We start from the raw sequence: 57,671 nt of genomic DNA on the forward strand, positions 1-57,671 counted from the left end.
CTGGCCTGCCTGGAGAGTTCGATCATCAGCGCGGCTCGTACGGCCGCCTCCGCGGCGCTGGCCGCCGAGACCCTAGGCCGGGCCCGGGGAGACCGGCCGCGCCGTGTCGGCTTCTTCGGCACCGGTCTCATCGCCCGGTACATCCACCAGTATCTGGCGGGCACCGGCTGGGAATTCGACGAGATCGGCGTGCACGACCTGTCGGCGGAGCACGCCGCCGGGTTCGCCGGACACCTCGAGCGCTCCGGGGCCGGGGGCCGGGTCACCGTGCACGAGGCGGCCGAGGACCTCGTCCGCGGCAGCGACCTCGTCGTCTTCGCCACCGTCGCCGGCACCCCGCACGTCACCGACCCCGGCTGGTTCGGTCACCACCCGCTGGTGCTGCACGTGTCGCTGCGCGACCTGGCGCCCGAGGTGATCCTCTCCGGCGCCAACTACGTCGACGACGTCGAGCACTGCCTGAAGGCCGACACCTCCCCGCACCTGGCCGAACGGCTCAGCGGCGGGCGGGACTTCATCGACGGCACCCTCTACGAGGTACTGACCGGCGCGGCCGGTGTGCCCGCCGACCGGCCCGTGTTCTTCTCGCCGTTCGGACTCGGCGTCCTCGACCTCGCCGTCGGCAAGCACGTCTACGACCGTCTGCTCGACTCCGGTGAACTCGCCGTCGAGCAGGACTTCTTCCACGAGCTGCGCCGCTACGGCTGACCATCGCCCGCCACCCTTCGAGGATGGGGTTTCACCTGTGACCACACTGCTCGACTCACCGCCCCGAGCGGCCGGCGCACCACGCCGGTCCCTCACCGTCCGCGTCGACGAGACCGTCCTGCCCCCGCACGACCCGCTGGACCTGTACACGGCCCTGCGCACCCCCGCCGGCGACGAGGTGTTCCTGCTGGAGAGCCTCGCCGCCCCCGAGGAGGACGGCAACGGCGCCGTCGTCGGCCACGGCCGGCTCGCCGAACTCCAGGTGCACGCCGACCGCGTCACCGTCGACGGAGCCCCCGCCGTCACCGGGGCCCTGCGCGCCGCAGCCGCCGATCTGGGGCTGGCCGAACTGCCGGACGGGGGCCACGCCCTGGCCGACGCCGACCAGGTGTGGGAGCTGCTGCGGGCCGCCCAGCGGGCGTTCACCGTGGAGACCTCGGCGCCCGCGGACGGATACGCCTTCGGGTTCCTGGCCACCGTCGGCTACGGCGCCGCCTGGCACATGGAACGGCTGCCCGAGCGCACCGCCGACGGCGGCCCCGACCTCGTCCTGACCCTCTTCCGCGAGGTCGTGCGCTACGACCTCGACGCGGGCACCGCCCGGCTGCTCACCGCCCACTGCCCGGACTTCCCGCCCGCCGCGGTCCCCGGCCTCGTCGCCACCGTCGCCGCCGGGCTCCGTTCCGCGCCCGAGCCCGCCCCGCTGCCCGCGGCGCCCACCCCGCGCACGGTCCGTGACAGCACCGATGAGCGGACCTTCCTCGCCCATGTGGAACGCTGCCTGGCGCACATCGGCGTCGGGGACATCTACCAGATCCAGATCGGTCACCGCATCGACGTGGACACCGAGCTGACGCCGCTGGACGTCTACCGGCGGTTGCGGCACCGCAACCCGTCGCCGTACATGTACCTCGTCCCGCGCGACGGCTCCACGCTCATCGGCGCCAGCCCCGAGGTGCTGTTCCGCACCGAGGGCGACCGGATCGTCATGCGGCCCATCGCCGGCACCACCCCGCGCAGTGGCGACCCGGCGGTCGACGGGCCGCGCATCGAGGCACTGAAGGCCAGCGAAAAGGAACGTGCCGAGCACGTCATGCTGGTCGACCTGTGCCGCAACGACATCGGGCGGGTCAGTGCGCCGGGCACCTTGGACGTGCAGCGGCTGATGACCGTGGAGACGTACTCGCACGTCTTCCACCTGGTCTCCACCGTCGAAGGGGTCCTCGCGCCCGGTGAGGACACCTGGTCCGTGCTGCGCGCCACCTTCCCGGCCGGCACGGTCACCGGCGCCCCGAAGATCCGGGCCATGGAGATCATCGAGGAGTTGGAGAGCGAGCCCCGGCGGATGTACGCGGGCGCGGTCGGCCTGGTCGACGTGCGCGGCTGGTCCCGGCTCGCCCTGTGTATCCGCACCATCACGCACGACGGGACGGCGTACTCCACCCAGAGCTGCGCCGGCATCGTCGCCGACTCCGAGCCGCTCGCCGAGTGGCACGAGACGCTGCACAAGATGGGCGCCGCCTATTGGGCGCTGACCGGTGAGGAGCTGCTGCCGTGAAGGTCCTGCTCGTCGACGCCTACGACAGCTTCACCCACATCATCGACCAGTACCTGCGCACGCTGGGCGCCGAGACCGACGTGGTGCGGTCGGGAACCCGCACCCCGGCGCAGCTCGCGGCCCGGGGAGCGGAGGCGGTGGTGCTGGGGCCCGGGCCGGGCCATCCGGCCGACTCCGGGCACGTGGAGCTGGTGCACACCTTCGCCGGGCGGGTGCCGCTGCTCGGCATCTGCCTCGGCCACCAGGCGATCGGCCTCGCCTACGGGGCGCGGATCACCGTCGCCGCCCGGCTCAAGCACGGCAAGACCAGCCCCGTCGGGCACGACGGCGCCGGGGTCTTCACCGGCCTCGACGACGAGGTGACCGCCACCCGGTACCACTCGCTCGTCGTCGAGGAGCCGCTGCCGCGGGAGCTGACCGTGACGGCACGGGCCGCCGACGACGGCTGTGTCATGGGCCTGCGTCACCGCGCGCTGGCGGTGGAAGGGGTGCAGTTCCATCCCGAGTCCATCACCACGGTGGGAGGGATGCGGTTGCTGGAGAATTTCATGCTGCTGTCCTCACGGGCCGCCGTTCCGGTTGCCTGAGGAATTGCAATTTTCTCGCGTATCGCCCGTGCGGGCCGTGGGCAGGGCCTCCGCAACCCCCGCACAACCCCTGGAATCTATGGGTCCGAATTTCCCGTTAACCCGGTGTGACCTGCGAGTATATCGCCGTTATTGCTCCAGCAGTGATCGCCGAAGCACCTGCGATAATCAACTAAAGCCGTAGCTCCGTAATTTTCTCGGTGTCGGGACGGAACAGGTCGGACCGAAACCAAGAGAAAACAATGACGGGGAGACGGAAATGCAGCTCACGCAGATCAAGAAGTCGGGAATCCAGGCCCTCGTCGTCGCCGCCTTCACGGCCGGCGCCCTGTTCACCAGCGCGGCGGTGGCCGACCAGGCGCACGCTGCTGAGAACAGCGTGGTGGCCGTCACCGAGGAGGTCGACCCGTGGAGCAACGGGGGTGCCCGTGGTGAGGGTGTGGACCCGTGGAGCGGCGTGGCCGCCGGTGGCGATGTGGATCCCTGGAGCGGCGTGGCCGCCGGTGGCGAAGTGGACCCGTGGAGCGGCGTGGCCGCCGGTGGCGAAGTGGACCCGTGGAGCGGCGTGGCCGCCGGTGGCGATGTGGATCCCTGGAGCTGACGCCCGCGCGGCACTGGTCCCGTACCGGATGACTGAAGGAGAACCGGAGTGAACGCAAGGACCGCATCGGGTGGGCCGCAACGGTCCTGGCCCGGGCTGCTCGGCTCCGTCCTGAACGGTCGCGACCTGTCCGAGCCGGACACCGCGTGGGTGATGGACCAGGTGATGCGGGGCAACGCCTCCGACGCCCTGATCGCCGGCTTCCTGGTGGCGCTGCGCGCCAAGGGGGAGACGACCGGCGAACTGGAGGGGCTGGTGCGGGGCATGATGGCGCACGCAGTACGCATCGACGTGCCGGGGAGGACCGTCGATGTGGTGGGCACCGGAGGGGACGGGGCGAAGACCGTCAACATCTCCACGATGTCCGCGGTCGTGGCGGCGGGCGCGGGGGCGCGCGTCGTCAAACACGGCAACCGCGCCTCCAGTTCCGCATCGGGCTCGGCCGACGTGCTGGAGAAGCTCGGGGTGTGCCTGCGGCTGCCGCCGGGACAGGTGGCGGCACTGGCGGAGGAGGTCGGGATCACGTTCTGCTTCGCCCCCGACTTCCATCCGGCGATGCGGCACGCGGCGGTCGCCCGGCGCGCGCTCGGCATCCCCACCGTCTTCAACGCCCTCGGGCCGCTGACCAACCCCGCGGCCCCCGCGAGTCAGGCGGTCGGCGTCGCCGACGCGCGGCTGCTGCCGCTCGTCGCCGGGGTGCTGGCGCGCCGGGGGGTCGACGCGCTGGTGTTCCGCGGCGACGACGGGCTGGACGAACTGACCGTCACCACCACCTCCACCGTCCTCACGGTCGAAGGCGGCACGGTCCGCCAGGAGTCGTTCGACCCACGGGCCCTCGGTTTCGGGTACGCCCCGGTCGAGGCACTGCGCGGGGCGGACGCCGGATACAACGCGGACGTGGCGCGGCGGGTCCTCGGCGGTGAGCGGGGGCCGGTGCGGGACGCCGTCCTGCTGTCGGCCGCCGCGGCCCTGGCCGCGCTGGAGCCGGCCGGCGGACGGGCTGTCACCGAACGCCTCGCCCCGGCCGTCGGCCGGGCCGCCGAGGCGATCGACTCGGGCGCAGCCCGGTCCACGCTCGAACGCTGGGCCGTGGCCAGCAGCGCCTACGCCCTGACACCGGCGGCCTGACCATGGGCATCCGTACGACCGCGACGCCCCCGGGTCCCACCGTCACGGCGGGGACCGGGGGCGCGGGACCCGGGCGGGGTGCGGAGTCCGGGCGGGGTGCGGGGCCGCGGGTCCGGACCGGCGTGCGGCGGGGGCCGTGGCGCGCGTCCGGGCGACCTGCACGGGCCCGGGCCGGAGCGGCCGGGGCGGCGTGGAAGGCGGCCTCGTGCGGAGGCGGGCCGGAGCGGCAGAGTCGGCGTGGTGGGCGGCCCCGCATGGGTCCGGCCCGGGGTGGCGTGTCGTGCGGACCCTCCTGCGGCGGGCTGTGTCACGCGGCGGTGACCGGCTGGGGGGCGGGGGCGGACGGTTCCGGGGCCGGTGCGCGGCGGAACCAGGTGAGGGCGGGGGAGGTCATGGCCGTGGTGATCAGGGCCATGAGGACCAGGATGGTGAACAGGTCCGGGCCGATGACGCCCATTTCCAGGCCGAGGTTGAGGACGACGAGCTCGGTCAGGCCGCGGCAGTTCATCAGCGCGCCGACCGACATCGCGTCCCGCCAGGACTGGCCCGACAGCCGTGCCGCCGCCGTACTGCCGCCGAACTTGCCGAGCACGGCCACCGCCAGGACCGCGCCGGCCCACAGCCACTGGGCGGCGTCACCGGTGAGCAGCGAGACATCGGTGCGCAATCCGGTGCTGACGAAGAACAGCGGCAGCAGCACCGGGACGGTGAACGCCCGCAGCCGGGCGGCGGACAGCTCGACCACCTGGGAACCGCGCGGCATCACCACGCCGAAGAGGAACGCGCCGAACAATGCGTGGATGCCTATGCCGTCCGTGACGAAGGCCGACACGCACAGGCCGGCGAAGACGAACACCAGGACCGAACTCTCCGCGACCTTGCCGGCCTGCCGGGTCAGCCGGGCCAGCACCGGCCGGGCCAGGTACATCATGCAGGCCACGAAGACCAGTGACCAGGCGGCCGTGACGGCCGCCTGCTCCATCGAACCGCTGGTGCTGACCGCCGCGACCAGCGCCAGCAGGCACCACGCGCTGACGTCGTCCACGGCCGCGCACGCCATCGCCAGCGACCCGAGGGGAGTGGTGTAGAGGCCGCGGTCGGTGAGGATCCGGGCCAGCACCGGGAACGCGGTGATGCTCATCGCGACGGCGACGAACAGGACGAACGGCAGCCGGTCGACCCCGGCCGGAGCGAACGGGCCGTACATCCCGAGCGCCAGCAGCGCGCCCAGCAGGAGGGGCAGCGCGATGCCGACGTAGGAGACGGTGACCGCCGTACGGCTGTGGCCGCGCAGGGCCGACAGGTCCAGCTCCAGGCCGACCAGGAACATGAAGGCGAGCAGGCCGAGATTGCCCAGCACCAGCAGGTGCGGGAGGATCTCCGCCGGGAACAGCCAGTGCTGGGCGGCGGGGGAGACCCAGCCGAGCAGCGACGGGCCGAGCAGGATGCCGAGGGTGATCTCGCCGATGACCGGGGGCTGCCCGATCCGGCGGAAGAGCAGCGCGCCGATGCGGCACACGCCGATCACCACGGGAACGGCGACGAGCAGGCCGGGCAGCGGGTCAGGAGCCGACACGGGCTTCTCCTTCCAGGGGTGAGGGCACGGCGAGCGCGGGCAGGGCGCGGGCCGGCGGGGGCCCGGCCTCCGGCGCCGGGGCCGACGCGGCCGCCGACCAGCGGGCGTAGCGGCGTCTGCCGTAGAGGAGCGGTGATCTGCCGTCGGTGTGGGTGACGCGGGTGACCCGGCCGAAGACGGCCGTGTGGTCGCCGATCTCCACGGCGTGCACCACCGTGCAGTCCGCGACGGCGAGCGCGGCCTCCGTCAGGTGCGGCCCCGCGGCACCCAGCGGGAGCCGCCACTCGGCGTGCGCGAACCGGTCGGTGCTGCCCGAGGCGAACAGGTCGGAGACGGTCCGCGCATCCTCGTGCAGCAGGTTCAGGGCGAAGTGCCCGCTGTCCAGGGCGGCGCGCAGGGTAGGGCCGGCGGTGCGCAGGCAGACCACCAGGGTCGCCGGGTCCAGCGCCACACTCGCCAGCGAGCTGCACGTCATCCCGCGCGGGGCGGAGTCGGTGCCGAGCGCGGTCACCACGCCGACCCCGGAGGGGAAGGACGCCATCAGAGGGCGTATGTCGGTGGAGTTGGGCGCGGCGTCCGGTGCGGCGTCCGGTGCCGCCGAAGGGGTCGAAGTGGTCGAGGGGGGCGAAGTGGTCGAGTGGGTGCTCGTGGTCGTCTCAGCTGTACCAGTCATGCGGTCGGCTCCTGTCGGAAGCAGGATCGGGCCCGGAATCGGGACAGGGATCTGGACGGTGCGGGTCTGCCCGGCGGACTGCGGGGGTTCAGTGCCGCCGGGCTGATCCGTGACCGGGGCGGCGCGGACTACTTGCCGTGCAGGCGGCGCAGGTAGTCGTAGGCGCTGGGCAGGGTGTCGAGCAGGTGCTGCTGCTCCTGCTTGACCTTGTCGAACAGCGGCTGGGCGCCCGCGACCGACTCCGGCTTGTGCGCGAGCGCGGGCAGCGGCGTGTCCGGCTCCAGGCCGAGGCCGGCGAAGATGCAGTAATAGCTGCCGTTGGTCCAGAAGTTGCGGAACTCCGCCTCGAAGTTCCCGTAGTACGTGGACTCGTCGGCGATCGGCGAATTGATCGGGAGCCCCGCCTTGTACGCCTCGATCTTCCGCTGGATGTTCTCCGGCAGCTTCAGCTCTTTCTGGGCCCGCCAGAACGGCGAGTCGTCGCGCGGCGCGTAGTAGAAATGCGCCTGGATGAAGTCACGGGTGTCGTCGAACATCACCTCGATCTCCTGGTTGAAGCTGTCCACCAGGGCCGGGTTGAAGGTGCGGTCGGGGAAGTGCTTGGCGAGCTGGTAGATCGCGGCGGTGATGAAGTAGATGCCGGTCGACTCCAGCGGCTCCAGGAAGCACGAGGAAAGGCCGATGCTCACCACGTTGTTGACCCAGGCACGGCGGTTGCGGCCGACCCGGAAACGGACGTGATTGAACTGCGTCTCCGCGGGGTCGAGCCCCCACATCTCACAGAACTCCGCGGTCGCCTCATCCTGCGAGGTGAATCTGCTGGAATAGACGTAACCGGACCCGAAACGGCCCAGCATCGGGATCTTCCAGGCCCAGCCGGAGGACATCGCGATGGCCGAGGTGTACGGCTCGACCCCGTTCGCCTCGTCGTCGTGCGGCACGGCGGTGGCCACCGCGCTGTCGCACATCAGGTGGTCGCTCATGTCGACGAACGGCTCGCCCAGCGCCTTGTTGATCAGCAGTCCGCGGAAGCCCGAGCAGTCGACGAACAGGTCGGCGTCGAGCACCCGGCCGGACTTGGTGTGCAGGGCCGTGACGTAGCCGCGCCCGTCCTGCTCGACCCGCACCATCTCGTCCTGGACGTGCTCCACGCCCTGCTTGTCGGTGGCGAAGCGGCGCAGGAAGTCGGCGACCAGGGCGGCGTCGAAGTGCCAGGCGTACCGGGTGGACTCGGTGCCGTCGAGCCACTTCGGTGACTTCATCGCGTCCATCACCGGCGGCTCGCGGAAGCAGGCGTAGTCGAACGGCTCGTCGGTGCGGCCCTCGTGCCTGTTCTTGTACCAGTAGTGGGACAGCGGCGTGTTGTCGTGGTCGGGCAGGATGCCGAACGGGTGGTAGAAGTGGTCCGGCCGGCCGCTGTCCAGCGTGCGCGCCCCGGGCTCGCCGCGGCCGGGGGTGCGCCAGTTGACGAAGCGCACGGCCATCTTGAAGCTGGCGTTGCACTCGCGCATCCACTCCTCCTCGGGTATGCCGAGGTAGTCGAAGAGCACGCGGTGCAGATTCGGCACGGTGGCCTCCCCCACGCCGATCCGGGGAATGGCCGGGGCCTCCAGTACCTGGATGTCGACGGTGCCCTGGAGCGCCTTGCCGAGATACGCGGCGGTCATCCAGCCGGCCGTGCCGCCGCCGAGGATGACGACTTTGCGGATGCGGGAGTCGGTATCGGTCGTACCGATGTCGGTCATAGGAAAGCTCATTTCTCCGGTCGGGTGCGTCTGTGCGCCGTTGTGTGCAGTGCCTTTTCATGCTGTCGAGTGCGTTTACACGCCAGAATCGGCTGGCCCGCTATGCGGCATCTATAGGTGGCCGGAATTGCCGCTTGAGCAGGTTCGTATGGGTGAGGTATAGGCGGCTCGGTGATTCTCGGGTGGTGTCGAAAACCGCCCCGCAACTCCCAGCAGAGGATGGCTGCATCAGATGCCGTACGAAGACGGGAATGCCGCTGCCCAGGGACCGGGCGGACTTCCCGGCATGCCGCTTGCCGAACTCCGTGGAATCCTCGCCGTGGTGGGGAACACTCCGCTCATAGAGCTGGAACGGCTCGCACCGGACCTACCGGTACGGCTGTTCGCCAAGGCCGAGCGGTTCAATCCCGGCGGCAGCGTCAAGGACCGGTCGGCGCTCTCGATGGTGCTGAACCGGATCCGCTCCGGGGAACTCGTGCCCGGTCGTTCCACCGTGATCGAGTCCAGTTCCGGAAACCTCGCGATCGGACTCGCTCAGATCTGTGCGTACTTCGGACTGCGCTTCGTCTGCGTGGTCGACGCGCGCACCACCCAGCAGAACCTCGCGATCCTGCGGGCCTACGGCGCCCGGGTCGAGGTCGTCACCGACCCCGACCCGGTCACCGGAGAGCTGCTGCCCATGCGGCTGCGCAGGGTGGCGGAACTGCTGGCCTCGACACCCGACTCGTACTGGCCCGACCAGTACGCCAACCCGCTCAACCGGCAGGCGCATCTGACCACGATGCGCGAGATCGCCGAGGCGCTGGACGGCAAGGTCGACCACCTGATCCTGGCGGCCGGCACCGGCGGCACCCTGGGTGGTTGCGCCGAGTACATCCGGAAGAGCGGCCTGACGACGACCGTGCACGCGGTGGACGCCGTCGGCAGCGTGCTCTTCGGCCGGAGCGCCGGCTGCACCCGGCTGGTGCCGGGCCACGGCGCGTCGATCCGGCCCAAGCTGCTTCGACCCTCGGACGCCGACCACGTCGTCCACGTCACCGACCTGGACTGTGTGGTGGGGTGCCGTCGGCTCGTACGGCGCGAGGCGATCCTTGCGGGCGGCTCCTCGGGAGCCGTGGTCTCCGCGCTGGACCGCATCGCACCGGGCCTCGAACCCGGCTCCAACGTCGTGCTGATCCTGCCCGACGGCGGAGACCGCTACCTCGACACGATCTACGACGACACCTGGGTGCGCCGGCACTTCGGCGAGGTCGCGGAGCTGTCGCAGGACGCTGACCTGCCACCCCAACTCATCACGGAGTCACAGGAGTTGGCGGATATAGGGCACCGATAGCGGGCCCCGCCACCATGAACGCATCCCCCACACCACCACCCGAGGCCCGCGTGGCCGACACCGATGCACGGAGGCATCCAATGACCACTCAGCTCCCTGCCCTCGACGACGGGCAGAAGGCGGAGATCAAGGAGATCGTCTGCGACATCCTCGAGCTGGAACTCGACGAGGTCACCGACGTCAGCCTGTTCAAGGAGGAGCACGACGCCGACTCGCTGCGCACCATCGAGATCCTCTCCTCCCTGGAGCGGACCTTCGGCATCGCCCTGACGCAGTCGGAGCTCAGCCGGATGGTCAACCTCGCCGGCGTCTACGCCGTGGTCGCCGAGGCGCAGGTCAAGTGAGCGGGGTCGCGACGCCGGGCCGCGGCGGGCGCGGCGCCCGGCACCGGGTGGTCGTCACCGGCCTCGGCGTGGTGACGAGCATCGGTACCGGTGTCGACGCCTTCGCCGCCGGCCTGCGGGCCGGCCGCAGCGGCGCGAAACCGATCGGTGCCTTCGACACCACCGGCTTCGCGTACTCCAACGCCTGCGAGATCACCGACTTCGACCCGGCGGCCTGGCTGACCGCCCAGTCCCCGGACGACCTGGGCCGGGCCGCGCAGTTCGCGGTCGCCGCCAGCCGGATGGCGGTCGCCGACGCGGGACTGACCGCACAGCAGGTGCGCGACGTGCGCTCGCTGGTCTCGGTCGGCACCACCGACGGCGAGTCCCGCGACCTCGACCACCTCACCGCGCTCCAGGTCGCCGAGGGCGAGGACGCCCTCGACGAGGCGGCGGCCCGCCGGGTGTGGCCCGGCCGGCTGTCGGCCGGCATCGTCCGCGAACTCGGCCTGGAGGACGTGGAGACCGTCACGGTGCCCACCGCCTGCGCGGCCGGCAACTACGCGGTCGGCTACGGCTACGACGCGATCAGCTCCGGAGACGTCGAGATGGCGCTGTGCGGCGGCGCGGACGCGCTGTGCCGCAAGACCTTCACCGGCTTCTACCGGCTCGGCACCATCGCGCCCGACGTGTGCCGCCCCTTCGACGCCGACCGGCAGGGCATCCTGACCGGCGAGGGCTCCGGCATCCTGCTGATGGAGTCTCTGGAGTCCGCGCTCGCCCGCGGCGCCCGGATCTACGCCGAGGTACTCGGCTACGGCCTGTCGTGCGACGCCAGCCACCCGGTCGCCCCCGACCGGGACTCCATCGCCCGCTGCATCACCGCGGCGCACCGCAATGCCGGCATCGAGGCCACGGACGTCGACTTCATCTCCGCGCACGGCACCGGCACCAGGGCCAACGACGTGACCGAGGTCGGCGCGATCCGGCAGGTGTTCGGCGACACCCTGCCGCGCACGGTCTCCATCAAGTCGATGATCGGCCACACCATGGGCGCCGCCAGCGCCCTCGCCTCCGCGGCCTGCGCGCTGGCACTGCGGGACGGCTTCATCCCCCCGACGATCAACCACCGCTCGACCGACCCCGAGTGCGCGGTCGACTGCGTGCCCAACGAGGCGGTCGAGGCGGAGCTGAGGGTCGTGCAGAACAACGGGCTCGCCTTCGGCGGCAACAACGCCGTCCTGGTGCTCGGCAAGTGGGAGCAGGCGGCGTGAGAGCCGACGGCCGCGATCGTGAGAGGAGTTGACGAGCATGGCGCTCCAGGCGAACACAGCCGCGCCCCGGCTGGCGATATCCGGCTGGGCCGTGTCCTCGCCGTACGGACTGGGCAGGAAGGGCTTCACCGAGGGCCTCAGGTCCGGGCTGCGGGCGGTCGCGCCGGTGGACGCGGCCACCTGGCCGGTCCCCTACCCGGAGGCGGGGCTGATCCCCGGCTTCGACGTCAGGGCCGTCCTCGGCCGCAAGGGCACCCGTTCCATGGACCGGGTCACCGGCATCGCGGCCACCACGGTCGGCATGCTCCTCGACGAGTACGGCACCCGGCTCGCCGCCGACCCGGAGCGCACCGGCCTGGTGCTCGGCACCTCCGGCAGCGTCCAGTCGATCATGGATTTCACCCGGGACGCGCTCACCGGCGACAAGCCCTACCTCGTGGACCCGGCGCGCTTCCCCAACACCGTCATGAACTGCCCCGCCGGTGCCAGTGCCATCCGGCACACCCTCAAGGGCCCCAACGTCACCGTCTCCGGCGGCGCCACCACCGCCCTGCTCGCCCTCCAGTACGCCTCCCGGTTGCTGCGGGGCGGCCACGGCACGGCGCTGCTGGCCGGCGCGGCCGAGGAGTTCTCCGTACAGCGGGCCCGGCTGGAACGGGTCGCCGATCACGACGGCGCCGAACCGCAGCCGCTCGGCGAGGGCGCCGCGCTCTTCCTCCTGGAGGAGGCGTCGGCCGCCCGCGAGGGAGGCCGGCCCGTGCTCGCCTCGGTTCTCGGCTCCCGGTTCCGCGCCTTCCAGGACAAGGGCCGGGCCGGAGCGGCGCTGGAACGCTGTGTCGCCGACGTGCTGGCCGACGCGGACGCCGCCCCCGGCGACGTCGAACTGATCGTGCCCGGCAACCCGCCCGGGCTGCTCGGCAAGCAGGAGGAGTCCGCCCTCGACGGGCTGACCGGCAACCGGCTCCCGGTGCGCTCCCTGGTCGGCGACGCCGGCGCGGCCTCCGCCGCCTTCCAGCTGGCCGCCGCGCTGGCCGAGGCGGAGAGCGAACCGAGCCTGGTGGACCGGCTCGCCCTGATCACCGCGGCCGACCGCGACGGCACCGTCGGCGCGCTGCTGCTGCGGCTGGCCTGAGACATCCCGCGGCCCCCCGTCCCGTCACCGAGGAAAGAGGCACGTCACATGTCCGACACACCGAGGCCGGTCGCCCTGGTCACCGGCGGTTCGCGCGGGATCGGGCGGGCCGTCGTGGAGACCCTCGCCCGCGACGGCCATGACGTCGCGCTGTGCTACCAGTCCAACGAGGAGGCGGCCGCGCTCGCCGCCAAGTCCGCCGCCGCGCACGGCGCCCGCACCCTCGCCCGCCGCGTCGACGTGACGGACCGGGCCGCCGTGGCCGCGTTCGCGGCCGAGACCGAGGAACTGCTCGGACCGGTGGACGTGGTGGTCACCGCGGCCGGGATCGTCCGCGACCAGCACCTGGCGATGATGGCCGACGAGGACTGGGACGCCGTGCTGCGCACCAACCTCGACGGCACCTACAACGTCGTCCGCACGCTCGCCTTCCCCATGCTCAAGCGCCGCCGCGGCACCGTCGTCACGCTCTCCTCGGTCGCCGCCGCGGGACACGCCACGCAGACCAACTACTCCGCGTCCAAGGCCGGGATCATCGGCTTCACCGCGGCCTTCGCCAAGGAGGCCGGACGCTCCGGCATCCGCGCCAACGCCGTCGCCCCGGGCTTCATCAGCACCGACATGACCGGCGGCCTCTCCGAGAAGCACGCCAAGGAGATGACCCGCCGCATCCCGCTGGGCCGCTTCGGCGAGCCCCAGGAGGTCGCGGAACTGGTGTCCTTCCTGGCCGGCGACCGCGCCTCCTACATCACCGGACAGGTCTTCGCCGTCGACGGCGGACTGGTCGTCTGAGAACCCATCCGCCCAAGGGAGTCAGCCATGCCACGCGCCGCCCGGCCGCCGCGCTTCTACTTCAACCTGCGCAGCCCCTACAACTTCTTCGCGCTGCGAGAGCTGCGTGAGAACCACCCCGGCCTGCTCGACCGGCTGGAGTGGCGGCCCTTCTGGGAGCCGGACGAGATCAGCCGGAAGCTGCTGGCCGAGGCGGGGGCCGAGTTCCCTTACGTCCCGATGTCCCGGGCCAAGCAGTTCTACATCCTGCGGGACGTGCGCCGGCTCGCCGCGGCCCGCGGGCTCACCCTGACCTGGCCGGTGGACGCCGACCCGTGGTGGGAGCCCGCGCACCTGACGTGGTTCCTCGCCGAGCGCCGGGGCCTGGGCCGGGCGTGGGTGGAGCGGGCGTGCCGGGCCCGCTGGCTGGAGGGCCGTGACCTCTGCGACCCGGCCACCGTGCGTGAACTGGCCGTCTCCATCGGCCTGGACGCCGAGGAGGCGGGCGCCGTCACCGACGACCCCGAGATCCGGGCGCAGGGCGCCAAGGCCCTGGTGGACGTGGACCGCGACGGCGTGTTCGGGGTGCCGTACTTCATCCACGGCTCGGAGCCCTTCTGGGGCCTGGACCGGGTCGCCGACTTCGCGGCGACCTTCCCCGAGCACGCCCCGGGCCCCGTCGCGGAGACCCCCGCGCCCGCCGAGCCCGGCATCGCCCTCGTCGGCGGCCCCGCCTCCGACCTGAGCCACGCGGGAGGCTGCGGATGAACTCCGCCGTGCGAGCCCTGCCTCTGACCTCGATCCAGGAGGCGATGTGGACCGCGTACCGCATCGCCCCGGACAGTGCCGCCTACAACATCGTGATGCCGCTGCGGCTGAGCGGCCGGGTCGACCCAGCCGCCATGGACGCCGCCGTCACCTCCGTCGGCGAACGCCAGGAACTGCTGCGCTCCGTCTTCGCCGAACACGGCGGACGCCCGGTCCGCATCGCCTCGGACACACCCGTCGTACGGCTGGAACTGCGGGACCTCGACGGAATCGACGAGGCCGGGCTGCTGCGTGCCGTCGAGGAGGCCGGGGCCCGGCCGTTCCGCCTGGAGTCGGGGACCTTCCGGGTGGTGCTGCTGCGCCGTGCCGACGACGACTGGGCGCTCGTCACCTCCGCCCACCACATCGTCAGCGACTTCACCTCCCGCTGGCTGCTGGTCCGTGACGTCCTCGTCGCCTACGCGGCCCACGCCGCCGGCACCGCCCCCGACTGGCGCCCGCTGAAGGGCACGTACACCGAGCACGCGGCGGCGGAGCTGGCCCACACCGCCTCCGAGGCCGGGTTGCGGGCCGCCGCCGCCTGGCGGGAGTCGGTCGCCGGATCGGCCCCGGCCGAACTGCCGCTGGACCGGCCGCGCCCCCGGGTGCGCTCGCTGCGCGGCGACACCGTCGTCCGGCGGCTCGCCCCCGAGGCCGCCGACGGGATCGGCGGGGCGGCGAGCGCGGCGGGCGTGACACCCTTCGCGTACCTGCTCGCCGTGTTCCAGTCGCTGACCCACCGCTGGACCGGGCAGGACGACTTCCTGCTCGGGGTGCCCGCCTCCAGCCGCTCCGGCCGCGGTCAGCGGGACGTGATCGGCTGCTTCCTCAACACCATCCCGGTGCGAGCCGAGTTCGGGCCCGGCGTCACCTTCCGGGACGCCGCCGCGCAGGCCGGCGAGCGGATCATGCGGGGCATGCTGGGCGTGCGCTACCCGTGCGGCCTGGCCTTCCCGCAGGCCACCCTGTTCCGCGCCGCGCTGTTCCTGGTCCACATGGACCGCATGGAACCGCCGGTGCCCAACGTGCCGCCGGGCCAGGCGGTGGGCCGTGCCGTCCCGTACGCCGGTCTCGACATCGCCCTGATCGACGTGCCGCAGCAGGAGGGGCAGTTGGACCTGCTGCTGCGCATCGAGCAGACCCCCGAGGGCGTGACCGCGGTCTTCTCCTACGACACCGACGTCCTGGACCGGACGACCGTCGAGCGGTTCGCGGACGGCTACGAGCGGATGCTCACGGCCGCCGTACGGGACCCGGACGCCCGGATCACCGATGTCGAACTGGCCGCCGACGCCGACCTGGACGCCGTGCTCGCCCTCGGCTCCGGCGAGACCGGCGCCTTCGACGACTTCAACTCCTTCAACTCCTTCGACTCCTTCGAGAAGGCATGGGACCACCGATGACCACCACCACGATCGCGGTGATCGGCGCGGGCATCGGCGGACTCGCCGCCGCCGCCGCCCTGCACCGCCGCGGCATCGACGTCCACGTCTACGAGCGGGGCGACACCCTGCGCGAACAGGGCGTCGGCATGCACCTCGGCCCCAACGGCACCCGGCTGCTGACCCGCATGGGCCTGGCCGGACAGCTCGCCCGCAAGGCGGTGCGGCCCGAGGCGCTGGAGGTCCGCGCCTTCCACGACGGCTCCACGGTGGCGCGCCAGGAGATGGGCGCGGCCTGGGAGGAGCGGTTCGGGGCCCCCTACCTGACAGTGCACCGCGGCGACCTGCACCGGATGCTGGCCTCGCTGCTGCCCGCCGAGCGCGTGCACACCGGGCGCGAGCTGACCGGCTACGAGGAGAGCGCCAAGGGCGTCACGCTCCGGTTCGCGGGCGGCACGGTCACCCGGGCCTCCGCGCTGATCGGCGCGGACGGCGTGCACTCCCTGGTCCGCCGTCGGCCGGCCGGGCCCGAGCGGCCCGTGTACTCCGGCAACTGCGCGCTGCGGGGTCTGGTCGACGCGGCCGCGCTGCCGGACCTCGACCCCGCGCTGATGTACATGTTCGCGGGCCCCGCCGGGCGCGTACTGCTCTACCCGGTCAGCGGCGGACGGCAGTTCACCTACGTCGCCGTCACCCCGGCCCCCGAGGGGCCCGACGAGTCCTGGACCAGCGCGGCCGGGCCCGCCGACCTCGACGCGGCGCTGGCCGGATGGGCGCCGCAGGTGCGGGCCCTGGTCGGCGCGGCACGGGACGTGCGCCGCTGGGCGCTGTACGACCGGGCGCCGCTGGAGCGGTGGAGCACCGCCCGCACCACGCTGCTCGGCGACGCGGCCCACCCGATGCTCCCGCACCACGGTCAGGGAGCCAACCAGGCCATCGAGGACGGGGTGGCACTCGCGATCTGCCTCAAGGAGGAGGCATCGGGAGCAGCGGGCATCGCCGCCGCGCTCCGCCGCTACGAAGCGACCCGCCGGCCGCACACGACCCGTGTGCAGCTGGGTTCACGGGACGGACGGCCCACCACTACAGAGAAGAGGAATTCCTCCATGAACACCAACCTCGGCAACACCGGTTCGAACAACAACCGCAACGTCAACAACCAGGCCGCCGACGTGGCGTGGATCCTCGCGAACGACGTCGAGGCCAACCTGAACGACAACCACGTCGCCAACACCCTGCACAGCAACGCCGCCTGATCGCTGACCAGCGACGAGTCCACGGCAACCACGAGCCCCCGGCGCCCCTCGGCGCCGGGGGCTCGCCCCTGTCCACGGTGTCTCAGCGGAGCGTATAGGTGGCCGATAAACGCCCGATAGCGCTGCGTTCAACCATGGGCCACACCTCACCGCGCAGAAGGGACACCCCATGGCTGAACACATGAGCGACGAAAGCGTGTACCGCGTCGTGCTCAACGACGAGGAGCAGTACTCGATCTGGTGGGCCGACCGCGCCCTGCCCGCAGGCTGGCACGCCGAGGGCACCGAAGGCAGCCGCGTGGAGTGCCTGGAGCGCATCAACACCCTGTGGACCGACATGCGCCCGCTGAGCCTGCGCCGCCGCATGGCCGAGGCCGGCGCCGGCAGCTGATCCGCACCGCCGATCCCGATGGAGGAGAGATCGTGAACGAGCCTGCGAAGTCGGGACGCGTCCCCGGCCATCTGCTGATACTCCCGCTGTTCCGCGCCCAGGCCGCCCGCACCCCGGCCGCGGCCGCCGTCGTCCGCGCCGACGGCACCGCCGTCACCTATGCCGAACTGGCCGCGCTCGCCGACCGGTTCGCGGCCGGGCTGCGGTCGGCCGGGGTGCGTCCCGGCGACTTCGTCGGAGTGTGCCTGCGCCGCGGCCCGGAGCTGGTCGCCGCGTTCCTCGGCGTCTGGCTCGCGGGCGCCGCGTACGTGCCGCTGGACCCGCACCACCCGGCGGCCCGCCTGGCGGCGGTCCTGGCGGACACCGGGGACCCGGTCGTCCTCGCCGAGCGGGCCACCGCGGACAGCCTGCCGGGCACCGTCCGCACGCTGACCGTCGAGGACATCCAGGACCTTGACGGCACCGGGGGCGCCGAGGGCGAACTGCACCACGAGGGAGTGCAGTTCGCGCCCGACGCCGACCGGCCCGCCTACGTCCTGCACACCTCCGGCTCCACCGGCCGCCCCAAGGGCGTGCTCGTGCCGCACGGCGGAATCGCCAACCGGGTGCGCTGGCTGGCGCACCGGCACCGGGTGGGCGCGGGCGACCGGATGCTGCTGAAGACGACCGTCGGCTTCGACGCCGCCGGCCTCGAACTGTTCTCCCCGCTGATCGCGGGCGGCGCCGTGGTGCTCGCCCCCGAGGGCGCCGAGCGCGACCCGGCCGCCCTGCTGCGGGCCGTCGTCGACGGCGGCGTGACGATTCTGCAGGGCGTACCGTCGGTCTACCGCCGCCTCGTCGAGGAGCCCGGCTGGGAACGCGCCGGCGCCCTGCGCCTGCTCTTCAGCGCCGGAGAGCCGCTCCACGCCGAGCTGTGCCGTGCCCTGCACGACCGGGTGCCCGGGGCGGAGATCTGGAACACCTACGGGCCCACCGAGGCGTCCGTCGACATCACCGAGCACCGCTGGGACCCGGCGCAGGACACCGGCGCCGTGCCGATCGGACGGCCCATCGGCAACATGCGCGTCCTCGTCCTGGACCGGGCCGGGCGCCCGGTGCCCGTCGGCGTCCCCGGCGAACTGCACGCGGGCGGCGTAGGTCTCGCCCTCGGCTACCTCGGCCGCCCCGGCCAGAGTGCCGAACGCTTCGTGCCCGACCCGCACCGGGCGGGCGCCCGCCTCTACCGCACCGGCGACCGGGCGCGCTGGCGGCCCGACGGCGTCCTGGAGTACCTGGGCCGCCTGGACCACCAGGTCAAGGTCAACGGCGTCCGGATCGAGCCCGGCGAGGTCGAGGCCGCGCTCGCCGCCCACCCCTGGGTGCGGGCCGCCGTCGCCGCCGGCGTGCCCGACGGCCGCGGAGGACACCGGCTGGTCGCCTGGGTGCAGTCACGCGGCGAGCCGCTCGGCCCGCAGGAGCTGCGCGCCTTCCTGCGCCACTCGCTGCCGGAGCCGCTGGTGCCGACCGCCTACGTGCCGGTCACCGCGTTCCCGCTCACCCCCAACGGCAAGATCGACCGGTCCGCCTTGCCCGACCCGGCGGACGCCGCCGCCGAGACCGCGCACATCCCGGTCCGCACCCCCGCCGAGCGGGTCGTCGCCGAGGAGTGGACGCGGCTGACCGGCACCCCGGCCGCCGAGATCGGCGCCGACCACGACTTCTTCCAGCTCGGTGGATCCTCGCTGATGCTCAACCGGCTCGCGGCCGGCCTGTCCCACGCCGCCGGACGGCACATCCCGGCGACCGCGCTGCTGACCGCCACCACCGTGGAGCAGCAGGCCGCGCTGCTCACCGCCGGCCGGGCGGCGGACGACACCGCCGTACCCGCGGCGCAGCGCTCCGTGACCCCGGTCGACCGTGACCCGCACGGCCTGCCGCTCTCGCCCGGCCAGCAGAGCATGTGGCTGCTGGACCGGCTGCGCCCCGGCAGTGCCGAGTGGAACGCACCGGTCTTCCTCACCCTGCCCGCCGAGTACGACGACACGGTCGTCCGCGGGGCGCTCAGCGCGCTCGCCGCCCGCCACGAGATCCTGCGCACCCGCTACCTGCTGCGCGGCACCGAGCCGGTGCAACTCGCCGACCTGCCGGCCGAGTGGGACGTCCGCTTCGCCCGCGCCGACACCGCGGACGAGCTGAACGCGCTGGTGGAGGCCGAGTTCGCCGTCCCCTTCGACCTGGCCCGAGGGCCGGTGCGCCGGGCCCTCGCGGTGCGCGGCCGGGGCACGCTGACGCTGCTGCTGAGCATCCACCACATCGCCTGCGACGGCTGGACCTCCGTCGTCCTGGAGCGCGACCTCAAGGCGCTCGCCGAGGCCTTGCACACCGGCACCGACGCGCACCTGCCCGCCCTGCCCGTCCAGTACGCCGACCACGCCGTCCACCGGCGCGCCCGGCTGACCGACACCTTCCTCAAGGCCGAACTCGCCCACTGGAAGGACACCCTGAATGGCATCACACCGGTCGACCTGCCCGCCGACCGGCCCCGCCCGGCCACCCGGGACGCGGCCGGGGCAGCGCACGTCTTCACCGTGCCGGCCCCGCTCGCCGAGCAGGTCGCCGCGCTCGGCCGTAGCTGCGGGGCCACCCTGCAGCAGACCCTGCTGACCGCGTTCGCCGCGCTGGTGGCCCGGTTCAGCGGCAACTGGGACGTCCCGGTCGGGGTGCCGGTCGCCGGACGGCACGGTGACGAGGTCGCCGAGGTGGCGGGCTACTTCCTCAACACGCTGGTGCTCCGCTGCGACGCGCCCGCCGCTACACCGTTCAGGGAGGCGCTGGCCCGGGTCCGCGACACCGCCCGTACGGCCTTCGCCCACCAGGAGCTGCCGTTCGACCGGCTGGTGGCGGAGCTGGACGACACCCGCGACCCGGCCCGCACCCCCCTCTACCAGGTGATGTTCGACGTCCACGAGGAGGGCCGCACCGGCACCGCGGTCGACGCCGGTGACGTGGCCGCCTTCCGCGGGGCCTGGCGCACCGCCCGCACCGACCTGACCTTCGTGCTCCAGCGCCGCCCCGACGGATCGCTGCTCGGCCTCGCCGAGTACGCCACCGCCCTGTTCGACGCGGCCACCGTCGAGCGGCTCGCCGCCTGCTGGATCCGGCTGCTGGAGTCGGTCACCGCCGACCCGGACCGCCGGCTGGCCGACGCCGACCTGCTGCCCCCGCCGCTCCGCGCCGAGCTGCTCGGCCGCGGTCCCGGCCGTCCCGAGCCCGGCACGGTCACCGGACCCGAGCGGACCGTCGACGCGGCCGTCGCCGCGGCGGCCCGGCGCGCGCCGCAGGACACCGCGGTCGTGTGCGGCGGCGAGAGGTGGACCTACGAGCGGCTGGAGCACCGGGCCGAGGCGTTCGCCGCCCGGCTGCGGGCCGAGGGCGCCGGCGAGGGCTCGGTGGTCGCCGTACTGCTCGGCCGCACCCCCGACCTGGTCGCCGCGTTCCTCGGCGCCTGGCGGGCGGGCGCCGCGTACGTGCCGCTGGACCCGGCCGCCCCGGACGAGCGCACCGCGCACGTCCTGACGGACGCGGCGGCGACGGTCCTTATCACCGACGGCACGCACGCCACCCGGTTCGCGGGCCGCTTCGAAGGCCGGGTACTGGACGTGGGCACGGTCGCGGAGACTCCGCAGACCGCCGCCCGTGCACAGTCCGCGCAGCCCGTCCCGGCGGTCGCCGACGACCCCTCCCGCCTCGCCTACCTCATGTACACCTCGGGCTCCACCGGGCGTCCCAAGGGCGTCGCCGTCGAGCACGGCTCGCTGCTCACCATGCTGCGAGCCTCCCAGGCCCATCTGGACTTCGGCCAGGGCCCGGACGACGCCTGGCTGGCGCTCGCCCAGGTCACCTTCGACATCTCCTGCACCGAACTGTTCATGCCGCTGGTGGCCGGGGGCCGGGTGGTGCTCGCCCGGGAACAGGAGCAACGCGACCACGCGGCCCAGCTGCGGCTGATCGACGAACACGAGGTCAGCCACCTCCAGGTGGCCCCGACGCACTGGCAGCTGCTGCTCGACGCCGGGCTCGGCCGCCGCCCGATCGTCGGCCAGACCGGCGGCGAACCCTGCCCGCCCGCGCTGGCCCGCGAACTCTCGCGCCGCCTGATGCGGTTCATCAACGAATACGGGCTGACCGAGACCACCATCGCCGCCACCCGCTGGGACGCCGACGACACCGCCACCGGTGTGCCCGTCGGCCGCCCCTACCCGCATGTGACGGCGTACGTCCTCGACGACCGTCTCCAGCCCGTGCCGTACGGCGTCACCGGCGAACTGTGCGTCGGCGGCGACGGGCTCGCCCGCGGCTACCACGGCCGCCCCGGCCTGACCGCCGCCGCCTTCGTGCCCGACCCCTACGGCCCCGCCGGAGCGCGGCTGTACCGCACCGGCGACCGGGCCCGGATGCGGCCCGACGGCACGCTGGAGTTCGCGGGCCGCGCCGACGGCCAGGTCAAGATCCGCGGCCGCAGGGTGGAGACCGGCGAGGTGCAGGGCGTCCTCGTCGAGCACCCGGCCGTCGCCCAGGCGTACGTCACCGTGCACGGCTCCGGGCCCGAGGCCGCCCTGGTCGGCTACTGGACACCCGCCCCGGACGCCGGGCCGGCCACCGAAGGCGAGCTGCTCGACCACTGCGCCCGCCGGCTGCCCGACTACATGCTGCCCGCCTTGCTGGTGGGCCTGGAACGGCTGCCGCTGACCCGGCACAACAAGGTCGACACCGCCGCGCTGCCCGTGCCCGACCTGGCCGCCGCGCTCGCCGACGAGCCGTACAGCGCGCCCGAGGGGCCGGTCGAGGAGACCCTCGCCGCCATCTGGTCCGAGGTGCTGTTCGGCGACGGCGCCGACCGGCCGGTCGGGGCCCGCCAGGGCTTCTTCCGCATCGGCGGCAACTCGGTCCGCGCGACCCGGGTGATCGCCCGTGTCCAGGAGGAGTTCGACGTCGAGCTGCCGCTGAGCGCCGTCTTCGAGCGGCCCACCGTGCGGGGCCTCGCCACCGCCGTGGAAGAGGCCGTACGCGCCGAGATCGAATCGCTCACCGAGGCCGAACTGGCCCTCGCCCACCGGGAGTACCAGCCGTGACCGCACCCACCGCACCGAACCGGGAAGAGCTGGCGGCCGAACTGCTGCGCCGCCGGCTGGCCGCCCGCGCCGGAGGCCGCCGCGCGGTCCCGGCCGGGATACCCCGTGCCGACCGCTCGGAACCTCTCGTCCTGTCCGCCGGGCAGCGCAGCCTGTGGTTCCTGCACCAGCTCGACCCGGACAGTCCCGAGTACCTGCTGCCGATGGTGTACCGGTTGCGCGGCGCCCTCGACACCGGCGCCCTGCGCCGCGCCTTCGGCACGCTGGCCGCCCGCCACGAGATCCTGCGCACCCGGTACGTCCTCGACGGCACCGAACCCCGCCAGGTGATCGACCCGGCCGGCCCGGCGGACTTCGCCGTCGTCCAGGACGGCTACGGTGACGCGGACGCGGACGCGGACGCCGACGCGGACGCAGACGCCGACGGCCGCGCCGTCGCCTTCGCGGAGGAGCAGGCCGCCCGGCCCATCGACCTCGCGACCGAACAGCCGCTGCGCGTACGGCTGCTGCGGCTCGCCGCGGACGACCACGTGCTGGTCGCGGTGGTGCACCACATCGCCTGCGACGCGATGACCAGACCGCTGCTGCTGTCCGAGCTCTCGGCCCTGTACACGGCCGCCGTCGAGGGCCGCGACCCGGCGGGCGCGCTGCCCGAGCCGGCCCTCCAGTACGCCGACTACGCGGCGTGGCTCGGCCGGCGGGACAGCTCACCGGCCGCGGCCGCCGACCTGGCCTGGTGGCGGGAGCGGCTGGCCGGGCTCGCCCCGCTCGGGCTGCCCACCGACCGGCCCCGGCCCGCCGTGCGCGACGGCGCCGGCGCCATGACGCGCTTCGAGGTGCCCGCACCGGTCGCGGAGAGCCTGCGCACACTCGCCCGGGACGAGGGCGCCACCGCTTTCATGGTCCTGCTCGGTGCCTGGCAGCTGCTGCTCGGCCGCTACGCCGGCACCACCGACGTGTGCGTCGGCACCGCCTCCTCCGGCCGTACCCGGCCCGAGCTGCGCCGGATGGCCGGCTACGCCTACAACACCCTGGCGCTGCGCGCCGCCTGGCGGCCCGGGACGCCGTTCCGCCGCTTCCTCGCCGACAGCCGTACGGCCGTCCTGGCCGCCTTCGACCACCAGGGCACCCCCTTCGACCGGATCGCCGACGAGGTGGAGCCTGAGCGGGACCTGTCCACCACCCCCGTCTTCCAGGTCATGTTCGACCTCGTCTCCGGCGAGGGCGGCCCCGAGGGCCCCGAGCTGCCCGGTGTGAGCGTGGCGCCCGTACCGGCCGAGAGCCGCGTCTCCCGCTTCGACCTCACCCTGCACCTGGCCGAACGGCCGGACGGCACCCTGCACGGCAGCCTGGAGTACGCCACCGCGCTCTTCGACGCGGCCACCGCCGAGCGGATCACCCGCCACTACCGGACCCTGCTCGCGGCGATCGCCCGGGCCCCCGGCACCCCGGTCGACGACCTCGACGTCCTGGACGCCGCCGAGCGCGCCCTGCTCCTCGACGGCCCGGACACCCCCGTGGGCACCGACCGCCCGCTCGAACCCGCCGGCCTGCGCCCAGCCTTCGAGACCATCGCCGCGCAGATGGCGGCCACCCCGGACGCGCCCGCACTGCGGCACGCCGGCACCACCGTCACCTACGCCGAACTCGACGCCCGGGCCGACCGGTTCGCCCGCCGCCTCACCGAGCTGGGCGCCGGCCCCGAGGCCGTCGTCGCCGTCCTCCTCGACCGAGGCCCCGACCTGGTCGCCGCGCTGCTGGGCATCTGGCGGGCCGGCGCCGCCTACCTCCCGGTCGACCCGGCCCACCCGGACGACCGCGTCGCCCACATGCTGGCGGAGACCGCGACCGCCCTGGCCGTCACCGAGACCCGGTACACCGGCCGCCTGACCGGCGTCCGCACGGTCGTCGTCGACGACGCCGCCGAACGGGCCGCGCTGGAGGCGGCCGACGCCGAGCTGCCCGCCGCCGACGACCTGGACCGGCTGGCCTACGTCATCTACACCTCCGGCTCCACCGGGCGCCCCAAGGGCGTCCTGATCAGCCACCGCGGCCTCGCCAACTATCTGGGCTGGACGGTCCAGGCGTACGCGAGCGCGGGCACCGGGGGAGCGCCGCTGTTCTCCTCCATCGCCTTCGACCTGGGCGTGCCCGACCTGTACGCGCCGCTGATGACCGGGCAGCCGGTGCACCTGCTGCCGCAGGACTTCGACACCGCCGACCTCGGCGACCTGCTCGCGGCAGGCGGACCGTACGCCTTCATCAAGCTCACCCCGGGCCATCTCAACCTGCTGGTGGAGCAGTTGAGCCCGGACCAGGTGCGGGGGCTGGCCGGACTCGTCATCGCCGCCGGTGACTCCTTCACCGCCCGGCTCGCCGAACGGTGGGCGACGGCGGCGGGTCCGGGCGGCACCCGGCTGGCCGCCGAGTACGGGCCCACCGAGATCACCGTCGGCAACTCCGCCTATTTCCTCGAAGGACCGGTCCCCACCGAACTGGTCCCCATCGGCCGGGCCGTCCCGCACACCACGATGTACGTCCTGGACGACCGGCTGCGCCCGCTCCCCACCGGCGTGCCCGGCGAGGTGTGGATCGGCGGCACCGGACTGGCACGCGGGTACGCCGGCCGGCCCGACCTGACCGCCGAGCGGTTCGTGCCCGACCCCTACGGCCCGCCCGGCAGCCGCCTCTACCGCTCCGGCGACCTCGCCCGGGTGCTGCCCGACGGCAACCTCGACTTCCTCGCCCGCGTCGACCACCAGGTCAAACTGCGCGGCTACCGCATCGAGTTGGGGGAGATAGAGACCGCGCTCACCGCACACCCGGCCGTCGCCGAGGCCGTCGCGATCGTCCGCGAGGACACCCCCGGCGACAAGCAGCTCGTCGCCTACCTGGTCCCGGCCCCCGGCGCCGACGACCTCGGCCCGGCCGGTCTGCGCGAACACCTCGGCGCGTCGCTGCCGCCGTACATGCTGCCCGCCGCCTACCTCACCCTGGACTCGCTGCCGCTGACCGGCAACGGCAAACTCGACCGCCGCGCGCTGCCCGCACCCGGCCGCGCCGCCACGGCCGTCGGCGCACACGTCGAGGCCCGCACCGACGCCGAGCGGGCCATGGCCACCGTATGGGCGCGGGTGCTCGGCCTGGACACCGTCGGGGTGCGCGACAACTTCTTCGACCTGGGCGGCGACTCGCTGCGCGCGGTCGCACTGGTCGGGGCGCTGCGCACGGCCGGCTGGGAGACCAGCGTCCGGGACGTCTTCGAGCACCGGACCGTCGAACGCCTGGCGACGGCCATTGCCCGCACCGGCGCCCCGGCCGCCGACGCGCCCCGGACCGTCGCACGGTTCGCGCTGATCGACGCCGCCGACCGGGCGGCACTGCCCGCCGACGTCACCGACGCCTACCCGGTCTCACGCATCCAGGCCGGGATGCTCGTCGAGATGCACGGCGGCAGCGGCGAGAACCGCTACCACAACATCACCTCCTTCCGGATCCGCGACGAACTCCCCTTCGACCCGGCCGTGTTCCAGCGGGCCGCCGACCTGATCGTCGAACGGCACGAGGTGATGCGCACCTCCTTCGCCCTGGCCGGGTACTCCCAGCCGCTCCAGCTGGTGCACGCCTCCGCCCGCATGCCCGTCGTCCACGAGGACCTGCGCCACCTCCCCGAGGACGACCGGCAGCAGGCGCTGTGGGACTTCGCCGACCGGGACCGGGCCGAGCTGTTCGACCTGACCCGGGCACCGCTGATGCGGATGGCCGTGCACCTCCTGGACGACGAGAGCTGGTGGCTGTCCATCACCGAGTGCCACCCCGTCATCGAGGGCTGGAGCTACCACTCCCAGCTGATGGAGATGCTCCGCGCCTACCGCGCCCTGCGCACCGGCGGCGAGCCCGCCCCCGCTCCGCCCGCGCCCGCCGTCCGCTACGCCGACTTCATCGCCGGTGAGCTGCGCGCCCTCGACGACCCGGCCGACCAGGAGTTCTGGCGCGGGATCGTCGAAGGACACGACAAGTTCACCGTGCCGACCGGCTGGGCCGGCGACCCCGCGGGACCCGACGAGCGCTACCGCATCGACCTGCCGCTGACCGACCTGGAACCCGGCTTGCGCGCCCTGGCGACCGCCGCCGGGGTGCCGTACAAGAGCGTGCTGCACGCCGCGCACAGCAAGGTGCTGTCGCTGCTGACCCGCTCCGCCGCCTTCCGCGGCGGCATGGTCGCCGACGCCCGGCCCGAGGAGGCCGGCGCCGAGACCGTCTCCGGCATGTACCTCAACTCGGTGCCCTTCCCCTACGAGCGGACCGCCCGCACCTGGGGCGAACTGGCCCGGCAGGTCTTCGCGCACGAGGTCGCGCTGTGGCCGCACCGCCGCTACCCGATGCCCGCGATGCGCGTGCCCGGCGGCGAGGCCCACCTGATCGACGTGCTCTTCCACTACCTGGACTTCCACCAGGTCGACACCGAGCTCATCGACATCATGGCCAGCCGCGACGACAGCCCCAACGAGTTCCCCCTCGTCGTGGGCACCCCCGTCCGCGGTCACCTCTCCCTCGCCTCCCGCACCCGCACGCTCTCCCGGTCCGCCGCCGACCGGCTGGCCGCGCTGTACCGCGCGGTGCTCACCGAGATGGCCGCGGCGGGAGCCGACGGAGACAGCACCGGCGCCTTCCCCGACCGGTACGAGATCGCCCGCCTCAAGGCGCCCGCCCTGCCCCACCCCGAGACCCCGGCCGACGTCCTCGGCGCCTTCGAGGCGCAGGCCGCCCGCACCCCGGCGGCCACCGCCCTGCACGGCGAGGACTTCCGCCTCTCCTACGGCGAGCTCGACGCCCGCGCCAACCGGATCGCCCGCCGGCTGCTCGCCCTCGGCGCCGGTGCCGAGACCCGGGTGGCGGTACTGCTCGACCGCGGCCCGGACCTCGTCGCCGCCCTGCTCGGCGTGTGGAAGGCGGGTGCCGTGCAGGTGCCCCTCGACCCGTGCGCGCCGGACGCCCGCCTCGCCGGGACCGCGCCGCGGATCGCCGTCACCCAGCGCTCGTACGTCGTCCGGCTGCCCGCCGCGGACGTGCTGCTCGCCGAGGACGCCGCCCACGAGGGCGACGCCTCGCCGCTCGGCCTGCGGCACGACCCGGACCGGCTCGCCTACGTCCTGCACACCTCCGGCTCCACCGGCACCCCCAAGGCCGTCGAAGTCTCCCACCGGGCCCTCGCGCACTACCTCGACTGGGCCGTACGCCAGTACACCGAGGCCGGCCGCAACGGAGCGCCCTGGTTCACCCCGGCCGGCTTCGACCTCGGGATGCCCGCGCTGTACGCGCCACTGATGACCGGGCAGCCGGTACGGGTGCTGCCGCAGAGGTACGGCACGGCCGAGTTCGGGCCGCTGCTGCTGCGCGGCGCGCCGTACGCGTTCGTCGGCCTGACCCCGGGCCATCTGGCGCTGCTGGAACACCAGCTGACCGACCGGGAACTGGCCGCGCTGGCCGGGCTCGCGGTCTGCGCCGGGGACGCCTACCCCACCGCGCAGGCCGACCGGGTCGCCGCCCGGATCCGCGCCGGCGGCGGGGGCATGGCCCTCGGCGCCGAGTACGGGCCCACCGAGGCCACCGTCGCCGCCACCTACGGCCCCGTCCGCGCCCGGTCCGGGCGGGCCCTGGTCCCGCTCGGCGCGCCGCTGCCCGGCGTCCTGGTCCGCGTCCTCGACGCGGAGCTGCGGCCCGTGCCCGACGGCGTCACCGGCGAGGTGTTCCTCGGCGGCGACGGACTCGCCCGCGGCTACGGCGGCCGTCCCGACCTGACCGCCCTCGCCTTCCTGCCCGACCCGTACGGACTGCCCGGCAGCCGCCTCTACCGCACCGGCGACCTGGCCCGGCGACTGCAGGGCGGGCACCTGGAGTTCGCGGGCCGCACCGACAGCCAGGTCAAGATCCGCGGCCACCGGGTGGAGCCCGGCGAGGCCGAGGCCGCCCTCACCGCCGACCCGGCCGTACGGGAAGCGCTGGTCACGGCGGTCCCGGCCGCCGACGGCGGGAAGCGGCTCGCCGCCTGGGTGGTGCCCGCCGAGGGCCGCACCGTCGAGGTCGCCGCGCTCCGGGACCGGCTGCGCACCCTCCTGCCCGCCGCGCTCGTCCCGGCCACCGTCGACGTCGTCACCGCCCTGCCGCTCACCCCCCACGGCAAACGCGACCGGGCCGCCGTCGTGGCCCGAGAGGCGACCGGCGCGGGCGCGGCACCGTACGCGGCACCGCGCACCGCCACCGAAAGGCGGCTCGCCGCGGTCTGGGCCGAGGTGCTCGGCCTCGAACGGGTCGGCGTCGACGACGACTTCCGCGAGCTGGGCGGCGACTCGCTGCTCGTGCCGCCGCTGCTGGTCGCCGCCCGCCGCGCGGGCCTCGCCCTCGACCTGGCCACGGCCCTGCGCCACCCCACCGTCGCGCGGCTCGCCGCCGCCCTGGACCACTCCGCAACCAGCAGGGAAGGCTGACCCATGGAAGTCCTCCGGGACGTGCGCCACGCGCGCCACCTCATCTCCGTCGACGACCTCACCGACCACGAACTGCACCGCGTCGTCGCACGCGGAGCCGCGTTCTCCGCCGGCCTCGCCGACCCGGTCCGCCCGCTGGACGGCCTGGTCACCGGGGTCTACTTCGCCAAGACCTCCACCCGCACCCGGACCGCCTTCTCCTCCGGCGCGCTGCGCCTGGGCGCCTCCCTCGTCTCCTACGGGCCCGGCGACCTCCAGCTCAACACCGGCGAGACCACCGAGGACACCGGCCGGGTGCTGTCCGGCATGCTCGACGTCCTGGTGGCCCGCACCGCGGGACCGGAGGAGGAGATGCGCGGCTGGGCGAGCCAGCACCGGATGGCCGTCGTCAACGCCATGAGCGCCGAGGAGCACCCGACCCAGGCGCTGACCGATCTGACCACCCTGCTGCGGCACTTCGGCCGCATCGAGGGCCTGCGCGTCCTCTACGCCGGCGAGGGCAACAACACCGCCGCGGCCCTCGCCCTGGCCCTCGGCCGCTACCCCGGCGTCCACCTCGACCTGCGCACCCCGCCCGGCTACGGGCTCACCTCGTCCGTCGCCGAGCGGGCCGCTGCCCACGCCGCCCGCAGCGGCGCCCGGATCACCGAGCGGCACGACATGGCCGCCCTCGAGGGGGCGTACGACGTCATCTACACCACTCGCTGGCAGACCACCGGCACCAGCAAGCCGGACGCGAACTGGCGTGACATCTTCGCGCCGTTCCGGGTCGGCCGGTGGCTGTGGGACGACTCGCCCCGGGCCGTCTTCATGCACGACCTGCCTGCCCACCGCGGCGAGGAGGTCACGGCGGACGTCCTCGACGGCCCGGCGAGCATCGCCTTCGCGCAGGCCACCAACAAGATGCACAGCGCCATGGCGGTCCTGGAGCACGCGTGCGCCCCGCTGACGGCCCGGGTGCCCGAACACGCCGTCGCCCGATGAGCGGCACCACGGGTCGTCCGGCCACGGACCCCTCGGAAGTGCCGTGGCTGATGACGGAGGAGACGCGCGAGGGGAGCGGGAGCGGGAGCGGGCGGGGTACGGTCACCGAGGTGTCCGATCCGACACCGGTCACCGCACCGGAGCCGGAGCGGGAACCTGCCGAGTCCGCGCCCCACCCGCCGTTGCGCCGCAACCGGGACTTCACCCTGCTGTGGGGCGGCGCGGGGCTGTCGCTGCTGGCCGGGCGGGCGACCGCCGTCGCCTATCCGCTGACCGTGCTGTGGGCCACCGGATCGCCGGGGGACGCCGGACTGGTCGGCACCGCGCTCCTGCTGCCCATGCTGCTGATGCAGCTCCCGGGCGGGGTGCTCGTCGACCGTTACGACCGGCGGCGCATCATGATCGGCGCCGGGCTCGGCCAGGCACTGATCGCCGTCGCGGTGACCGCGCTGCTGCTCAGCGGACGCACCTGGCTGTGGGCGCTGCTGGTCGCCGCGTTCGCAGAGGGCGCCCTCGGCGTGCTCCACCAGCTCGCCGAACGGGCCGCCGTGCCGGCCGTCGTCCCGCGCGAACAGCTGCCCGCCGCGCTCACCGGCAACGAGGCCCGCACCCGTGGCGCCGCCATCGCCGGACAGCCGCTCGGCAGCGGACTCGTCGCGCTCGGCGCCTCACTGCCGTACGCGGCCGCCGCCGTCAGCCAACTGGCCTCCGTCATCTGCCTGTTCGGAGTGCGAGGCAAACTCCAGCAGCAGCGCACCGGACCGCCGGCCCGGCTCGGCACCGAGATCCGCGAGGGCCTGGTGTGGATGTGGCGGCAGCCCTTCCTGCGGGCCGTGATGACCGCCGTCGCCGTCACCAACATCCTCTTCCAGGGCCTCAACCTGGCCGTGATGGCGGGCATCCAGGAACGGCACGGCACCCCCTTCGAAGTCGGCCTGGTGCTCTCGCTCAGCGGCGCCGGCGGACTCGTCGGCGCGATCACCGGCGGCTGGTGGAGCACCCGGTTCCCGCTGCGCACCCTGGTCCTGGGCGGACTGCTCGCCTGGACGGCCTTCATGGTCCCGGTGGCCGCCGCCCTGAACACCCCCGTCCTGCTCGGCGCCCTGTTCGCGGCGAGCGGTTACGTCGGCGGAGTCTTCAACGTCGCCGGTGGGGTCCTCCTGGTCAGGGCCGCGCCCGACCATCTGCGAGGCCGCGCCAACGCCCTGGCGAACCTGGTGGGTTCGGGCGCCATGGCGGCCGGGCCGGTCGCCGCCGGCTTCCTCCTGGAGTCCACGGACGCCCTGCGCACCGCCCTCGTCCTCAGTGCCGTCATGGCACTCACGGCACTGGCGGCGCTGGCCTCGCCCGGCCTGCGCAAGGAGCCGTTCCCCGAGGCAGGGGACACCCCCGCCGGCGGTCCCGGGAACACCTCCCGGAAGCGCCCCTGAGACCCGCCCGGAAACCGGCCCTGACCTGCCGGTTTCCGGTATAGGTCGCCGATAGGGCCGTACGCGAGAGTCATAGCACGCGAAGCAACCGGGCCTCCGGCCCGCGACTTCGCCCGACACACCCCGTGAATCCGCCCCTTCCGCCCCCGTGTAAGGAGAACGCGCATGACGCTCAACACCCTGGACCGCAGGAGTGCGCTGCGGGCCGCCCTCGGTGTCGCCGGAGTGGCCGCCACGGCGTCTCTCATCGGCGCCACGCCCGCCGAGGCCCACGGCCGTCACCGCCACCCCTCCCTGCCGGAGGTCCCGGGCATGGTCGGCGACCGCTGGGCGAACGAGTTCTGGTACCAGTACGACGAGATGTCGTACTACACCCCGTCCCAGGAGATGTCGGACGCGGTCTACGCCATCGTCGCGCCGTTCGGCGGCTTCACCAAGACCTACGACGCCTGGGTCGAGACGCGCAAGAGCGGCCGCTACCCGCGCAGCTTCAAGGAGCTGATCAAGCCGAACAAGGCCGCCTTCGAGGTCATATCGCGCGAACAGATCAAGGTCTACGACCGGTTCTACGGCCGCGACCCGCGCGGACTGCTCTTCGCCTTCCAGGAGTACGGCCAGGGCACGCTGTTCGACCCGCGCCGCCCGGACGGCCAGAAGGTCCACATGATGAACTACACGCCGCCGTCGCCCACCCACGCCTACCACCGCTGGCACCCGTTCCTGGCCGGCTTCGCGCTCCTCGGCATCAAGCCGCACTACTGGACGCACATCAACCGGCTCGTGGGCGTCGCCTGGGAGCTGCAGTCGCTGGCCCAGCCGATCACGGACCGCAACGACAACCCGCACCTGCCGAAGCGGACAGTCCGCCGCGTCACCTCCAAGTGGATGTGCCGCGACCGCGCCGAGCTGGACAAGGCCTTCGACGTCTGGCCCTTCCCGGTCGACCTCGGCAAGTAGCCGCCCGTAGCCGCAAGCAGCTGCAGGCACGGACACAACCGGGCAGGGGCGCCCCCTGTGGCGCCCCCCACCGGCCCCCGTCTCGATCCGGCCCCCGTCTCGATCCGGCCCCCGTCTCGATCCGGCCCCCGTCTCGATCCGGCCCCCGTTTCGATCCGGCCCAACCCGTCTCGACCCGTCTCGACCGGCTCAGCCCCGTCCCAGCGCAGGAGGCACGCTCACCATGCAGGACAATGCCCGCTCCCTCGGATCCTCACCCCGTGTCGGCGTCTGGCTGGTCGGCGCCCGAGGCTCGGTCGCGACCACCGCCGTCGCCGGCGTGGCCGCCATCGCAGCGGGCCTCGCCTCCGCCACCGGATGCGTCACCGAGTCCCCCGACTTCGCCGGCGCCGGCCTGCCGGACCTCGCCGACCTCGTCTTCGGCGGCCACGACGTCGTCGACGTGCCGCTGACGGTGAGGGCGGGCGAACTGGCCCACGCGGGCGTCCTGCCCGCCCCCCTCGTGGCCGCGGTGCGCCCGGCCCTGGAGGCCGCCGACGCCGAAGTCCGCGACGGCTCGCCGCTGCCCGACGAGCCCCAGTACACCACCGCGCGCCGCCTCGCCGCCGACATCGACGACTTCCGCACGCGGCACGGCCTGGAGCAGGTCGTCGTCGTCAACGTCTCCTCCACCGAGCCGCTGCCCGAGCCCGACCCCGCCTTCCTCGACCTCGCCGACCTCGACAAGGCCCTCGCCGCGAGCACGGACCTGCTGCCGCCGAGCGCGCTGTACGCCTACGCCGCCTTCCACGCCGGCTGCGCCTACGTCAACTTCACCCCCTCCACCGGTGCCGCGCTGCCCGCCCTGGAGGAACTCGCCCGGCTGCGCGGGGTGCCGCACGCGGGCCGCGACGGCAAGACCGGCGAGACGCTGGTCAAGAGCGCCCTGGCGCCGATGTTCACGCAGCGCGCGCTGCGGCTGCGCTCCTGGTCCGGCACCAACCTGCTCGGCGGCGGCGACGGCGCCACCCTCGCCGATCCGGCCGCCGCGCGCAGCAAGACCGAGTCCAAGCAGCGCGCCCTGGAGGAGACCGTCGGACACGCCGTCGAGGGCGTCGTGCACATCGACAACGTGCCGGAGCTGGGGGAGTGGAAGACCGCCTGGGACCACATCACCTTCGAGGGGTTCCTCGGCGTGCGCATGACCCTGCAGTTCACCTGGCAGGGCTGCGACTCGGCGCTGGCGGCGCCGCTCGTCCTCGACCTGGTCCGGCTCGCCGCGCTGGCCCGCCGCCGCGGGGAGAGCGGGGCGCTGCCCGCGCTCGGCTTCTTCTTCAAGGACCCGGCGGCCTCCGCGGAGCACAACCTGACCCTGCAGTACGGAGCCCTGACCGAGTGGGCGGCCACCTCCGCCGAGCCCGCGCGCCGGTCCGAGGTGGCGCGATGACCACCGCGACCGCTCCGCCGCCGGTCGCCGGCGCCTCCGGCGCCTCGGCACCCCGGCAGCCGGGTCCCCGCCGCCGTACCCTGCGTGACCTGACCCGCGGCGCCCGCGACACGCTCACGGCGTGCCGCGCGGCGGCCCGGGCGGCGTCTACGGCGTTCCGGACGGCGCGGGAGACGCCCTCCGGTGCACCCCGCCCCCGGTACGACACCGGGTACCGTCCCCGTTCCGTGGCGGTCCGGCAGCACGCCGCCGCGGTCGCCGAGCTGGTACGGGCGCCCGCCGCGCTCACCGTCCCCGGCGACGTACTGGCCGGTGCGCTCAGCGCCGGCCGCCCGGCGGGCGGGCGGACCCTGCTCCTCGCCGCCTCCTCCGTCAGCCTGTACTGGGCCGGCATGGCTCTCAACGACTGGGCCGACCGCGAGGAGGACGCCCGCGAACGCCCCGAACGCCCGGTGCCGTCCGGGCGGATCAGCGCCGGGGCCGCCCTGGGCATCGCCGGCGGGCTCACCGCCGCGGGCCTCGGCCTGGGCGCGCTCGCCGGCGGCCGCCGCGTCCTGCTGCGCCGGACCCTGCCGCTCGCAGCCACCGTGTGGGCGTACGACCTCGGCCTGAAGCACACCCCGCTGGGGCCCGTCGCGATGGCGGCGGCCCGTGCCCTCGACGTGCTGCACGGCACCGGCCCCTCGCCGGCCGGTCCCGCGCTGCGCGCCGCGGCCACGGTCGGCGCCCACACCTGGGCACTGACCCGGCTCAGCCGCCACGAGGTGAACGGCACGGCGGGCCGCGAGCCCCTGCTGTCGCTGGCGGCCACGGCGGCGGTGACCCTGGCAGCGACGGCCGGCACCTTGCGTGCCCCCGAGCGTCTGCGTCCCAACACGGCGTCCGCCGTGGTGCGTCAGGCGTCTAGCGGCCCATCGGACACCGCGTCCGCCGTGCTGCGTCACCTCGTCGGCTCCGCCGCGCGCTCGGGCCACGGCGTTGCGCCGGACGGCCCACCGGCCACCCTGTCCGCCGTGCTGCGTCACCTCGTCGGCTCCGCCGCGCGCTCGGGCCCCGGCATCGGCACCGACGCGCCACGGCTGCCCGGCCGCTCCATCGCCGTGACCGCCGTGACCGTACTGACCGCCACCGTCTACGCGGTCACCTGTGCCCGCGCCCAGTGGGCCGCCCTGCGCGACCCGGGCGCCGCGCGGACCCGGGCCGCGGTCGGCGCCGGCATCCACGCCCTCCTGCCCCTCCAGGCCGCCCTCGTCTCCCGCACCGGCTCTCCGAAGCTCGCCGCCCTGCTTGCCGCGGTCCTGCCCCAGACAGCCCGCCTCGCCCGGAAGGTGTCCCCGACATGACAGCCCACCAGGGCCACGGGCCCGGCACGCACCCGGCCGGCTCCGGTGCCGGTGCGGCAGCGACCGAAGCCCGCCCGGTCGTGACGGCCGACGCCGGTCCGGTCAGACCCGAAACCGTCCCCCGACAGGAGCCGCACCCCGCACGAGCGGAGCCCCTCCGCTTCGCCTACGGCACCAACGGCTTCGCCGACCACCGGCTCACCGACGCTCTCGCGGTCCTCGCCGACCTCGGGTACGACGGGGTCTCGCTCACCCTCGACCACCAGCACCTCGACCCGTACGCCCCTGACCTGGCGGCCCGTGTCCGGGACGCGGGGCGGGCGATCCGGCGGGCCGGGCTGGCCGTGGTCGTGGAGACCGGGGCGCGCTATCTGCTCGACCCGATGCGCAAGCACCGGCCGACGCTGCTGAGCGCCGAGCCCGAGGGGCGGGCCGCCCGGCAGGAGCTGCTGCGGCGCGCGATCGTCGTCGGCGCCGAACTGGGCGCCGAGGCCGTGCACTTCTGGAGCGGAACGCCCGACCCCGGCACCACCCGGGACGAGGCCTGGCGGCGGCTGGAGGAGGGCTGTGCGACGGCCCTCGCCGACGCCGAGCGGGCCGGGGTCCGGCTGGCGTTCGAGCCGGAGCCGGGCATGCTCGTCGCCGACCTGGCCGGGTACCGCAGGCTGTGGCGGGCGCTGGGCGCGCCGGACCGGCTGGGGCTGACCCTGGACATCGGGCACTGCCGCTGTCTGGAGCCGTACCCGGAGCCTCGGTGCGTAGAGCTGGCCGCCGACTCGCTGGCCCACGTGCAGATCGAGGACATGCGGCGGGGCGTGCACGAGCACCTGCCGTTCGGGGCGGGGGAGATCGACTTCCCGCCGGTCCTCGACGCGCTGCGCGCGGCCCGGTACCGCGGCCTGGTCTCCGTGGAGCTGCCCCGGCACAGCCACGCCGCGACCGTGACGGCCCGCCACAGCATCGAGTTCCTGCGCGCCGCGGAGGCCCGTACCGCCGCACCCGCGTCCCGTACCGCCGCACCAGCGACCCGTACCGGCCCACCCGCACCCGCGTCCGGTACCGCCGTACCCGCGTCCCGTACCGCATCCCGTATCGCCGCACCCGCATCCCGTACCCGTACCGCCGCACCCCCGCCCCGTACTCCGCGTGCGCCCGCACACCTCTCGAAGGAGGTCACACCGACATGACCGCACCCACGCTGACGCAGGCGCCCGGGGCCGTCCACGACGCCCTGACCGTGCGCACGCTGAGGGAGTCCCTGCTCTCCGTCCTCTCCCCGGACCAGCGGAACCGTTTCGTCCGGGACACCGCCGCCGTCGCCGAACAGGGCGCCGCCGCCCTGGACACCCGCTTCCCCGCGGCCGGCCGGTACTACGGACGCGGCCCGCTGCCCGGCTGGGCCGGCTGGAGCGTGGAGGACGGCATCCGGACCGTCCTGCTGCTGCGGCTGCCGGCGCGGGCAGGCGACCCGGCCGCGGAGGCGGCCGCCCGGTACCACGGCGGCGACGCCGCCGAACGCCGGGGCGTCCTGCACGCCCTGCCGTTCCTGCCCATCGGCGCCGCCGGACTGATGCTCACCGACGACGCACTGCGCACCAACGACACCCGGCTGATCGCGGCCGCGCTCGGCCCGTACGCGCGCGTCCACCTGGACCAGTACCGCTGGCGCCAGGCAGTACTGAAGTGCCTGTTCACCGGCATCCCGCTGCACCGGGTCGCAGGGCTGCACGAACGCCGTGACGCCGAACTCGCCCGCATGGCACAGGGGTTCGCCGCCGAACGGCGGGCCGCCGGCCGGACCGTACCGGCCGACCTGTGGCTCGTCGCCACGCAGGAAGCCGCGGACGTCACCGCGGACCTCGCCGCGGACCGAGCCCCGTACGACGCCTGACCTCACCCACCCCGAGCGGAAGCCACGGCCATGCGCATCTTCGATCCCCACATCCACATGACGTCCCGTACGACGGACGACTACAAGGCGATGCACGCCGCGGGCGTCCGGGCCCTGGTGGAGCCCGCGTTCTGGCTCGGCCAGCCCCGCACCCACCCGGCGAGCTTCACCGACTACTTCGACTCGCTGCTGGGCTGGGAGCCCTACCGGGCCGCCCAGTTCGGCATCCGCCACTACTGCACGATCGGCCTGAACCCCAAGGAGGCCAACGACCCGCGCTGCCTGCCGGTCCTCGATCTGCTGCCGCGCTACCTCGCCAAGGACGGCGTGGTCGCGGTCGGTGAGATCGGCTACGACACGGTCACCGACGCCGAGGAACTCGCCTTCGCCCGGCAGCTGGAACTCGCCGCGGAACACGGACTGCCCGCCCTGGTGCACACCCCGCACCGCGACAAGGAGGGCGGCACCCGGCGTTCCCTGGACGTGGTCCGCGCCTCCGGCATCGACCCGGCCATGGTCGTCCTGGACCACCTCAACGAGATCACCGTCGGCGAGGTCGCCGACAGCGGCTGCTGGATGGGCTTCTCCATCTACCCCGACACCAAGATGACCGCCGAGCGCATGGTCGCCGTTCTGAAACGCTTCGGCACCGAGCGCGTGCTCGTCAACTCGGCGGCCGACTGGGGCCACAGTGACCCGCTGCTGACCCGCGCCACCGCCGAGGCGATGCTCGCCGCCGGCTTCGACGAGGACGACGTGGACCGGGTCCTGTGGCGCAACCCCGTCAGCTTCTACGGGCAGTCGGGCCGGCTGGACCTCGACGGATACAACGAGACCCAGGCCGCCGGACTGTTCGCGGGCAACTCCATCGCCCGCGGTGGGAGCTGAGGTCCCCTCATGCGCTTTCGACACCCTGACGGCAGCACCGTCCACCTGGCGTACTGCACCAACGTGCACCCCGCCGAGACCCTCGACGGCATCGTCGGCCAGCTCGCCGCGTACGCCGAACCGGTGCGGGTCGCCGCCGGTGCCCGGCTGATCGGCATCGGCCTGTGGCTGCCCGCCGAGACGGCCGGCGCGCTCGCCGCCGACCCCGCGGGCGTGGCCCGGCTGCGCCGCGAGCTGAGCACCCGCGGCCTGGAGACGGTCACCCTCAACGGCTTCCCCTACCGCGGCTTCCACGCTCCCGTCGTGAAACGGGCCGTGTACTACCCGGACTGGTCGGAACCGGCCCGTCTGGAGTACACGCTCAACCTGGCCCGGGTGCTCGCCGGGCTGCTGCCCGAGGGCACCTCGCACGGCTCGATCTCCACCCTGCCGCTGGCCTGGCGCACCGTGTGGACCTCGGCGCAGCGCACCACCGCGGCCCGCCAACTGGACGCGCTCGCGGAGGGGCTGAAGCAGATCGCCGCCGACACCGGCAAGACCGTACGGGTCGGCATCGAACCGGAGCCCGGCTGCGTGGCGGAGACCACCGAGCAGGCCGTCGAAGTCCTGGCCGGCACCGACCCGCAGTGGATCGGCGTCTGCGTCGACGCCTGCCACCTCGCGGTCGCCCACGAGGAACCGGCCGCCGCCCTGGCCCGGCTGCGCGAGGCCGGCGTCCCGGTGGTCAAACTCCAGGCGTCCACCGCGCTGGAGGTCCCCGACCCCGCCGAGAGCTCCGTACGCGAGGTGCTCGCACCCTTCGCGGAGCGGCGCTTCCTGCACCAGACCAGGGAGGCGGGCCCGGACGGGACGCTGCTGGCCTGCGACGACCTCGGGGGCGCGCTCGCGGGCGCGCTGCCGGGCCGGGCGCCCTGGCGCATCCACTACCACGTGCCCCTGCACCAGGAGCCCCCGCCGCCGCTGGCCGGCACCCGCGAGGTGCTGCGTGAGACCCTGCGGACAATGTTCGCGGGGGAGCGGGCGCTCACTCACCACGTCGAGGTGGAGACCTACACCTGGTCCGTGCTGCCGGGCCACCACGACGACGCCCTCGTGACCGGACTGGCCGCCGAAATGACCTTCATGCGCGATGAGTTGCTGGCCCTTGGTCTCACGCAGGTGACGTCGTGACCGGCGACCGGACGGGCCGGCGGGTCGCCGTGCTGTGCACGGTCGGCCTGACCCGACGGCTGCTCGATGAGATGCCGCACGTGCGCGCCGTCGGCGAGCAGGGCTTCACCGCCCGCCTGGACACCGTCTTCCCGGCCGTCACCGCGACCGTGCAGGCCACCCTGACCACCGGGGCACTGCCGCGCGAGCACGGGGCGGTGGCCAACGGCTGGTACCACCGTGACCAGGGCGAGGTCATGATGTGGCGCCAGCACAACGGGCTGGTGCGCGGCGAGAAGGTGTGGCAGGCGGCCCGCCGCCGCGACCCGGAGCACTCCACCGCCTACCTGTGCTGGTGGTGGGCGATGGGCGCCGACGTCGACACCGTCCTCACCCCCCGCCCCGTCTACCACCACGACGGCCGCAAGTCCCCGGACTGCTACACCGTCCCGGCCTCCCTGCGCGACGAACTCACCGTCGCCCAGGGCGACTTCCCGCTCTTCCAGTACTGGGGCCCGACCGCGTCGATCGCCTCCACCCGCTGGGTCGCGGGCGCCGCCCGGTACGTCGTCGACCGCCGCCGCCCCGACCTCACCTTCGTCTACGTCCCGCACCTCGACTACGACCTCCAGCGGTACGGCCCGGACAGCCCGCAGGCCGTCCGCGCCGCCAGGGAGACCGACGCGGCCCTCGCCCCGCTCCTCGCCGACCTGCGGGATCGCGGCACGACGGTGGTCGCGCTGAGCGAGTACGGCATCACCGCGGTGAGCCGGCCCGTCGACATCAACCGCGCCCTGCGCCGCGAGGGACTGCTATCGGTGTACACCCAGCGCGGCATGGAGTACCTCGACCCGCACACCTCGAGGGCGTTCGCCGTCGCCGACCACCAGGCCGCGCACGTCTACGTGGCCGACCCCGCCGACGTTCCGCGGGTGCGGGACGTGCTGAAGGCACTGGACGGCGTCGACGAGATCTGGGACCGCACCCAGCAGGCCGATCACGGCATCGACCACCCCAACTCCGGTGAGCTCGTGGTGGTCGCGGAACCGGACGCCTGGTTCACCTACTACTACTGGCTCGACGACGCCCGCGCACCCGACTTCGCGCGCGGCGTCGACATCCACCGCAAGCCGGGCTACGACCCCGCCGAGCTCTTCTTCGACCCGTCGATCCCGGCGGTGAAGGCGAAGGCGGCACTGACCGTGCTGCGGAAGAAGGCCGGGATGCGCGCACCGCTGACCGTGGTGCCGCTCGATCCCGGCCTGGTCAGGGGCAGCCACGGACGGCTGCCCTCCGACGACCGGGACGGGCCGCTGCTGCTGTGCTCGGACCCGGCCCAGGAACGGGACCGCTACCACGCCACCGAGGTGAAGGAACTCCTCCTGCGCCTCAACGGACTGGCCTGAGACCGGCCGTGACGAGAAGAGAGGAGGAGAGATGGCATCGCTATCGGCCCCGGCCGCCGCGCACATCGATCACGCGGCGGACATCAGCGACGTGTACGTGCCGGAGACGGCACGCACGGTGGTGGCCCGGCTGGAGGAGAACGGTGCGGCACACGTGTGGTGGTGGCCGCTGCACGAGGCCGTGGATCCGGTCGACTTCGCGCTGCTGGACGAGGCGGAACGGGCACGTGCCCGCCGCTTCCACGCGGCGCGGGACGCGGCGGCCTTCACGACCACCCGGGCCGGCGCCCGCCGGGCGGTGGCCGAACTGCTGGGCGTGGCCCCGCAGTCCGTCCGTTTCGGCCGGCGCGTCTGCCCAGGCTGCGGCGACGCCGAACACGGCCCGCCCGCGGTCGTCCGGCCGCCCGTCCCGCTCGCGGTCAGCCTGTCCCGCACCACCGGTTGCGGTGTGCTGGCGGTCCGGGCGGGCGACTGGGTGGGCGTCGACGTGGAGGCGTACCGCACGGTGGAGTCCGCGGCACTGGCGGAACTGGTCCTGACGCCGAACGAACGCGCACAGGTCATGTCCTTCGCCGAGGGCCCGGAGCGCACCAGGACCTTCCACCGGGCCTGGACCCGGAAGGAGGCGGTCGTCAAGGCGGTCGGCCTGGGCCTGATGGGCATGCCGCTGAACACCCTGGACGTGGACCCGTCCACGGACGGGCCGCTGACCGTGCGCCACGTGCATCGCGAGCGCACCACGACCTGGCACGTCGAGGACCTGCACCTGCCGGGCCCCTGGTCGGCCTCCCTGTCCCGCCCGTCCGCCGGCCCGCTGGGCCCCGTCCACGTCCATCCGCCCGCCTGACCCCCGTATCGACCCGTCGGTACGGTCCACCCCTGGGAGCGTCCCCCGGCTCCCGGGGCACCACGGTTCCCGGCCCCCGGCCCTCCCCGGCGGAGGCCGGGAACCGTCCGGTCGGCATCCCCGCGAGGGAGAAACGATGACCCACACCATCGGCACCGCCAGCCCGGTCCTCACCCCGCCCCCCGAACCCCCGCCGGCCCGCAAGGGCCCCCCGCACACCCCGTCCCCCGGCGCCGCTCTCATCGTCGGCGGACTCGCCGCGGCCGGTGCCGCCCTGCTGACCGGCGTGCTCGCCGCGGGCGCCCTGCGCGACTTCCTGGACCGGATGGCCGGCGTCATCGCCCTGGTCGCCCTCTCCGCGGCCGTCGTGCTCGGCCTGGCCACCGCCCTGCGCGGACTGCTGCCGCCCGCGGTCCGCTCGCACGCGCAGCGCCTGCACCGCGCGCTCGGCGCGGTGGGCGTCGGCGCGCTGCTGACCCACATCGGCGTGAAGGTGGCGGGCGGCCGGGTGGACGCCGCGGCCGCAGCGCTCGGATGGGGCAGCGGCGACGCCCTGGTCGGCCTGGGCACCCTCGCCTGCCACCTCTTCCTGCTCGCCCTCGCCACCGGCATCTGGCGCGGCGTCTTCGCCCGGCGCCGCTGGATCCGTCCGTTCCGCATCCTCCACGGAGCCTCCTACGCCGCCTGGGCCGCCGCCATGATCCACGGCCTCACAGCGGGCCGCCCCCCGGCCCTCTGGGTGGTAGCCGCCTACACGACGAGCGCCGCGGCGGTAACGGCGACGCTGATCCTCCGCTGGACCCGGCGCCGCACCTGACGGGAACACGGCCGACCCGCACAACGGCGCCCACCGGTCCGGCCGAAGGCCGCCGACCGGCGGGCGCCGCAGCCGGTTCTGCCCGAGCCCCGGCAACCGGGCCGCGCTCCCAGACCTCTCCGAGCCCCGCCCCCACCCGCCCGCGCCCGAGCCACCGCACCCGCCCACTTTCGGACGATCCTCCGCGTCATCGGCTGGAACCCATGCCCCGGCGCACCCGTCGAGCCCCCTCCCATAGGGCCGATATAGATCGGACGGCCAGGTTCGATCCGATGCACCTGCGCTGTCGGCGGAGGTGCTCACCGCCCCACGCGACGATGGATGGAGAGGACTGGTCACGCATGATGACCGAGAGGACCAACACCGAGCCGCGCAGCGGCACCGTCACCCGGAGCCACGCCCTGCGGCTGGACGAGGTCAGCAAGGTCTACGGCAGGAACGGCCGTGGCGTCCGGGCCCTCGACGGCGTATCCGTGGACATCGAGCGCGGTTCGTTCACCGCGGTCATGGGACCGTCCGGCTCCGGAAAGTCGACCTTCCTGCACTGCGCGGCCGGCCTCGACAAGCCGACCTCCGGCCGCGCCTGGATCGGTGACACAGAGCTCGGAGGGATGAACGAGACCCAGCTGACCAAGCTGCGCCGCCGGCGCATCGGCTTCGTCTTCCAGGCGTTCAACCTGATCTCGTCCCTCTCCGTGCGCCAGAACGTCGAGCTGCCCCTGCGGCTGGCCGGCGAGCGCCTGGACAAGCGGTGGCTGGAGGAGATCCTGGCTCGCGTCGGCCTCGGCGGCCGGGCCGCCCACCGCCCCGCCGAACTCTCCGGCGGCCAGCAGCAGCGCGTGGCCATCGCCCGCGCCCTGATCACCCGTCCCGACGTCATCTTCGGCGACGAGCCGACCGGCGCCCTGGACACCGTGACGGCGAAGGAGATCCTCTCGCTGCTGCGGTCCTGCGTGGACGACACCGGCCAGACCGTCGTCATGGTCACCCACGACCCGGTCGCCGCCTCGTACGCCGACACCGTCCTGTTCCTCGCCGACGGCCGCCTGGTCGACCGTATGCACGCCCCGACCGCCGAGCGCGTCGCGGACCGGATGACGCACCTGGGAGCGTGGGCCTGATGCTGCGTTACGCCTTCCAGACCCTCAAGGCGCGCAAGGGCGGATTCATCGGCGCGTTCCTGGCGCTGATGTGCGCCGCGGCCCTGGTCACCGCGTGCGGCATCCTCTTGGAGACCGGCCTGCGCGGCACCATCGGCACCGAGCGGTACGCCGCCGCCCCGGTGATCGTCGGCGGCGACCAGAACGTCCATCAGACCACCGTCAAGAAGAAGAAGGGCAAAACCAAGACCAAGCACAAGGCGAAGCCGCTGGCCGAGCGCGTGTGGCTGCCCGGCTCCACCGTCACCGCGCTGGAGAAGGTGCCCGGCGCCCGCGCCGTCGTACCCGAGATCACCTTCCCCGCCTACGCGGTCGATCCCGACGGGCGCGTCGTCGAGGGCGTCGACGGCAAGCCCTCGTACGGGCACGCCTGGGCCTCGGCCGCCCTCACCCCGTTCAAGCTGGTCGACGGTGCCGCGCCCGGGTCCGCCGCCGACGTCGTCGTGGACCGCGAACTGGCCGGCCGCACCGGTCTGAAGACGGGCTCGAAGCTCACCGTGCAGTCGACCGACGCCCCCCGCACCTACACCGTCAGCGGTATCGCGGCACCCTCCGCCGGCGACCTGAAGCAGCAGACCTCGCTGTTCTTCTCCACCGACGAGGCCCAGCGGCTCTCCGGCCGCGACGGCCAGATCACCGCGATCGGCGTGCTGCCCGCGAAGGGCGTCGGCACCGCCGAACTGGCGGCCCAGGTGAAGAAGGCACTGGACGGCACCACCGCCCAGGTCGTCACCGGCGGCGACCGCGGCCCGGTCGAGTTCCTGGACGCGGCGAAGGCCCGTATCAAGCTCGTCTCCATGGGCGGCGCCATCGGCGGCACCTCGCTGCTGGTCGCGATCCTCGTGGTCGTGGGCACCTTCGCCCTCTCCATCCAGCAGCGCTACCGCGAACTCGCCCTGCTGCGCGCCATCGCCGCCACCCCCAAGCAGGTACGGCAGCTGATCGGCCGCGAGGCCTTGATCGTCGGTCTGCTCGCCGGCGTGCTCGGCGCCGCCGCCGGACTGCCGATCGCGTACTGGCTGCACCACAAGTTCGTCGGCTTCGGCACCATCCCCGACACCCTGGAGGTCACCTTCAGCTTCTTCCCGTTCGCTGCCGCCGTCGGCGCCGCGCTGCTGGGCGCCTGGGCCGCGGCCCGCATCTCCGCCCGCCGCACCGCCCGTATCCGGCCCGCCGAGGCGCTCGCCGAATCCGCCATGGAGCGGACCGGCTTCGCCTGGGGCCGCTTCCTCGCCGGAGCGCTCACCCTGGCCGGCGGAGTCGTGCTGCTGGCCGTGCTGAGCGTGCTGAAGACCGAGCCGGCGTCCACGCCGGTGACGTTCCTGACCGTCGTGGTGCTGGCCGTCGCCGTCGCCCTGCTCGGCCCGGTCATCGCCCGGCTCGCCGTCGCGGTCCTGGGCGTCCCGCTGCGCGCCTCGCGCGTCGCAGGCCACCTCGCCACGGCCAACGTCCGCGCGAACACCAAACGGATGGCGTCCGCAATCACCCCGCTGGCCCTGCTCATCGGCATGGCGTGCACGGTGCTGTTCGTGCAGACCACGATGGGCGACGCCGCCTCGGCCCAGGCCAAGGACGGCAACCGGGCCGACTGGGTCGTCGCCTCCTCCGGCCCCGGCGTGCCCGAGCAGGCCGCCGACGCGCTGCGCGGCACCCCCGGCGTCACCGCGATCACCGAGGTGGTCCGTACGACCGTCCGCGTCGGCCTCGACAAGTACCCCTCGCAGGGCCTGTCCACGGACGGCCTGCGCACGAACTGGGACCCGGACGTCAGCGAGGGAACACTGGCCGGCTTCGGCACCCGCAGCGTCGCGCTCAGCGAGGTCGCCGCCGACCACCTCGGCAAGAAGCCCGGCGACTCCCTCAAGATCACCCTCGGCGACGGCACCGTCGTCACCCTGAAGGTGGCCGCCGTCTACGCCCGCGGACTCGGCTTCGGCGACCTGACCATGGCCCACGACCTTCTCGCGCGGCACGTCGACAACCCGCTCGCCTCCTCCGTCCTCGTCCAGACCGCCGACGACGGCACCGTGGGACGCGAGCAGCTGCAGAAGGCCGTCGGGGCGTTCCCGGGCGTCGGCGTCCTGGACCGCGGCCAGGTCGAGGACCTCCAGGCCGAGGTGCAGCAGGCCAACGCCGAGGTCAACTACGTCGCGATGGGGCTGATCATCGCGTTCACCGCGATCGCCGTGGTCAACACCCTCGCCATGTCGGTCTCCGACCGCTTCCGCGAGTTCGCCCTGCTGCGCCTGGTCGGCACCACCCGCCGGCAGGTCATGGGCATGCTGCGCATCGAGTCCCTGGTCGTGGTGCTCATCGCCGCGGCGCTCGGCAGCGGCATCGCCTTCGCCGTCCTGACCGCGTTCAGCATCGGCATGACGGGCGCCGCGGCACCCTCCGTCGACCCGTTGATGTACCTGGGCGTCATCGGCTTCGCCGGTGTCCTGGCCCTGCTGGCGACGGTCGTGCCGGGCCGGCTGTCCCTGACCGGCCGCCCCGCGGACGTCATCGGCTCCCGCCAGTGACGGCACCCCACCGCGGCACCCACGGCTGAAGGGCCGGCCCCGCGGGGCCGGCCCTTCAGCCGTGGGTCGCCGTCCTGTCCTAGTCCAGAATCGCGCCACCGCCCTTGCGGTCCACCCGGCTGCGGCGGTTGTCCAGGTGCGCGTAGACCCGCTCCAGCCAGCGGTCCGCCCCGTCGTAGCGCGGAACGAAGGAGGTACGGCCGTGCACCGCGACCCGGTTGTCCACGACGGCGAAGTCACCGACCCGCAGCCGGTGCGCCGTCATCGTCTCGACGAACGCCTCCCGCAGCTCCGCCATCGCCGCCTTCGCCATGTCGTCCAGCGGGTGGGTGGCGGCGAAGTCCACCAGCACATTGGGGTCCTCCGGGTCGCCCAGGAGCACCGGGTGCGCCGACCGGACGCTGTCTAGGCCGCCGAACGACGGCGGCGGCTCGGTCAGGAACCGCGGCTCGGCGAGCACCCGGCGCGCCTCCTCCGACAGCAGCGGCAGCGCGCGCCGGACGGAGGAGGTGCACAGTTTCGCGTCGCCGGTCGGGTCCTCCCGTATGCACAGCAGCCCCACGTAATCGGGCCGGTTGTCGTGGAAGGCGTTCTCCACGTGCAATTCCAGGAGTACGGAACCGGCGTTGCTCTGTGATTCCTCGCGGCCCGGTACCGGCACCACGTTCTGCACCAGGGCGCCGTTCTTCTCGCTCCGGAAAGAGATCACCTCGCCGAGTTGCAGCATCAGTGAAGTGATGACGGAGGCGGCGGTCGTCGGAACGCGCTCGACGGAATTCGGCACGCTCGGCGTCGGCGGCAGCGGATCGCCCGCCACCACCGGCAGATCGCGCAGCAGCAGCACCCCGTCCCGACCCGGATCGTGCCGGAACGCACGCAGCGTGGCCAGCAGCGTACGAGGCATCGACGAGGAGGCGGTGAGGGCCGCGCCCAGCCACTCCGAGCTGTCGATGAGCGGGTGCCCCGGGCCGGTCAGCCGACGGGTCAGGGCCACCAGCTGCTCCCTTTCCCGTTCGCTGAGTTCATGCCCGGCCACCGTGTTCGACGCGGCCGGACCCAGCATCTGAATCTGAGTCATAGGAGAGATTCCTCAGGTTGTCGGCAATGTCCGGGGCAATTCTGGGAGCCCGTCCTATCGCGCCCCTATGGGGCGTCGGTATAGGCCGTCAATAGTCCTGAGGAGGAGGCTCGAGAACAGTGACCGTACACATCTGAGTACATCTGAACAGCCCGGTCGCCCCGGCGGACGGGTGCGGAAAGGAGACGCGGGACATGACACTCCCACGCGATCGAAGCCGGGCGGACACCCCCGGCAGGGCGGAAGAGGAGCCCCGTACCACCGAGGGCGAGGCGGCCGGCCCCTGTGGGACCGGCGCGACCGGTCAGAATGCCGGCCGGACCGAGGCCCGTACCGCCGACGGAGATGTCCATCCCGGCACGGATGCCGGAGCCGGCGACGTCGCTCAGCGGCGCGTTCGGAGCGCCGATGAGGACACCCGCCTCGGCGGCGACGTCCCCTTGGTGTCGGGCCCCGCCCCCGCCGCCGATCGGATCATCGCCCGAGGCGAGGCGCACGTGTGGTGGTGGCGCTGCCCCGAGCGGGTCGACCCCGCCGACCTCGCGCTGCTGGGCACGGAGGAGTTCCGGCGGGCCCTCGGCATGCTCGCCGAACGGGACGCCGCCGAGTTCGTGCGCACCCGGGCCGGAGCCCGCCGGGCGCTGGGCGAGCTGCTCGACATCTCCCCGGCCACCGCCCGGTTGGGGCACCGGCGCTGCCCGGGCTGCGGCGCGGACGACCACGGCCCGCCCCTGCTGGTGCGTCCCGCGCTCCCGCTGGCCATCAGCCTGAGCCGTACGGCCGGCTGGGGCGTCTTCGCGGTCGGCGCGGGCCTCGCCGTCGGCGTCGACGCGGAGGCGCTGCGCCCGGTCCGCGAGACCCTGTTCGCCGGGTCCGTACTGACCGAGGCCGAGCGGCGCCATCTGGACGCCATGGCGCCGGGCCCGGACAGGCACGCCGCGTTCCACCGGGTCTGGACCCGCAAGGAGGCCGTCGTCAAGGCGGTCGGCGTGGGCCTCGTCGGCACGGAACTGGACCAGCTGGAGACCCACCCCGACCGGGACGGCCCGCTGCGCGTCACCCACCACGGCATCGGCCGCCCCACCGAGTGGACGGTGGAGGACCTGCGCCTCTCCGACCACCTCGCGGTGGCCCTGGCCCGCGCGGCCGGTCCCGCTGCCCGCGGTCCGGTCCACCTCCATCCGCCCACCGGCCCGTGACCCGGCGGCCCACCCCCGGCACGCCGCGCTCCGGCCGCAGTCCCGGCCGCACTCCGAGAGAGGACGTCACGCATCATGACCACGGAATCCGTCGCACCGCCTGCCCGTCCCGCGGACCTCGACACCACACTCCGCGAACCCCGCACAGGTCACCTGTCCGCCGCCGAACTGGCCGCGTACTTCGACACCCTCGCCGAGGCCGTCCAGCGGATCGACCCCGGCCCCTCCGCACCCGGCGGCTGGGAGAACCGGGAGCGGCTGCGGTTCTCCACCTGGGTGCGCGCGGCCTACGAACACCCCCTGTCGGCGGCTGTGTTCGCCCACCCCGATGCCGGTGCGGCCCGTTACGCGCAGCACCGCCAGGCCGCCGAGCTCGGTCTGCGCATGGACGTCTCGGGCACCGGTATCCGCCCCGCCCGCCCGACCCCCGACGTCCGCGCCGCCGCAGCCGTGGCCGCGGTCTGGTCGGTCACCGCGCTGGCCGTCACGCGGTCCCCCCGGCCTCCGCGCGAGCGCGTCGTCTCCGACGCCTGGCGGATCGCCCAGGAGATCATCGCCCCTGCCCTGCTGACGGCCGGCCCCGGCTTCACCCGTGCCCGCGCCCGCGGGGCCTGGTGAGGTGTCCGGCTCACCGGACACCCCGTACGAGGGCGACGCCGAGAAGGAGACCGCGTACAGGCACACGCACACGGGCAGCGCCACGTACAGGCACAGGAACAGGGACAGCGACACGGTCGGCTCACCCCGCCCCGGTGGCGGGCGTGCCCCACGGGGCCGCGAGCGCCGGCGCGGACTCCTGCTCCCGCGGGCTCCGTGGTTCCCGCTCGGACGCCGCCGCGAGCAGCCGTACCAGCTCGTGGCAGTGGTACAACGGCCGTCCCTGGTCGTCGAGTCCGGACAGTTCGAGGAGCGCGGCGTCGACGAGGGACTCCAGGGCGTTCTCCGCCATGTCCTCCGGCAGTCCGAGCCGGTCACCGGCCCACCGCGCGGAGAACGGCTCGCCGTCCGCTCCGCCGAGCGCCCCGAACACCGACCGCTCGACCGCTCCGAGCTCCTCCACCGAGGACCCCAGGACCCGGCTCAGGTCGAGGTCGCCGAAGGCGAGTTCGGCCAGCCGGCCGGTGGGGTCGGCGAGCCGGTCGGCCAGCCGGGCCGCCGTCCAGTGCGGCCGGGCCGCCAGCCGGGCGCCCGCGATGGCCAGCGCCAGCGGCAGTCCGCCGCAGTACGCCACCAGGTCCTCGGCCCGGTCCGGGTCCTCCAGCAGCCGCTGCCGCCCCGCGCGGGCGGCCAGCAGATCGAGGCCCGCCTCCTCGTCCAGCAGCGGCAGCGCGAACGTGTCGCCCGCCGTCACCCGGGCCAGCCGCCGCCTGCTGGTGATGAGGACGGCGGACGGCCCGGCCGGCAGCAGCGGAGCGAGCTGCCGATCGCCGGAGACGTTGTCCAGCACCAGCAGCAGCCGCCGGCCGGCGGTCCGCGTCCGGTACAGCCGTACCAGCTCGTCCAGGTCGCCCGCGGGCAGGTTCGGGTCACCCTCACCGAGCGCCCGCAGCAACTGCGCGAGTACAGCGCGCGGAGCCCGCGGGGCGCCGTCCGAGCCGCAGAGTTCGGCGAAGAGCAGCCCGTCGGGGAAGTGCTCCCCGTTCTCGGCGGCGGCCCGTACCGCGAGCGCGGTCTTGCCGATGCCGGCCATGCCGGTCACCAGGACGCGCCGCTGTGCGGGCTCCTCGTGTCCCAGCCGCTCCCGCAGTGCCCGCAGTTCCCGCTGCCGGCCGACGAGTTCCCCGTCGGAGGCGGGCAGCATCGAGGGCACCGGACCGATCCGCCCGGCTCGCGCCCCGGCGGTCCGCCCGAGCCCCAACTCACCGCCCAGCACGGCCTGGTACGTCGATCCGAGCACCTCGCCGGGGTCGATGCCGAGCTGCTCGGCAAGGACGCCGCGCCCCTCGTAGTAGACGTGCAGGGCATCCGCCTGCCGGCCGCACCGGTACAACGCGGTCATCAACTGGGCTCGCAGCCTCTCCCGTACCGGGAACGAGGCGACCAGCCCGGTCAGCTCCGCCGTCACCTGCTCGTGCCGCCCCAGCTCCAGATCGGCCTCGATCCGGGACTCCAGGGCGAGCATGCGCTCCTCCTCCAGCGGCGCCAGCTCGGCGTCGAGCAGGTGCTCGGTGACGTTCGCGAGCGCCGGTCCCCGCCACAGCCCCAGCGCCCGGCGCAGCGATTCCGAGGCTTCCTCGTACCGCCGTTCCGCCAGCGCCCGCCGGCCGTCCCGTTCCAGCCGCCGGAATTCGACCAGGTCGACCAGGGCGCCGGGAGCGCGCAGCACGTACCCCGGAGGCCGCCGTACGATCTCGGCCTCGTCGCCCAGCTGCTTGCGCAGCCGGGACATGTACGTGTAGATCTGCGCGCTCGCCGTCGCCGGCGGATCCCAGCCCCACAGCAGTGAGCTGAGCCGCGCGTCGGACACGACCCGGTCCTGCGCCAGCAGCATGGCGGCGAGCACCGTGTGAATCTTGGACCCGGAGAGGGCAACCCGCTCGCCGTCCCGTACAGCCTCCACCGGCCCTAGGACCAGGAACTCCATGGGGCACCCCCCTTCTGGTGCGGCCATTCCTACAGTTGAAGAAGGTAGGAGGCGGCGTTATCGGGGGGTTATCGCCGCGCGGCCCGCTCCCCGGGGCCGCGCGCCCGGGCGAGCCGGCAGCCGGCTCCGCTCCTGCCGGAAGGCACGGGCACCCGCCGTGAGCGGCCGCGAGGTGGCCCGGGTGACCGTCGCGTTCACGGGTTGACGGGGGGGGCACGCCCAGCCTGGCCGTCACCGACCCGCGCGACGGATGCGGAGGGGTCCGCGGGCTTCGGTCCGCGCGACGGGCCGGCCGGCCCGGGTCACCTCGACCTCGCCGGCCGCCACCAGACGCCAGGCCGCTCGGCGGGCCGGTTCCATCAGAGCCCGCCAGCCTCCGTCGTCGCCCTCGTACGCCGCGCGCGCGGCGTCGGACGGACAGATCGAAGCAGTGGCCGCACGTCGCTCCAGCAGGTCCATGATGACCTGCTCCAGCCGCTGAGTGAGCTGCCGATCGGTCTCCGCCACGCCATCCAGTGTGGCACCGTTCGCGCGCGGGCGGACGATCCTTCCGAGCAGCCGTTTCTTCGGCCGGGAGCCATTGATCGACGAGGGGTCCGGGGGCCGGACACACGTGGCGCAGCGCTTCCGGGGCGGCTGTGACGCGGTCGCGGTGCGGGCGGCGACGGGCATCCGTGATGACCACGACGTGGCCGAGGGGACGGGTGGCGGGGTGCCGGCTCACGGCGTCCGCCGGAGTGTCTCCGTCAGGACTTCCGCCTCATGGGTGCGTCGGGTGCCCGCGGTGAACTCGCTGGTGTACGTCTCCTCGTCCATCGTGGCGCGCAGACGGGCCGCGATGCGCTCCACGTCCCCCCGCTCCGCCGTGGGGTGCGGGGCGCCGGCCCGCTCGCGGGTCGCCGCTGCCGTGCCGAGGAGGCGGGTCGCCCGTTCCGTCGCGCCGGACAGGGAGTACGCGCCTGCCAGGCCCTCGAGGGCCAGGGCGACCGAGCGGGGGTCCTTGGTCGAGGCGGCGGCCGCGAGGCCGTCCCGGTGGTGGGTCAGGGCCCGGTCGGCGTCGCCGCGTTGTTCGGCCAGGAAGCCCAGTTCGGCCAGGACCAGCGCGAGGCCCGGGCCGTCGCAGCGGCGGCGGTTCCAGGCGAGCCAGGGGCGCAGCCACTCCTCGGCGGCGTCGAGGCGGCCCTGACGGCGGGCGCTCAGGGCGAGGCCCAGCGCGGCGAACTGCTCGGCCGGCCGGTTGCCCTGCTCGGCCGCGATCCGCACGGCGCGCGTGTGCAGGTCGTCGGCCTCGTCGTAGCGCCGGGTGAGCAGGGCGATCCTGCCGAGACCGGACAGCTTCGCGGACATCTCGGGCCAGGTCTCCAAGGCCTGCGCGATCCGCAGGCTCTCCCGGTGCAGCCGGGCCGCCGACTCGTAGTCGCCGTTGATCTCGGCGAGTCTGCCGAGCACGTCCGCCGTCTTCAGCCGCCCCCACAGATCGCCCAGTTCCGCGAACCGGGCACGGGCGTCCTCGGCGTTGTCGCGCAGCGACTGAAGGTCCCCGCGGGCCAGGGCGAAGCACGCGCGGCTGGTCAGCGCGGCGGCCGTGCCCCACGCGTCGCGCAGGGCGCGGAAGCGGGCCAGGACGCGCTCGACCCGCTGCTCGCCCTCGACCAGCGCCCCCACCGTCCACTGCGCGTGCGCCAGGAACCACTGGGCCCTGGTCGACTCAGGGGTGGAGTGGGCGAGCGGGTCGTCCTCCAAGGCCTCGTACTCCGGGTCGTGCTCGCCGAGCAGCAGGCTGATGCCCGTGTGCCAGAACACCGCCTCCCGGCGTTCCTCGCCCGCCGCCTCGCCCGCCGTGTCCAGGGCGGTCGCCAGCGCCCTGCGGGCCTCGCCCAGCCGGCCGCGAACGTACCAGTACCAGGTCAGTGAGTTGACCAGGCGCAGTGCTTCTCGCGCGGCCCCGGACCGGTCGGCCTCGGCCAGCGCGCGCTGCACGTTCGCCGCCTCCAGGTCCAGGTCCGAGAACCAGCGGGACTGCTCCCGGCCGTGCAGGTGCGGCCGGGACCGCTCCGCCAGGTGCAGGAAGTGACGCAGGTGCCGGGCGGCGGTCTCGGCGTGTTCGCCGGACTCGGTGAGCCTGTCACGTGCGTAGACCGCGACGGACTCCAGCAGCCGGTAGCGCGGGCCCCGGGGTCCCTCGGCACGGACCACCAGGGAGCGTTCCACGAGCAGCATCAGCGCGTCGAGGACGTCGGCGGAGGTCACGCCGCCGCCGGAGCACACGTCCTCGGCGGCCCGCAGGGAGCACCCCTCACCGAACACCGACAGCCTGCGCAGCACGGTCCGCTCGCGGTCGTCGAGCAGGCCCCAGCTCCAGTCGAGCGTGGCACGCAGTGTCCGGTGACGTGAAGGGGCGTCCCGGTAACCGCTGTCGAGCACCTTGAAACGGTCGTCGAGCCGGTCGTGCAGCTCCCTGATGCCGAGCGCTCTCACGCGGGTCGCGGCCAGTTCCAGGGCGAGCGGGATGCCGTCGAGGCGTCGGCAGACGTCGGCGACGAGCGGGGCGGTGGTGGCGTCGAGCACGAACCCCGGGTCCGTCGCCCTGGTCCGGTCCACGAACAGACGTACGGCACCCGCGTTCGTCACCGCGTCGAGGCCGGGACGGTCCTCGGGGGGCAGCGACAGCGGCGCCACCGGGTACACCGTCTCGTCGCGGGTGCGCAAACATTCCTGACTGGTCGTCAGGACGTGTAGATGCGGGGCCCGGTTCAGCAGCAGACCGACCAGTCGGGCCACGGCCTCCACGGCGTGTTCGCAGTTGTCCAGCACGAGCAGCAGCCGCCGGCCGGCCAGCGCGTTCGCCAGGCGGTCCGTCGGCCCCCCGGCGTGGTCGTCCGCGGTGTTCTCCTGGATCCCCAGCGTCGCCATCACCTGCTCGGCCAGCGCCTCCGCCCCGGCGAACCGCTCCGGGCCCGCGGCGTCCGCGAGCTCCACCAGCCGGGTGCCGTCGTCGAACGCGCCCGCCACACTCTGCGAAGCGGCCTGGGCCAGGCGGGTCTTGCCGACCCCTCCCGGGCCGGTGAGCGTCACCAGGCGGTGCCGCAGGAGAAGGGCCCGGACGGCGCGGACGTCCTGTTCGCGGCCCACCAGAGGCGAGGCGGAACCGGTCGGTTCGGGCCTGGTCCGCACCTGGGAGGGTGGCGCCGCGGACGGCTCCGGCCGGGCAAGGGCCAGGTCGTGGCGCCACGGTTCCGGCCGCGAAAGGGGCAGGTCGTGGCGCCACGGTTCCGGCCGGGTCAGGGCCGGGTCGTGGCGCAGGATGGCCTGCTGCAGTGCCTCCAGGGACGGGCCGGGGGTGAGTCCCAGCTCCTCGTCGAGCCGGCGCCGCAGATCGTTGAAGCAGTCGAGCGCCTCGGAGGAGCGCCCCGCCCGGTACAGCGCCCGCATCAGCGCGCCCCGCAGCCCCTCGCGCAGCGGATGCTGCTCCACCAGCTTCGTCAGCTCGCCCACCAACGGGTCGTACTCGCCCGACTCCGAACGCAGCAGGGCGTGTTCCTCCAGTGCCGTCAGGCGTTCCTCCTCCAGGCCCGCCGCCGTCGGCCGCACGGACTCCCGGTCCGCGAACTCGGCGAAGGCGGGGCCGCGCCACAGCGCCAGTGCCTCGGTGTACCGCGCCGCCCGGGTCACCCGGTCCCCGCCGGAACGAGCCCGTGCGACCAGGTCGCGGAAACGGCCCGCGTCGAGCGCTCGGGCCGGGATGTCCAGGACGTATCCGGGCGCCCGGTACGCGATCAGGTCGCGGCCGCCCGTCTGAGCGTCCTCCAACGCGCGCCGCAGCTGGGAGACCTTGGCCTGGAGCGACGCCGTCGGCCGTGCCGTGAACGTCGAGCCGCCCCAGAGGGCCTCGACGAGCCGCGTCGCCGGGACGACCTGCCCGTGGTGGGCCAGCAGATGGGCGAGGAGCAGGCGCACTTTGACTTCGGGAACCCGCACGACACGGCCCTCGTCCGTGCGCACCTCCAGCGGCCCCAGCACCCCGAACTCCATGATCTCAGCGTATCCGGCCGATGACCGGCGCGACCTGCGACCGAGAGGGCCCGGCCACCGGCCCCGAAGCGTGCGCCCGAGGCGTTTCCGAAGTGGTCCGAAGCGCATCCGAAGGGGCGTTTGCCAGGGTTCGCCGAGGAGGGCGTGGACCGCCCTCTCGCCGGTGCGCGTCCCCGCACGCCGGCGCGCAGCGCATCACTTCCTACGGAGGAACGGATTCATGGGTGACAACCACACCTCGGTGTCGGTGCTCGGACTCGGCCTGATGGGGCAGGCCCTGGCCGCCGCCTTCCTGAAGGCGGGCCACGCCACCACCGTGTGGAACCGCTCGGCGGACAAGGCCGACGGTCTCGTCGCGGACGGCGCGGTCCTCGCCGCGCACCCCGCCGACGCCGTCGCGGCGAGTGACCTCGTGGTCGTGTGCGTGTCGACGTACGACGTGGTGCACGACGTCATCGGCTCGCTCGGCGAACTCCTGCGCGGCAGAACCGTCGTCAACCTGACCACGGGCTCCTCCGAGCAGGCCCGCCGGACCGCCGAGTGGGCGGCGAAGAACGGCGTGCGGTACCTCGACGGCGCCATCATGATCACGCCGCCCGGCATCGGCGCCCCGACCTCCGTCCTCTTCTACGCCGGTGAGCAGGCCGTCTTCGACGCCCACGAGCCCGTGCTGAAGCTCCTCGGCGGCGGCACCACCTACCTCGGCGCCGACCACGGCAAGCCCGCCCTGTTCGACGTGTCGCTGCTCGGCCTGATGTGGGGCGCCCTGAACAGCTTCCTGCACGGGGTCGCCATCGTGGAGACCGGCGGCGTCAAGGCCCAGGAGTTCCTGCCCTGGGCGCACATGTGGCTGGACGCCATCAAGATGTTCACCGCCGACTACGCCGCGCAGATCGACGCCGGCGACGAGAGGTTCCCGGCCAACGACGCCACCCTGGAGACGCATCTGGGTGCGCTCAAGCATCTCGTGGAGGAGAGCGAGGCACTCGGCGTCGACACCGAACTGCCCAAGTATTCCGAGGCGTTGATGGAGCGCATCATCGCCCAGGGCCACGCCGGGAACAGCTACGCCAGTGTCGTGAAGGCGTACCGCCGGGCCGCAGCGTCGTAATCGCGCCGATTTTCACCACGTCGTGTACGGCGAGGTGAGCAACGGGTCGAGCGGCGCGAGAATGGTGAGTGCCTGACGGCGGCACTGCGGGATCAGGCACGCTGCGAGATCAGCATGCCCCGAGATCAGGCACGCTCCGAGATCAGGCCGCTCCCCACATGTGATCGGACCGTCTTCAGACCGGCACGCACGCGCCGGAACGGAGGACTGACTCATGGCCACCCCGCTCACCGCCGCCCGGCTCGTCGCCGCGTTGAAGGCCGAGGGCTGCACCGTTCACGAAGTCGCCGGCTGGCGCACCAACAACCGCAACCACAAGGGCCCTTGGGGCCCCGTGCACGGCGTGGTGATCCATCACACCGTCACCGGCCCCGGCACGGACGTCGTCGGGCTGATCTTCCACGGCCACAGTGCCCTGCCCGGCCCGCTCGCCACCGGGTGCATCACCAAGGACGGCGTCGTCCACCTCACCGGCAACGGCCGGGCCAACCATGCCGGCGGCGGGGACGGCGACGTCCTCGACGCCGTCATCGGCGAGTCGTACGGCACGTATCCGCCCCCGACGCACGAGCACGACGGCTCGGCCGGGGCGGTCGACGGCAACGCCCGGTTCTACGGCTGGGAGTGCGAGAACAAGGGCGACGGCAGGGACCCTTGGCCGCCCGCCCAGTACCTCGCGATGGTCAAGGCCGCCGCCGCCGTCTGCCGCGCGCACGGCTGGGGCCCCAAGAGCACCATCGGCCACCTGGAGTGGAGCGACTGGAAAGTCGACCCGCGCGGATTCGACATGGCCGGCTTCCGCCGTGACGTCGCCGATGCCCTGGCCCTCCCGGCGGGCCGGTGGGAAGGAGAGGACCCGATGCCCCAGTACGTCAACCTCGGTGCCGCCGAGCCGTACGACCTCGCGCCCGGCGCCTGGGACTCGGTCGAGTTCACCACGGAGTGGACCGACGAGACCGGCGACCACGCCACCGGCGGAAGCGTCTTCGCCCGTGGCCCGGCCCGCTTCGGCGGAACCCTCAGCCTGCACATCGACGGACTGCCGGCGGGCGCCGTGGTCCAGGCGCGCATGACGGAGTACGAGGACGACCAGCAGTTCGTGGACCACCCGATCCACGAGATCGTCGGGACGGGCGGCGGCACCTTCGTGGTCCTGCCCGTGACCAAGCGGGTCCCGTCGGGCCGGAGCATGCGGGTGCGGCTGCTGAACCAGGCCGCCGTACCGGTCACCGTCGCGAGCGCCGTGCTGACCGTGCTGGTGTGGAAGGAGACTTGAGCACCGAAGGGCGGGAGACGATCGCCCGCCCCGGCACGTATACCCGGGCATGAACCGAAGCGAGCCATGTCCGTTACGAGTTGAACGAACGCACGGCCCTGTGATTAGGGTGCGGGCGATGTTCTGCGCACACTCCCTTCCTTTACTCCCGGCCGGAAGAGGCGCCCACGCCTCGAGTCGCTTCGGGAGGGCCCGTGAGTGACACGATGACCGCGGTCCGCCCGGACACGGAAACGACTCCGCGGGCGCGCACGGAAGAGCAGGACGCCGCGCCCCGCCCGGCCCGGCAGCGGGACGCGTTCTTCGACAACGCCAAGTACCTCGCGATCGTGCTCGTGGCCGTGGGGCACGCCTGGGAGCCACTGCGCCAGGGCAGCAGGACCGTCACCGCCCTCTACACCCTCGTCTACGCCTTCCACATGCCGGCGTTCATCATCATCTCCGGCTACTTCTCGCGCACCTTCGACGGCAGCCCGGCCCGGCTCAAGCGCCTGGTCACCGGCGTCGTCGTCCCGTACGTGGTGTTCGAGACGGCGTACACCCTGTTCACCCGCTGGTCCAGCCAGGACCCCGACCGCCCGGTCAGCCTGCTGGACCCCCTGTACCTCACCTGGTTCCTCGCGGCGCTGTTCGTCTGGCGGCTGACCACGCCCCTGTGGCGGCTGGTGCGGTGGCCGCTCCCGCTCGCCCTGGTCATCGCGATGGCCGCGACGACCGCGCCGTCCAT

Annotated in this window: 42 protein-coding genes (2 of these 42 running past the window's edge); 35 read left to right on the forward strand and 7 right to left on the reverse strand. The window is 73.8% G+C overall.

The genetic code is table 11. The features are described from left to right. The 5 genes from sbnB to trpD all read left to right on the forward strand — a co-directional run. Positions 1 to 708, forward strand: the 3' portion of a protein-coding gene (gene sbnB, locus ACFY5B_RS06770) for a 2,3-diaminopropionate biosynthesis protein SbnB (RefSeq protein ID WP_389965493.1). Its footprint begins 330 nt before the window's first position; the window shows 708 of its 1,038 coding nt (coding positions 331-1,038); the start codon falls outside the window, past its left edge; its stop codon occupies positions 706 to 708. A 37-nt stretch (positions 709 to 745) separates the two neighbouring features. Continuing rightward, a complete protein-coding gene (locus ACFY5B_RS06775; protein ID WP_389965496.1) occupies positions 746 to 2,266 on the forward strand; it encodes an anthranilate synthase component I family protein in 1,521 nt (506 codons plus the stop codon). Continuing rightward, a complete protein-coding gene (locus ACFY5B_RS06780) occupies positions 2,263 to 2,853 on the forward strand; it encodes an anthranilate synthase component II (RefSeq protein ID WP_389965499.1) in 591 nt (196 codons plus the stop codon). The genes ACFY5B_RS06775 and ACFY5B_RS06780 overlap by 4 nt, the downstream gene beginning before the upstream one ends. 259 nt (positions 2,854 to 3,112) lie before the next feature. After that, complete coding sequence (locus ACFY5B_RS06785; RefSeq protein ID WP_389965502.1) at positions 3,113 to 3,454, forward strand: hypothetical protein; 342 nt, start codon at positions 3,113 to 3,115, stop codon at positions 3,452 to 3,454. A 48-nt stretch (positions 3,455 to 3,502) separates the two neighbouring features. After that, on the forward strand, positions 3,503 to 4,582 hold the full coding sequence (gene trpD, locus ACFY5B_RS06790) for an anthranilate phosphoribosyltransferase (protein ID WP_389965505.1): 1,080 nt from the start codon (positions 3,503 to 3,505) through the stop codon (positions 4,580 to 4,582). 307 nt (positions 4,583 to 4,889) lie between these two features. Here trpD and ACFY5B_RS06795 read toward each other — a convergent pair whose 3' ends face one another. The 3 genes from ACFY5B_RS06795 to ACFY5B_RS06805 form a co-directional block, all read right to left on the reverse strand. Next, positions 4,890 to 6,158: a cation:proton antiporter gene (locus ACFY5B_RS06795; protein ID WP_389965508.1), complete on the reverse strand. Its 1,269-nt coding sequence runs from the start codon at positions 6,156 to 6,158 to the stop codon at positions 4,890 to 4,892. Beyond that, the gene (locus ACFY5B_RS06800; protein ID WP_389965511.1) at positions 6,145 to 6,831 is read right to left on the reverse strand and encodes a flavin reductase family protein; all 687 of its coding nucleotides are present in this window, start codon (positions 6,829 to 6,831) and stop codon (positions 6,145 to 6,147) included. The genes ACFY5B_RS06795 and ACFY5B_RS06800 overlap by 14 nt, the downstream gene beginning before the upstream one ends. Positions 6,832 to 6,959: 128 nt before the next feature. Next, positions 6,960 to 8,576 carry a tryptophan halogenase family protein gene (locus ACFY5B_RS06805; RefSeq protein WP_389965514.1) on the reverse strand — a complete coding sequence of 539 codons (1,617 nt, stop codon included), beginning with the start codon at positions 8,574 to 8,576 and terminating at the stop codon, positions 6,960 to 6,962. 286 nt (positions 8,577 to 8,862) lie between these two features. On the opposite strand from ACFY5B_RS06805, the gene sbnA reads away from it, so the two are divergent. From sbnA to ACFY5B_RS06930, 25 genes are all read left to right on the forward strand, one after another. Beyond that, a complete protein-coding gene (gene sbnA, locus ACFY5B_RS06810; RefSeq protein ID WP_389966442.1) occupies positions 8,863 to 9,909 on the forward strand; it encodes a 2,3-diaminopropionate biosynthesis protein SbnA in 1,047 nt (348 codons plus the stop codon). Between the two features lie 80 nt (positions 9,910 to 9,989). Further along, positions 9,990 to 10,253, forward strand: a complete 264-nt coding sequence (locus ACFY5B_RS06815; RefSeq protein WP_389965517.1) for an acyl carrier protein — start codon at positions 9,990 to 9,992, stop codon at positions 10,251 to 10,253. Continuing rightward, positions 10,250 to 11,506 (forward strand): beta-ketoacyl-[acyl-carrier-protein] synthase family protein, encoded by a 1,257-nt coding sequence (locus tag ACFY5B_RS06820; protein WP_389965520.1) that lies wholly within the window; start codon positions 10,250 to 10,252, stop codon positions 11,504 to 11,506. The genes ACFY5B_RS06815 and ACFY5B_RS06820 overlap by 4 nt, the downstream gene beginning before the upstream one ends. A gap of 37 nt (positions 11,507 to 11,543) precedes the next feature. Continuing rightward, entirely contained in the window at positions 11,544 to 12,638 is a 1,095-nt protein-coding gene (locus ACFY5B_RS06825; protein WP_389965522.1) for a beta-ketoacyl synthase N-terminal-like domain-containing protein, read from the forward strand. 48 nt (positions 12,639 to 12,686) lie between these two features. Further along, positions 12,687 to 13,430, forward strand: a complete 744-nt coding sequence (gene fabG, locus ACFY5B_RS06830) for a 3-oxoacyl-ACP reductase FabG (RefSeq protein WP_389965525.1) — start codon at positions 12,687 to 12,689, stop codon at positions 13,428 to 13,430. 27 nt (positions 13,431 to 13,457) lie between these two features. Beyond that, entirely contained in the window at positions 13,458 to 14,177 is a 720-nt protein-coding gene (locus ACFY5B_RS06835; protein ID WP_389965527.1) for a 2-hydroxychromene-2-carboxylate isomerase, read from the forward strand. Next, on the forward strand, positions 14,174 to 15,619 hold the full coding sequence (locus ACFY5B_RS06840; RefSeq protein WP_389965530.1) for a condensation domain-containing protein: 1,446 nt from the start codon (positions 14,174 to 14,176) through the stop codon (positions 15,617 to 15,619). The genes ACFY5B_RS06835 and ACFY5B_RS06840 overlap by 4 nt, the downstream gene beginning before the upstream one ends. Then, positions 15,616 to 16,854 carry an FAD-dependent monooxygenase gene (locus ACFY5B_RS06845; RefSeq protein WP_389965533.1) on the forward strand — a complete coding sequence of 413 codons (1,239 nt, stop codon included), beginning with the start codon at positions 15,616 to 15,618 and terminating at the stop codon, positions 16,852 to 16,854. Before ACFY5B_RS06840 ends, ACFY5B_RS06845 begins: the two co-directional genes overlap by 4 nt. Before the next feature lie 181 nt (positions 16,855 to 17,035). After that, a complete protein-coding gene (locus ACFY5B_RS06850) occupies positions 17,036 to 17,245 on the forward strand; it encodes an MbtH family protein (RefSeq protein WP_389966444.1) in 210 nt (69 codons plus the stop codon). Positions 17,246 to 17,277: 32 nt separating this feature from the next. Beyond that, positions 17,278 to 22,356 (forward strand): amino acid adenylation domain-containing protein, encoded by a 5,079-nt coding sequence (locus ACFY5B_RS06855; protein ID WP_389965536.1) that lies wholly within the window; start codon positions 17,278 to 17,280, stop codon positions 22,354 to 22,356. Next, positions 22,353 to 28,844, forward strand: coding sequence for an amino acid adenylation domain-containing protein (locus ACFY5B_RS06860; RefSeq protein ID WP_389965539.1), 6,492 nt, complete (start codon positions 22,353 to 22,355; stop codon positions 28,842 to 28,844). The genes ACFY5B_RS06855 and ACFY5B_RS06860 overlap by 4 nt, the downstream gene beginning before the upstream one ends. Before the next feature lie 3 nt (positions 28,845 to 28,847). After that, positions 28,848 to 29,828 (forward strand): ornithine carbamoyltransferase, encoded by a 981-nt coding sequence (locus ACFY5B_RS06865; protein WP_389965541.1) that lies wholly within the window; start codon positions 28,848 to 28,850, stop codon positions 29,826 to 29,828. A 110-nt stretch (positions 29,829 to 29,938) separates the two neighbouring features. Continuing rightward, positions 29,939 to 31,258 carry an MFS transporter gene (locus tag ACFY5B_RS06870; RefSeq protein WP_389965543.1) on the forward strand — a complete coding sequence of 440 codons (1,320 nt, stop codon included), beginning with the start codon at positions 29,939 to 29,941 and terminating at the stop codon, positions 31,256 to 31,258. A gap of 165 nt (positions 31,259 to 31,423) precedes the next feature. After that, positions 31,424 to 32,215 carry a Tat pathway signal sequence domain protein gene (locus ACFY5B_RS06875; protein WP_389965546.1) on the forward strand — a complete coding sequence of 264 codons (792 nt, stop codon included), beginning with the start codon at positions 31,424 to 31,426 and terminating at the stop codon, positions 32,213 to 32,215. A gap of 223 nt (positions 32,216 to 32,438) precedes the next feature. Next, entirely contained in the window at positions 32,439 to 33,641 is a 1,203-nt protein-coding gene (locus tag ACFY5B_RS06880) for an inositol-3-phosphate synthase (RefSeq protein WP_389965549.1), read from the forward strand. Beyond that, positions 33,638 to 34,984, forward strand: a complete 1,347-nt coding sequence (locus ACFY5B_RS06885; RefSeq protein ID WP_389965551.1) for an SCO3242 family prenyltransferase — start codon at positions 33,638 to 33,640, stop codon at positions 34,982 to 34,984. Before ACFY5B_RS06880 ends, ACFY5B_RS06885 begins: the two co-directional genes overlap by 4 nt. Beyond that, positions 34,981 to 36,171, forward strand: a complete 1,191-nt coding sequence (locus tag ACFY5B_RS06890) for a sugar phosphate isomerase/epimerase family protein (RefSeq protein ID WP_389965554.1) — start codon at positions 34,981 to 34,983, stop codon at positions 36,169 to 36,171. Before ACFY5B_RS06885 ends, ACFY5B_RS06890 begins: the two co-directional genes overlap by 4 nt. Beyond that, positions 36,168 to 36,875 carry an EboA domain-containing protein gene (locus tag ACFY5B_RS06895; RefSeq protein WP_389965557.1) on the forward strand — a complete coding sequence of 236 codons (708 nt, stop codon included), beginning with the start codon at positions 36,168 to 36,170 and terminating at the stop codon, positions 36,873 to 36,875. The genes ACFY5B_RS06890 and ACFY5B_RS06895 overlap by 4 nt, the downstream gene beginning before the upstream one ends. A gap of 30 nt (positions 36,876 to 36,905) precedes the next feature. Continuing rightward, complete coding sequence (locus ACFY5B_RS06900; RefSeq protein WP_389965560.1) at positions 36,906 to 37,763, forward strand: TatD family hydrolase; 858 nt, start codon at positions 36,906 to 36,908, stop codon at positions 37,761 to 37,763. Positions 37,764 to 37,772: 9 nt separating this feature from the next. Next, positions 37,773 to 38,933 (forward strand): metabolite traffic protein EboE, encoded by a 1,161-nt coding sequence (gene eboE, locus ACFY5B_RS06905; protein ID WP_389965563.1) that lies wholly within the window; start codon positions 37,773 to 37,775, stop codon positions 38,931 to 38,933. Positions 38,934 to 38,962: 29 nt separating this feature from the next. Next, complete coding sequence (locus ACFY5B_RS06910) at positions 38,963 to 40,318, forward strand: alkaline phosphatase family protein (protein ID WP_389966447.1); 1,356 nt, start codon at positions 38,963 to 38,965, stop codon at positions 40,316 to 40,318. 31 nt (positions 40,319 to 40,349) lie between these two features. After that, complete coding sequence (locus ACFY5B_RS06915; RefSeq protein WP_389965565.1) at positions 40,350 to 41,165, forward strand: 4'-phosphopantetheinyl transferase family protein; 816 nt, start codon at positions 40,350 to 40,352, stop codon at positions 41,163 to 41,165. A gap of 136 nt (positions 41,166 to 41,301) precedes the next feature. Continuing rightward, positions 41,302 to 41,982 (forward strand): hypothetical protein, encoded by a 681-nt coding sequence (locus ACFY5B_RS06920; RefSeq protein WP_389965568.1) that lies wholly within the window; start codon positions 41,302 to 41,304, stop codon positions 41,980 to 41,982. Between the two features lie 341 nt (positions 41,983 to 42,323). Further along, positions 42,324 to 43,103, forward strand: a complete 780-nt coding sequence (locus ACFY5B_RS06925) for an ABC transporter ATP-binding protein (RefSeq protein WP_389965571.1) — start codon at positions 42,324 to 42,326, stop codon at positions 43,101 to 43,103. Then, positions 43,103 to 45,664, forward strand: coding sequence for an FtsX-like permease family protein (locus ACFY5B_RS06930; protein WP_389965574.1), 2,562 nt, complete (start codon positions 43,103 to 43,105; stop codon positions 45,662 to 45,664). The genes ACFY5B_RS06925 and ACFY5B_RS06930 overlap by 1 nt, the downstream gene beginning before the upstream one ends. Positions 45,665 to 45,743: 79 nt before the next feature. Here ACFY5B_RS06930 and ACFY5B_RS06935 read toward each other — a convergent pair whose 3' ends face one another. Continuing rightward, positions 45,744 to 46,742, reverse strand: coding sequence for a TauD/TfdA family dioxygenase (locus tag ACFY5B_RS06935; RefSeq protein WP_389965577.1), 999 nt, complete (start codon positions 46,740 to 46,742; stop codon positions 45,744 to 45,746). 194 nt (positions 46,743 to 46,936) lie between these two features. On the opposite strand from ACFY5B_RS06935, the gene ACFY5B_RS06940 reads away from it, so the two are divergent. After that, positions 46,937 to 47,941, forward strand: coding sequence for a 4'-phosphopantetheinyl transferase family protein (locus ACFY5B_RS06940; protein WP_389965580.1), 1,005 nt, complete (start codon positions 46,937 to 46,939; stop codon positions 47,939 to 47,941). Between the two features lie 75 nt (positions 47,942 to 48,016). Continuing rightward, positions 48,017 to 48,559 (forward strand): hypothetical protein, encoded by a 543-nt coding sequence (locus ACFY5B_RS06945; protein WP_389965583.1) that lies wholly within the window; start codon positions 48,017 to 48,019, stop codon positions 48,557 to 48,559. A gap of 121 nt (positions 48,560 to 48,680) precedes the next feature. Here the strand turns inward: ACFY5B_RS06945 and ACFY5B_RS06950 are convergent, their stop codons facing one another. From ACFY5B_RS06950 to ACFY5B_RS06960, 3 genes are all read right to left on the reverse strand, one after another. Continuing rightward, positions 48,681 to 50,525, reverse strand: a complete 1,845-nt coding sequence (locus ACFY5B_RS06950) for a BTAD domain-containing putative transcriptional regulator (RefSeq protein WP_389965586.1) — start codon at positions 50,523 to 50,525, stop codon at positions 48,681 to 48,683. Positions 50,526 to 50,756: 231 nt separating this feature from the next. After that, positions 50,757 to 51,032, reverse strand: a complete 276-nt coding sequence (locus tag ACFY5B_RS06955) for a DUF3253 domain-containing protein (protein ID WP_389965589.1) — start codon at positions 51,030 to 51,032, stop codon at positions 50,757 to 50,759. 213 nt (positions 51,033 to 51,245) lie between these two features. Further along, on the reverse strand, positions 51,246 to 54,557 hold the full coding sequence (locus tag ACFY5B_RS06960; protein ID WP_389965591.1) for a BTAD domain-containing putative transcriptional regulator: 3,312 nt from the start codon (positions 54,555 to 54,557) through the stop codon (positions 51,246 to 51,248). Positions 54,558 to 54,777: 220 nt separating this feature from the next. On the opposite strand from ACFY5B_RS06960, the gene ACFY5B_RS06965 reads away from it, so the two are divergent. The 3 genes from ACFY5B_RS06965 to ACFY5B_RS06975 form a co-directional block, all read left to right on the forward strand. Further along, the gene (locus ACFY5B_RS06965) at positions 54,778 to 55,668 is read left to right on the forward strand and encodes an NAD(P)-dependent oxidoreductase (RefSeq protein WP_389965594.1); all 891 of its coding nucleotides are present in this window, start codon (positions 54,778 to 54,780) and stop codon (positions 55,666 to 55,668) included. 214 nt (positions 55,669 to 55,882) lie between these two features. Further along, the gene (locus ACFY5B_RS06970) at positions 55,883 to 56,944 is read left to right on the forward strand and encodes an N-acetylmuramoyl-L-alanine amidase (protein ID WP_389965597.1); all 1,062 of its coding nucleotides are present in this window, start codon (positions 55,883 to 55,885) and stop codon (positions 56,942 to 56,944) included. 194 nt (positions 56,945 to 57,138) lie between these two features. Beyond that, on the forward strand, positions 57,139 to 57,671 hold the start of the coding sequence (locus tag ACFY5B_RS06975) for an acyltransferase family protein (protein WP_389965600.1). 589 nt of this gene lie beyond the right edge of the window; 533 of the gene's 1,122 nt are visible here — the first part of the coding sequence; its start codon is at positions 57,139 to 57,141; the stop codon falls past the right edge of the window.

The sequence above is a fragment of the Streptomyces sp. NPDC013187 genome, from assembly GCF_042899705.1.
GTDB lineage: Bacteria > Actinomycetota > Actinomycetes > Streptomycetales > Streptomycetaceae > Streptomyces > Streptomyces hawaiiensis_A.

Excerpts from the sequence above, each read along its gene's own strand:
- ACFY5B_RS06785 (WP_389965502.1), top strand. The coding sequence starts at position 3,113 with ATGCAGCTCACGCAGATCAAGAAGTCGGGAATCCAGGCCCTCGTCGTC.
- ACFY5B_RS06800 (WP_389965511.1), bottom strand. The coding sequence starts at position 6,831 with ATGACTGGTACAGCTGAGACGACCACGAGCACCCACTCGACCACTTCG.
- ACFY5B_RS06805 (WP_389965514.1), bottom strand. The coding sequence starts at position 8,576 with ATGACCGACATCGGTACGACCGATACCGACTCCCGCATCCGCAAAGTC.
- sbnA (WP_389966442.1), top strand. The coding sequence starts at position 8,863 with ATGCCGCTTGCCGAACTCCGTGGAATCCTCGCCGTGGTGGGGAACACT.
- ACFY5B_RS06815 (WP_389965517.1), top strand. The coding sequence starts at position 9,990 with ATGACCACTCAGCTCCCTGCCCTCGACGACGGGCAGAAGGCGGAGATC.
- ACFY5B_RS06825 (WP_389965522.1), top strand. The coding sequence starts at position 11,544 with ATGGCGCTCCAGGCGAACACAGCCGCGCCCCGGCTGGCGATATCCGGC.
- fabG (WP_389965525.1), top strand. The coding sequence starts at position 12,687 with ATGTCCGACACACCGAGGCCGGTCGCCCTGGTCACCGGCGGTTCGCGC.
- ACFY5B_RS06835 (WP_389965527.1), top strand. The coding sequence starts at position 13,458 with ATGCCACGCGCCGCCCGGCCGCCGCGCTTCTACTTCAACCTGCGCAGC.
- ACFY5B_RS06840 (WP_389965530.1), top strand. The coding sequence starts at position 14,174 with ATGAACTCCGCCGTGCGAGCCCTGCCTCTGACCTCGATCCAGGAGGCG.
- ACFY5B_RS06845 (WP_389965533.1), top strand. The coding sequence starts at position 15,616 with ATGACCACCACCACGATCGCGGTGATCGGCGCGGGCATCGGCGGACTC.
- ACFY5B_RS06850 (WP_389966444.1), top strand. The coding sequence starts at position 17,036 with ATGAGCGACGAAAGCGTGTACCGCGTCGTGCTCAACGACGAGGAGCAG.
- ACFY5B_RS06865 (WP_389965541.1), top strand. The coding sequence starts at position 28,848 with ATGGAAGTCCTCCGGGACGTGCGCCACGCGCGCCACCTCATCTCCGTC.
- ACFY5B_RS06875 (WP_389965546.1), top strand. The coding sequence starts at position 31,424 with ATGACGCTCAACACCCTGGACCGCAGGAGTGCGCTGCGGGCCGCCCTC.
- ACFY5B_RS06880 (WP_389965549.1), top strand. The coding sequence starts at position 32,439 with ATGCAGGACAATGCCCGCTCCCTCGGATCCTCACCCCGTGTCGGCGTC.
- ACFY5B_RS06885 (WP_389965551.1), top strand. The coding sequence starts at position 33,638 with ATGACCACCGCGACCGCTCCGCCGCCGGTCGCCGGCGCCTCCGGCGCC.
- ACFY5B_RS06890 (WP_389965554.1), top strand. The coding sequence starts at position 34,981 with ATGACAGCCCACCAGGGCCACGGGCCCGGCACGCACCCGGCCGGCTCC.
- ACFY5B_RS06895 (WP_389965557.1), top strand. The coding sequence starts at position 36,168 with ATGACCGCACCCACGCTGACGCAGGCGCCCGGGGCCGTCCACGACGCC.
- ACFY5B_RS06900 (WP_389965560.1), top strand. The coding sequence starts at position 36,906 with ATGCGCATCTTCGATCCCCACATCCACATGACGTCCCGTACGACGGAC.
- eboE (WP_389965563.1), top strand. The coding sequence starts at position 37,773 with ATGCGCTTTCGACACCCTGACGGCAGCACCGTCCACCTGGCGTACTGC.
- ACFY5B_RS06915 (WP_389965565.1), top strand. The coding sequence starts at position 40,350 with ATGGCATCGCTATCGGCCCCGGCCGCCGCGCACATCGATCACGCGGCG.
- ACFY5B_RS06920 (WP_389965568.1), top strand. The coding sequence starts at position 41,302 with ATGACCCACACCATCGGCACCGCCAGCCCGGTCCTCACCCCGCCCCCC.
- ACFY5B_RS06925 (WP_389965571.1), top strand. The coding sequence starts at position 42,324 with ATGATGACCGAGAGGACCAACACCGAGCCGCGCAGCGGCACCGTCACC.
- ACFY5B_RS06930 (WP_389965574.1), top strand. The coding sequence starts at position 43,103 with ATGCTGCGTTACGCCTTCCAGACCCTCAAGGCGCGCAAGGGCGGATTC.
- ACFY5B_RS06935 (WP_389965577.1), bottom strand. The coding sequence starts at position 46,742 with ATGACTCAGATTCAGATGCTGGGTCCGGCCGCGTCGAACACGGTGGCC.
- ACFY5B_RS06940 (WP_389965580.1), top strand. The coding sequence starts at position 46,937 with ATGACACTCCCACGCGATCGAAGCCGGGCGGACACCCCCGGCAGGGCG.
- ACFY5B_RS06945 (WP_389965583.1), top strand. The coding sequence starts at position 48,017 with ATGACCACGGAATCCGTCGCACCGCCTGCCCGTCCCGCGGACCTCGAC.
- ACFY5B_RS06950 (WP_389965586.1), bottom strand. The coding sequence starts at position 50,525 with ATGGAGTTCCTGGTCCTAGGGCCGGTGGAGGCTGTACGGGACGGCGAG.
- ACFY5B_RS06960 (WP_389965591.1), bottom strand. The coding sequence starts at position 54,557 with ATGGAGTTCGGGGTGCTGGGGCCGCTGGAGGTGCGCACGGACGAGGGC.
- ACFY5B_RS06965 (WP_389965594.1), top strand. The coding sequence starts at position 54,778 with ATGGGTGACAACCACACCTCGGTGTCGGTGCTCGGACTCGGCCTGATG.
- ACFY5B_RS06970 (WP_389965597.1), top strand. The coding sequence starts at position 55,883 with ATGGCCACCCCGCTCACCGCCGCCCGGCTCGTCGCCGCGTTGAAGGCC.